General features: G+C 68.9%; 55 protein-coding genes and 1 pseudogene (1 of these 56 running past the window's edge). 25 read left to right on the top strand and 31 right to left on the bottom strand.

What is annotated here, in order from left to right:
* Positions 1-218 precede the first annotated feature (218 nt).
* Genes AC3A6Y_RS31140 through AC3A6Y_RS31170 form a run of 7 tightly spaced genes read right to left on the bottom strand, consistent with a single transcriptional unit; the run spans position 219 to position 6,621 of the window.
* Entirely contained in the window at positions 219-980 is a 762-nt protein-coding gene (locus AC3A6Y_RS31140) for an ABC transporter permease (RefSeq protein WP_487872083.1), read from the bottom strand.
* A 14-nt stretch (positions 981-994) separates the two neighbouring features.
* A complete protein-coding gene (locus AC3A6Y_RS31145) occupies positions 995-1,762 on the bottom strand; it encodes an ABC transporter permease (protein ID WP_487872084.1) in 768 nt (255 codons plus the stop codon).
* A gap of 32 nt (positions 1,763-1,794) precedes the next feature.
* The gene (locus tag AC3A6Y_RS31150) at positions 1,795-1,983 is read right to left on the bottom strand and encodes a hypothetical protein (RefSeq protein WP_487872085.1); all 189 of its coding nucleotides are present in this window, start codon (positions 1,981-1,983) and stop codon (positions 1,795-1,797) included.
* Between the two features lie 11 nt (positions 1,984-1,994).
* Positions 1,995-2,972 carry an ABC transporter substrate-binding protein gene (locus AC3A6Y_RS31155; protein ID WP_487872086.1) on the bottom strand — a complete coding sequence of 326 codons (978 nt, stop codon included), beginning with the start codon at positions 2,970-2,972 and terminating at the stop codon, positions 1,995-1,997.
* Positions 2,973-2,997: 25 nt separating this feature from the next.
* The gene (locus tag AC3A6Y_RS31160) at positions 2,998-3,777 is read right to left on the bottom strand and encodes an ABC transporter ATP-binding protein (protein ID WP_487872087.1); all 780 of its coding nucleotides are present in this window, start codon (positions 3,775-3,777) and stop codon (positions 2,998-3,000) included.
* Positions 3,778-3,790: 13 nt separating this feature from the next.
* Complete coding sequence (locus AC3A6Y_RS31165; RefSeq protein ID WP_487872088.1) at positions 3,791-5,152, bottom strand: aminotransferase class III-fold pyridoxal phosphate-dependent enzyme; 1,362 nt, start codon at positions 5,150-5,152, stop codon at positions 3,791-3,793.
* A gap of 32 nt (positions 5,153-5,184) precedes the next feature.
* Positions 5,185-6,621 (bottom strand): NAD-dependent succinate-semialdehyde dehydrogenase, encoded by a 1,437-nt coding sequence (locus tag AC3A6Y_RS31170; RefSeq protein WP_487872089.1) that lies wholly within the window; start codon positions 6,619-6,621, stop codon positions 5,185-5,187.
* 105 nt (positions 6,622-6,726) lie between these two features.
* On the opposite strand from AC3A6Y_RS31170, the gene AC3A6Y_RS31175 reads away from it, so the two are divergent.
* Positions 6,727-7,305 (top strand): MarR family winged helix-turn-helix transcriptional regulator, encoded by a 579-nt coding sequence (locus AC3A6Y_RS31175; RefSeq protein ID WP_487872090.1) that lies wholly within the window; start codon positions 6,727-6,729, stop codon positions 7,303-7,305.
* 440 nt (positions 7,306-7,745) lie between these two features.
* Here the strand turns inward: AC3A6Y_RS31175 and AC3A6Y_RS31180 are convergent, their stop codons facing one another.
* The 4 genes from AC3A6Y_RS31180 to AC3A6Y_RS31195 are packed head-to-tail and all read right to left on the bottom strand — an operon-like array spanning position 7,746 to position 12,466.
* Entirely contained in the window at positions 7,746-8,807 is a 1,062-nt protein-coding gene (locus AC3A6Y_RS31180; protein WP_487872091.1) for a phosphotransferase family protein, read from the bottom strand.
* Between the two features lie 13 nt (positions 8,808-8,820).
* Complete coding sequence (locus AC3A6Y_RS31185) at positions 8,821-10,116, bottom strand: acyl-CoA dehydrogenase family protein (protein WP_487872092.1); 1,296 nt, start codon at positions 10,114-10,116, stop codon at positions 8,821-8,823.
* 31 nt (positions 10,117-10,147) lie between these two features.
* Positions 10,148-10,885: an SDR family NAD(P)-dependent oxidoreductase gene (locus tag AC3A6Y_RS31190; RefSeq protein ID WP_487872093.1), complete on the bottom strand. Its 738-nt coding sequence runs from the start codon at positions 10,883-10,885 to the stop codon at positions 10,148-10,150.
* A gap of 36 nt (positions 10,886-10,921) precedes the next feature.
* Positions 10,922-12,466, bottom strand: coding sequence for an acyl-CoA synthetase (locus AC3A6Y_RS31195; RefSeq protein ID WP_487872190.1), 1,545 nt, complete (start codon positions 12,464-12,466; stop codon positions 10,922-10,924).
* Positions 12,467-12,648: 182 nt separating this feature from the next.
* Between AC3A6Y_RS31195 and AC3A6Y_RS31200 the strand changes: the two genes are divergently transcribed.
* Genes AC3A6Y_RS31200 through AC3A6Y_RS31225 form a run of 6 tightly spaced genes read left to right on the top strand, consistent with a single transcriptional unit; the run spans position 12,649 to position 16,852 of the window.
* On the top strand, positions 12,649-13,761 hold the full coding sequence (locus tag AC3A6Y_RS31200; protein ID WP_487872094.1) for a nitronate monooxygenase: 1,113 nt from the start codon (positions 12,649-12,651) through the stop codon (positions 13,759-13,761).
* Between the two features lie 9 nt (positions 13,762-13,770).
* A complete protein-coding gene (locus tag AC3A6Y_RS31205; RefSeq protein WP_487872095.1) occupies positions 13,771-14,532 on the top strand; it encodes an electron transfer flavoprotein subunit beta/FixA family protein in 762 nt (253 codons plus the stop codon).
* 2 nt (positions 14,533-14,534) lie between these two features.
* Positions 14,535-15,470 (top strand): electron transfer flavoprotein subunit alpha/FixB family protein, encoded by a 936-nt coding sequence (locus tag AC3A6Y_RS31210; RefSeq protein ID WP_487872096.1) that lies wholly within the window; start codon positions 14,535-14,537, stop codon positions 15,468-15,470.
* Positions 15,471-15,481: 11 nt separating this feature from the next.
* Positions 15,482-15,886 (top strand): 2Fe-2S iron-sulfur cluster-binding protein, encoded by a 405-nt coding sequence (locus tag AC3A6Y_RS31215; RefSeq protein ID WP_487872097.1) that lies wholly within the window; start codon positions 15,482-15,484, stop codon positions 15,884-15,886.
* The gene (locus AC3A6Y_RS31220) at positions 15,846-16,397 is read left to right on the top strand and encodes a cupin domain-containing protein (protein ID WP_487872098.1); all 552 of its coding nucleotides are present in this window, start codon (positions 15,846-15,848) and stop codon (positions 16,395-16,397) included. Before AC3A6Y_RS31215 ends, AC3A6Y_RS31220 begins: the two co-directional genes overlap by 41 nt.
* Complete coding sequence (locus AC3A6Y_RS31225; protein ID WP_487872099.1) at positions 16,394-16,852, top strand: MaoC family dehydratase; 459 nt, start codon at positions 16,394-16,396, stop codon at positions 16,850-16,852. Before AC3A6Y_RS31220 ends, AC3A6Y_RS31225 begins: the two co-directional genes overlap by 4 nt.
* 3 nt (positions 16,853-16,855) lie before the next feature.
* Here the strand turns inward: AC3A6Y_RS31225 and AC3A6Y_RS31230 are convergent, their stop codons facing one another.
* On the bottom strand, positions 16,856-17,665 hold the full coding sequence (locus AC3A6Y_RS31230; protein WP_487872100.1) for a FadR/GntR family transcriptional regulator: 810 nt from the start codon (positions 17,663-17,665) through the stop codon (positions 16,856-16,858).
* Here AC3A6Y_RS31230 and AC3A6Y_RS31235 point away from each other — a divergent pair.
* A complete protein-coding gene (locus tag AC3A6Y_RS31235; RefSeq protein WP_487872101.1) occupies positions 17,664-18,875 on the top strand; it encodes a CaiB/BaiF CoA transferase family protein in 1,212 nt (403 codons plus the stop codon). The two genes, AC3A6Y_RS31230 and AC3A6Y_RS31235, sit on opposite strands and share 2 nt — an antisense overlap.
* A 9-nt stretch (positions 18,876-18,884) precedes the next feature.
* On the opposite strand, the gene AC3A6Y_RS31240 is transcribed toward AC3A6Y_RS31235, so the two are convergent.
* The gene (locus tag AC3A6Y_RS31240) at positions 18,885-19,703 is read right to left on the bottom strand and encodes an SDR family NAD(P)-dependent oxidoreductase (protein WP_487872102.1); all 819 of its coding nucleotides are present in this window, start codon (positions 19,701-19,703) and stop codon (positions 18,885-18,887) included.
* A gap of 66 nt (positions 19,704-19,769) precedes the next feature.
* Between AC3A6Y_RS31240 and AC3A6Y_RS31245 the strand changes: the two genes are divergently transcribed.
* The 4 genes from AC3A6Y_RS31245 (at position 19,770) to AC3A6Y_RS31260 (ending at position 23,577) form a co-directional block, all read left to right on the top strand.
* Entirely contained in the window at positions 19,770-20,528 is a 759-nt protein-coding gene (locus AC3A6Y_RS31245; protein ID WP_487872103.1) for an SDR family NAD(P)-dependent oxidoreductase, read from the top strand.
* Positions 20,529-20,632: 104 nt separating this feature from the next.
* Positions 20,633-22,162, top strand: coding sequence for an acyl-CoA synthetase (locus AC3A6Y_RS31250; RefSeq protein ID WP_487872104.1), 1,530 nt, complete (start codon positions 20,633-20,635; stop codon positions 22,160-22,162).
* A gap of 16 nt (positions 22,163-22,178) precedes the next feature.
* Positions 22,179-23,192 (top strand): phosphotransferase family protein, encoded by a 1,014-nt coding sequence (locus AC3A6Y_RS31255; RefSeq protein WP_487872105.1) that lies wholly within the window; start codon positions 22,179-22,181, stop codon positions 23,190-23,192.
* Positions 23,193-23,199: 7 nt separating this feature from the next.
* Complete coding sequence (locus tag AC3A6Y_RS31260; protein ID WP_487872106.1) at positions 23,200-23,577, top strand: DUF6285 domain-containing protein; 378 nt, start codon at positions 23,200-23,202, stop codon at positions 23,575-23,577.
* A gap of 58 nt (positions 23,578-23,635) precedes the next feature.
* On the opposite strand, the gene AC3A6Y_RS31265 is transcribed toward AC3A6Y_RS31260, so the two are convergent.
* The 10 genes from AC3A6Y_RS31265 to AC3A6Y_RS31310 all read right to left on the bottom strand — a co-directional run bounded on the left by AC3A6Y_RS31265 (position 23,636) and on the right by AC3A6Y_RS31310 (position 34,572).
* Complete coding sequence (locus AC3A6Y_RS31265; RefSeq protein WP_487872107.1) at positions 23,636-24,580, bottom strand: zinc-dependent alcohol dehydrogenase; 945 nt, start codon at positions 24,578-24,580, stop codon at positions 23,636-23,638.
* A 48-nt stretch (positions 24,581-24,628) separates the two neighbouring features.
* A complete protein-coding gene (locus tag AC3A6Y_RS31270) occupies positions 24,629-25,324 on the bottom strand; it encodes a branched-chain amino acid ABC transporter ATP-binding protein (RefSeq protein WP_209501381.1) in 696 nt (231 codons plus the stop codon).
* The gene (locus AC3A6Y_RS31275; RefSeq protein ID WP_487872108.1) at positions 25,321-26,364 is read right to left on the bottom strand and encodes a branched-chain amino acid ABC transporter permease; all 1,044 of its coding nucleotides are present in this window, start codon (positions 26,362-26,364) and stop codon (positions 25,321-25,323) included. Before AC3A6Y_RS31275 ends, AC3A6Y_RS31270 begins: the two co-directional genes overlap by 4 nt.
* On the bottom strand, positions 26,364-27,236 hold the full coding sequence (locus tag AC3A6Y_RS31280; protein WP_487872109.1) for a branched-chain amino acid ABC transporter permease: 873 nt from the start codon (positions 27,234-27,236) through the stop codon (positions 26,364-26,366). Before AC3A6Y_RS31280 ends, AC3A6Y_RS31275 begins: the two co-directional genes overlap by 1 nt.
* A gap of 52 nt (positions 27,237-27,288) precedes the next feature.
* Positions 27,289-27,987: an ABC transporter ATP-binding protein gene (locus tag AC3A6Y_RS31285; protein ID WP_487872110.1), complete on the bottom strand. Its 699-nt coding sequence runs from the start codon at positions 27,985-27,987 to the stop codon at positions 27,289-27,291.
* Positions 27,974-28,825, bottom strand: coding sequence for an SDR family NAD(P)-dependent oxidoreductase (locus AC3A6Y_RS31290; protein ID WP_487872111.1), 852 nt, complete (start codon positions 28,823-28,825; stop codon positions 27,974-27,976). The genes AC3A6Y_RS31285 and AC3A6Y_RS31290 overlap by 14 nt, the downstream gene beginning before the upstream one ends.
* Before the next feature lie 10 nt (positions 28,826-28,835).
* The gene (locus AC3A6Y_RS31295; protein WP_487872112.1) at positions 28,836-30,017 is read right to left on the bottom strand and encodes an ABC transporter substrate-binding protein; all 1,182 of its coding nucleotides are present in this window, start codon (positions 30,015-30,017) and stop codon (positions 28,836-28,838) included.
* A 303-nt stretch (positions 30,018-30,320) separates the two neighbouring features.
* The gene (locus tag AC3A6Y_RS31300) at positions 30,321-32,483 is read right to left on the bottom strand and encodes a 3-hydroxyacyl-CoA dehydrogenase NAD-binding domain-containing protein (protein ID WP_487872113.1); all 2,163 of its coding nucleotides are present in this window, start codon (positions 32,481-32,483) and stop codon (positions 30,321-30,323) included.
* A gap of 10 nt (positions 32,484-32,493) precedes the next feature.
* Positions 32,494-33,699: an acetyl-CoA C-acetyltransferase gene (locus tag AC3A6Y_RS31305; protein ID WP_487872114.1), complete on the bottom strand. Its 1,206-nt coding sequence runs from the start codon at positions 33,697-33,699 to the stop codon at positions 32,494-32,496.
* A gap of 45 nt (positions 33,700-33,744) precedes the next feature.
* Entirely contained in the window at positions 33,745-34,572 is an 828-nt protein-coding gene (locus tag AC3A6Y_RS31310) for an SDR family oxidoreductase (RefSeq protein ID WP_487872115.1), read from the bottom strand.
* A gap of 307 nt (positions 34,573-34,879) precedes the next feature.
* Here AC3A6Y_RS31310 and AC3A6Y_RS31315 point away from each other — a divergent pair.
* The 4 genes and pseudogenes from AC3A6Y_RS31315 to AC3A6Y_RS31330 form a co-directional block, all read left to right on the top strand.
* Positions 34,880-35,136 (top strand): annotated as a pseudogene (locus AC3A6Y_RS31315) (alcohol dehydrogenase catalytic domain-containing protein); the annotation flags it as partial.
* Between the two features lie 39 nt (positions 35,137-35,175).
* A complete protein-coding gene (locus tag AC3A6Y_RS31320) occupies positions 35,176-35,862 on the top strand; it encodes a zinc-binding dehydrogenase (RefSeq protein ID WP_487872191.1) in 687 nt (228 codons plus the stop codon).
* Positions 35,859-36,629 (top strand): enoyl-CoA hydratase-related protein, encoded by a 771-nt coding sequence (locus AC3A6Y_RS31325; protein ID WP_487872116.1) that lies wholly within the window; start codon positions 35,859-35,861, stop codon positions 36,627-36,629. Before AC3A6Y_RS31320 ends, AC3A6Y_RS31325 begins: the two co-directional genes overlap by 4 nt.
* A 32-nt stretch (positions 36,630-36,661) precedes the next feature.
* On the top strand, positions 36,662-37,642 hold the full coding sequence (locus AC3A6Y_RS31330) for a Bug family tripartite tricarboxylate transporter substrate binding protein (RefSeq protein WP_487872117.1): 981 nt from the start codon (positions 36,662-36,664) through the stop codon (positions 37,640-37,642).
* On the opposite strand, the gene AC3A6Y_RS31335 is transcribed toward AC3A6Y_RS31330, so the two are convergent.
* The 5 genes from AC3A6Y_RS31335 to AC3A6Y_RS31355 are packed head-to-tail and all read right to left on the bottom strand — an operon-like array spanning position 37,629 to position 42,247.
* Positions 37,629-38,390 carry a tyrosine-protein phosphatase gene (locus tag AC3A6Y_RS31335; protein WP_487872118.1) on the bottom strand — a complete coding sequence of 254 codons (762 nt, stop codon included), beginning with the start codon at positions 38,388-38,390 and terminating at the stop codon, positions 37,629-37,631. The two genes, AC3A6Y_RS31330 and AC3A6Y_RS31335, sit on opposite strands and share 14 nt — an antisense overlap.
* Before the next feature lie 11 nt (positions 38,391-38,401).
* A complete protein-coding gene (locus tag AC3A6Y_RS31340) occupies positions 38,402-39,376 on the bottom strand; it encodes a Bug family tripartite tricarboxylate transporter substrate binding protein (RefSeq protein WP_487872119.1) in 975 nt (324 codons plus the stop codon).
* 36 nt (positions 39,377-39,412) lie between these two features.
* The gene (locus AC3A6Y_RS31345; protein WP_487872120.1) at positions 39,413-40,276 is read right to left on the bottom strand and encodes a PaaI family thioesterase; all 864 of its coding nucleotides are present in this window, start codon (positions 40,274-40,276) and stop codon (positions 39,413-39,415) included.
* The gene (locus tag AC3A6Y_RS31350; protein ID WP_487872121.1) at positions 40,273-41,244 is read right to left on the bottom strand and encodes an NAD(P)H-dependent flavin oxidoreductase; all 972 of its coding nucleotides are present in this window, start codon (positions 41,242-41,244) and stop codon (positions 40,273-40,275) included. The genes AC3A6Y_RS31345 and AC3A6Y_RS31350 overlap by 4 nt, the downstream gene beginning before the upstream one ends.
* A 4-nt stretch (positions 41,245-41,248) precedes the next feature.
* Entirely contained in the window at positions 41,249-42,247 is a 999-nt protein-coding gene (locus AC3A6Y_RS31355; RefSeq protein ID WP_487872122.1) for a Bug family tripartite tricarboxylate transporter substrate binding protein, read from the bottom strand.
* Positions 42,248-42,357: 110 nt separating this feature from the next.
* On the opposite strand from AC3A6Y_RS31355, the gene AC3A6Y_RS31360 reads away from it, so the two are divergent.
* From AC3A6Y_RS31360 to AC3A6Y_RS31395, 8 genes are all read left to right on the top strand, one after another.
* Positions 42,358-43,680 (top strand): Rieske 2Fe-2S domain-containing protein, encoded by a 1,323-nt coding sequence (locus AC3A6Y_RS31360; RefSeq protein WP_487872123.1) that lies wholly within the window; start codon positions 42,358-42,360, stop codon positions 43,678-43,680.
* Between the two features lie 10 nt (positions 43,681-43,690).
* On the top strand, positions 43,691-44,647 hold the full coding sequence (locus AC3A6Y_RS31365; RefSeq protein ID WP_487872124.1) for a PDR/VanB family oxidoreductase: 957 nt from the start codon (positions 43,691-43,693) through the stop codon (positions 44,645-44,647).
* 14 nt (positions 44,648-44,661) lie between these two features.
* Positions 44,662-45,399, top strand: coding sequence for a FadR/GntR family transcriptional regulator (locus AC3A6Y_RS31370; protein ID WP_487872125.1), 738 nt, complete (start codon positions 44,662-44,664; stop codon positions 45,397-45,399).
* A 9-nt stretch (positions 45,400-45,408) separates the two neighbouring features.
* Positions 45,409-46,371, top strand: a complete 963-nt coding sequence (locus AC3A6Y_RS31375; protein ID WP_487872126.1) for a Bug family tripartite tricarboxylate transporter substrate binding protein — start codon at positions 45,409-45,411, stop codon at positions 46,369-46,371.
* 66 nt (positions 46,372-46,437) lie between these two features.
* On the top strand, positions 46,438-47,721 hold the full coding sequence (locus tag AC3A6Y_RS31380; RefSeq protein ID WP_487872127.1) for a CaiB/BaiF CoA transferase family protein: 1,284 nt from the start codon (positions 46,438-46,440) through the stop codon (positions 47,719-47,721).
* A gap of 7 nt (positions 47,722-47,728) precedes the next feature.
* Complete coding sequence (locus AC3A6Y_RS31385) at positions 47,729-48,910, top strand: thiolase C-terminal domain-containing protein (RefSeq protein WP_487872128.1); 1,182 nt, start codon at positions 47,729-47,731, stop codon at positions 48,908-48,910.
* Positions 48,907-49,365 carry a Zn-ribbon domain-containing OB-fold protein gene (locus tag AC3A6Y_RS31390; protein ID WP_487872129.1) on the top strand — a complete coding sequence of 153 codons (459 nt, stop codon included), beginning with the start codon at positions 48,907-48,909 and terminating at the stop codon, positions 49,363-49,365. The genes AC3A6Y_RS31385 and AC3A6Y_RS31390 overlap by 4 nt, the downstream gene beginning before the upstream one ends.
* A gap of 9 nt (positions 49,366-49,374) precedes the next feature.
* A complete protein-coding gene (locus AC3A6Y_RS31395) occupies positions 49,375-50,178 on the top strand; it encodes an SDR family NAD(P)-dependent oxidoreductase (RefSeq protein ID WP_487872130.1) in 804 nt (267 codons plus the stop codon).
* On the opposite strand, the gene AC3A6Y_RS31400 is transcribed toward AC3A6Y_RS31395, so the two are convergent.
* The gene (locus AC3A6Y_RS31400; protein WP_487872131.1) at positions 50,172-51,317 is read right to left on the bottom strand and encodes an epoxide hydrolase family protein; all 1,146 of its coding nucleotides are present in this window, start codon (positions 51,315-51,317) and stop codon (positions 50,172-50,174) included. The two genes, AC3A6Y_RS31395 and AC3A6Y_RS31400, sit on opposite strands and share 7 nt — an antisense overlap.
* 93 nt (positions 51,318-51,410) lie before the next feature.
* On the opposite strand from AC3A6Y_RS31400, the gene AC3A6Y_RS31405 reads away from it, so the two are divergent.
* Positions 51,411-52,547, top strand: a complete 1,137-nt coding sequence (locus tag AC3A6Y_RS31405) for an acyl-CoA dehydrogenase family protein (RefSeq protein ID WP_487872132.1) — start codon at positions 51,411-51,413, stop codon at positions 52,545-52,547.
* A 16-nt stretch (positions 52,548-52,563) separates the two neighbouring features.
* Here AC3A6Y_RS31405 and AC3A6Y_RS31410 read toward each other — a convergent pair whose 3' ends face one another.
* Positions 52,564-53,727: a CaiB/BaiF CoA transferase family protein gene (locus AC3A6Y_RS31410; protein WP_487872133.1), complete on the bottom strand. Its 1,164-nt coding sequence runs from the start codon at positions 53,725-53,727 to the stop codon at positions 52,564-52,566.
* Between the two features lie 16 nt (positions 53,728-53,743).
* Positions 53,744-54,083: the end of a MaoC family dehydratase gene (locus tag AC3A6Y_RS31415; protein ID WP_487872134.1), read on the bottom strand. The gene runs 518 nt beyond the window's last position; 340 of the gene's 858 nt are visible here — the last part of the coding sequence; its start codon lies beyond the right edge, outside the window; the stop codon is at positions 53,744-53,746.

Raw genomic sequence — 54,083 nt, forward strand, 5'->3', positions numbered from 1 at the left:
GATACATGCATGCAAACCGTTTCTCAGCACCGAAAGCAGCTTGCAAATGGCGTCGGGTCCATACATGCAACTCAACAGCTAGAGGTCCATGCGCTCGAGCTGGCGCTCAACGCGTTGCAGGTCGACGCGTTGCAGGTCGACGCCGATGCCCGCATCGGTGCGATGGGGAGAAGCAACTTCACTCATGGGGTCAACCTTGTGGATCTGAGGGAAGGGAGTCAGCCGCGCGCAAGACCTTGCTGCGCGTGATGCCACGCGAGCAGCCATTGCTCGACGTGCCGCACGACGGTGTTGATCACCAGCGAGACCAGTGCGATCAGCACGATGGCCGCCAGGCCGCCGGCGATCTGAAACTGCTCCTGCGCGCGCATCAGGTAATTGCCCAAGCCGTCGGTGGACAACAGCATCTCGGAGCTCACGCTGATGAGCACCGAGAGCGCCACGCTCAGGCGCACGCCCGACATGATCTGCGGCAGCGCGGCCGGCAAGTCGATGTGGCGCATGATCTCAAGCCGCGTGAGGCCGATTGAACGGCCGACGTTGACCAGCATGGGATGCGTCGAGCGGGTCGCGTCGATCGCATTGATGAGCAGCGGGAACGAGGCGCTGTAGAAGATCACGCAGATCTTGGCCGCACTGCCTGTGCCGGCGAAGAGCATTGCCACTGGCACGATAGCCAGCGGCGGCAGCGGACGCAGCAGATCAATGATCGGCTCCAGGTACTGCCCGATCTTTGGCGTGCGGCCGATGAACATGCCCAGCGGCAGCATGGTCATCAGTGCCAAGGCGAAGCCGGCCGCCGCGCGGGCCAGCGTGACGCCGATCTCCGAAGTGAAGGCTGGCAGATCGACCACGAGCGCATGCACCACGGCGAGAAGGCCGGGATAGGCGGGCGAGGCAACGGAGCGTGCTGAGACTTCCCAAGCGAGCAGCAGTGCGGCCATGAAGATGAGGCCGGGCCAGTTGATTCGTTGCAACATGATCGCGGATTCCCTCAGGCGTCGGCCATGGCGCCAAGGCGGTCATGCCAGCCGCAGGTGCGGCGGCGCAGCCGCACGATGACTTCGTTGAGTAGCACGCCGTTGAGACCGGCAACCGCCAGCAACGCGAACATCTCGGGGATACGCAGCGAGAAAGCGGTGTCGTAGAGCATAAAGCCCAGGCCGTCCTTGCCGGCCAGCATCTCGGCGGCCACCGCGGCCATCAGGCAACCCGCGGCAGCGATGCGCACGCCGGTGAAGATCTCCGGCCAGGCCGCGGGCAGGCGTACCCGCCACAAGATTTCCCATCCGCCATACCCGAAGGTGCGCGCAACATGCAGTTGCACCGGCTCGCTCGTCTTCAGCGCGTTGGCAGCGGACAAGTAGATGTTCCACACGCCGGCAAACCAGATGATGAAGCCGAACAGCTTGGCGCCCAGGCCCAGCGCGAAGATCGAGAGCGGCACGAGCGCCGCTGGCGGCAGCGATATCATGATCTGCACCAGCGGCGAGAGCGCGCGCTCGACTACGCGGTAGCGCGCGCCCAGCAGCGCGGCGCCCACGCCGGTAAGGGTGGCCAGCAGCAGGCCGCCTACGGCGCGTGACACGGTGAGCGCCTCGCCCATCCAGAAGTCGCTGACGCCGAACTGCTCGACCAGCGCCATGCCGATCGCAGGTACGCCGGGCAGGTACTCCTGGGGGATATGGCCCATCAGGACCACGGCTTGCCACACCAGCAGGAAGCCGACAAGGCTGACGAGGGGTTTGCTCCAGGAGGGCATGGCCAGTCCTTGAATGCGGAATCGTTGGCTCATCACTTGACCTCGAGAATCACGTCGAGCCCTTCGCGCTTGAAGTAGCCCTGCTTGAGCGCATGCTGGACCGGCAGCAGCGCGATTGTGCGCAGGCCGGGCACGTTGAGAATGGTCTGTGCGGAGGCTGACATGGCGGCGGCGAGCAGCAGGCCGGCGAACGCGGCGCGGACGAACGGTACGAGCATCATGGAGTAGCCCCTCAGTCCAGCGGCAGCACGACGTCTTCGGCCTTGATGTCGGACTTGAGCAATCCGTTGCGCTGCATCGCAGCGACCACCGGCTGCACGTCGCGCGCTTGCGCGGCAAGGTCGCCGAAGTCGAAGTAGATCGCGATCTGCTCGGCCATTGCTGGCTTGAGCTTGAACTCTTCCACCATCTGCTTACGGTAGAGCGACGGATTCTGCTTGAAGTCCTCGGTCGCGCGGGTGACGGCCTTCACCAGCTTGCGCAGCACGTCCTTGTGCGAGCTGCCCCAGTCGTCGCGCACAAACATGCCGTCCTGCGCCACACGGGTCGTCGGATCGAGGTCTGCCACCATGCCGGCGACCAGCGGGCGCGCCTTCACGTTCGGGGCCATCCTGGCGGCGGCGAAGAAGGGCTCGGTGAGGCACGCAGCGTCGGCATTGCCGGTCTCCAGTGCCGCCTGCATCTGCGGGAACGGCAGCACGACCTTCTTCACCGCGTCGTAGGAGACGCCGGCCTTGGCCAGATGGTCGCGCACCAACAGCTCGCACAGGGCGCCCGAGGCATTGAACGCGACCGTCTTGCCGGCGAGGTCCTTCACGCTGCGCACCGCGCTCGCGTCCTTGACAGCAATCCATGTGCCCTGATGCCCTGTCTCGCCCGACTCGGTGGCCATGGTCATGAACATCTTGTATGGCTGGTTGTTGGCGCGCGCGAAGATGCCGGGCACCACGGCCGAGTAGCCGACGTCGACCGAGCCGCTCACTACGGCGGAGGCCACTGCCGGGCCGGAGCCGAGCAGCGTGAACTCGGCCTTCAGACCCTCTTTCGCGAGGTAGCCAGCCCGTTCGGCGTGATACAGCCGGATCATCGAATCGGCCCGCAGGCCCGCGATACGAATGGTCTGCTGGGCGTCGGCGGCAGAGGCCGCCGCAGCAATCAGGGCCAGGGCCGCTGCAGCGGCGCGCAGCACGCGGGAGATGAGGAGTGTCATGGCGGTTCCGTTTCGTTGGGGTGGCTCAGGCGGCCTGGCGCATCGAGCGAATCATCGTGAGCACCTCATGGCGCAGGTCGAGGTAGGTGCGGTGCTCGCGGGTGGCCAACTGGTCGCGCGGCTTGGCCAGCGGCACGGCCAGGTCGGCCACCACGTGAGTCGGGCGGCGCGACAGCACGATCACGCGATCGGCCATGTAGACGGCTTCGTCGACGTCGTGCGTGACGAGCAGGCAGGTCTGGTTGAAGCGCTGCGCCAGCTCAAGCAGCAGGTCCTGCAGCTCGGCGCGCGTCTGCGCATCGACCGCGGCGAGCGGTTCGTCGAGCAGCAGCAGGTGCGACTGTGCGGCCAGCCCGCGCGCGATGGCCACGCGCTGTTGCATGCCGCCCGACACCTGCCAGGGAAAATGCCGCTCGAAGCCCTTGAGCCCCACCGCCGCCAGCAGCTCGAGCGCGCGCTCGCTCTTCTCCGCATCACCCAGCGCAGTGCGCTTCATGCCGAACAGCACGTTGTCAAAGTTGTTCTTCCACGGCAGCAGCGAGCGGCTGTAGTCCTGGAACACGACCGACAGGCCGGGTGGCGGGGCGCTCACGAGCTGCTGCTCGAACTGCACGCTGCCGGCATCGACGCCGTAGAGGCCGGCCAGGCACATGAGCAGGGTGGTCTTGCCGCAGCCGCTTGGACCGACGACCGAGAGGAACTCGCCTGTCCGCGCGGCCAGGGTCAGATCGCCAATGATGGTCTGGCGCGCGCTGCCTTCGCCCAGCGCCTTCCGGATGCCGCGAACCTCGAGAATGGCTTGCATTGTGGGGATCTCCTCAGGCGCGCTCGGCGGCCTGGAACGCGGCGTGCAGCACGCGCACGGTTTCGTCGATATCGGCGTTCGAGAACACCAGCGGCGGCGACAGAATCAGGCGGTTGCCCTGCACCCGCACGATGGCGCCCTCGCTGCGAGCCGTGGCGACCAGCGCCTGCACATAGGGCGCAGGGAGGGCGAGCATCTCCTTCGTCTCGCCGTCGGCCACCAGTTCGATCGCCGCCATCAAGCCCTTGCCGCGCACATCGCCCACATGCGGGTAACGCGTGAACTCGCCCAGCCGCTGCAGCAGGTAGTCACCGATCTCTAGCGATCGCGCCGGCAGGTTCTCGGCTTCGACGATCTCGAGGTTGGCATTGGCCGCGGCACAGGCCAGCGGATGACCGGTGTAGGTGTAACCGTGCATCAGCGCGGCCGGCAAGCCGGGCTTGTCAAAGGCGCTGGCCACGCGCTCGTTGATGAGCGTGGCGCCCAGCGGCACGTAGCCCGAATTGATGCCCTTGGCCATCGCCATCAGGTCGGGCGCCACGCCCCAGGCCCGCGCGCCGCACATCGCGCCGATGCGGCCGAAGCCGGTGACGATCTCGTCGGAAATCAGCAACACGCCGTACTTGTCGCAGACGGCCCGCACCAGCGGCCAGTAGCTCTCGTGCGGCACGATCACGCCACCGGCACCCTGCACCGGCTCGGCGATGAAGGCGGCCACGGTCTCGGGGCCCTGGTACTGGATGGCGCGCTCCAGTTCGGCAGCGCACAGCTTGGCGAGCCTTGCCGGATCGGCCTCCCCCCAGGGATTGCGGTAGAGGTAGGGGCTCTCGACCTGGAAACAGCCGGGTAGCAGCGGCTCGTAGGCGAGGCGAAATGCCGGATTGCCGTTGACCGAGGCGCCGCCGATGTGCACGCCGTGATAGCCCCAGGTGAGCGAAATGAACTTGGTGCGCCCGGCCTGGCCTTCGAGCTTCCAGTACTGGCGCGCCAGCTTGAGTGCCGTCTCCACCGCGTCCGAGCCGCCCGAGCTGAACAGCACCTTGCTCATCTTCTCCGGGGCGAACATCGAGGCGAGCCGCGCCGACAGCTCGATGGCCGGCGGATTGGTGGTATTGACGAAAGTCGAGTAGTAGGCGAGCTTGTCGAGCTGCTCGGCGATGGCGCGCTTGATCTCGGGCCGGTTATGGCCGACGTTCACGTTCCACAGGGAGGCCACGGTGTCCAGATAGCGCGTGCCGTCGACGTCCCACACGTGCACGCCATCGCCGCGCTCGATGATGATCGGCGGATTGGCTTGCACAGCCTTGGGGTCAGCCATCGGGTGGAACATGTGGCGCGCATTGGAGTCGCGCAGGGTCTCGTGGGAGGGCTTCATGGAGGTTCCGGAAAGCGTTGGCAAGGTTTTCTTCACACGGCAGTGACGATGGTGCGAGGGCTGAGGTAGCCCGCCAGGCCTTCGCTGCCGTTTTCCCGGCCGAAGCCGCTGCCGCGCACTCCGCCGAAGGGTGTTTCGGGTTGCATCAGGGAGATGCTGTTGATGCCGACCGAGCCCGCCTGCAGTTCGGCGCCGAGCCGGTGGGCCGATGCCAGCGAGCGCGTGAAGCCGAAGGCGGCCAGGCCGACGTCGAGCGCGTTGGCGCGCGCGATCGCCTCGTCGAGCGTGTCGAACGGCGTCACCGGCACGATCGGGCCGAACGGCTCTTCGTGCATCACCCGCGCCTCGTCGGGCACCTGCGACAGCACGGTCGGCTCGAAGAAGAAGCCCCGCGTGCCGTGGCGGCGACCGCCGGCGACCACCGCCGCACCGTGCGTGCGCGCGTCGTCCACCAGCGCCTGCACCGCGTCGAAGCGCCGTCGGTTGGCCAGTGGGCCCATCGTGGTCTGGGCGTTGCTGCCGGCACCGAGGCGCTGCCCGGCGGCCACGCCACCCATGGCATCGGCAAATCGGGCGGCCAGCGTGCGGTGCACGAAGAAGCGTGAGGGGTTGGCGCAGATCTGGCCGGCATTGCGGAACTTGATCGCCGCGAGCGTGCGCACGGCGGCCTCGACGTCGGCGTCCTCGCACACGATCACCGGCGCATGCCCGCCGAGCTCGAGCGTCACTGGCTTCAGATGCCGCCCCGCCTGTTCGGCGAGCAGCCGGCCGACCTCGGTCGAACCGGTGAAGGAAACCTTGCGGATCTGCTTCGATGCGATGAGCGCCGACGAGATTTCCGGCGCCTCGCCCACAAGCAGTTGCAGCACGCCGTCGGGCAGGCCGGCGCCGTGCAGGCAGCGCACCATCTCCGAGACCGCCAATGGCGTCTCGTCCGCCGGCTTGAGGATCACCGAGCAGCCGGCAGCCAGCGCCGCGCCGACCTTGATCGCCGACAGCATCACCGGAAAGTTCCACGGCGTGAGCGCCGCCACCGGGCCGACCGGCACCAGCTCGGTATGAAACCGCGTGCCAGGCCAGCGTGAAGGAATCACGCGGCCGTAGGCCCGGCGGCCTTCATCGGCATGCCAATCGATGGTGTCGGCCGCCTGCTCGATCTCGCGATTGGCCTCGGCCAGGGGCTTGCCCTGCTCGCGAGTGAGCAGCGCCGCGATGCGATCGGTGCCCTGGCGCAGCAGCGCGGCGCCCTTGCGCAGCACGCGTGCGCGCTCCACGGCGGTGCGCGATTTCCAGGTCTCGAAGCCGGTCAGAGAGGCGTCAAGCGCATCGCCGATGTCGGCCCGCGATGCCACTGCGCCGCGGACGAGGACTTCTTCTGTCGCCGGATCGGTGATGGTGAGCTGCGCGCTGCCGCGTCCGGCTTGCCAACGACCCGCAATGAACTGCATGGGCGTGGGAAAAGGTTCCATGCCGCAGAAGGTAAGCCACGGGCCATTGATGTCAAAAATCAACTATCCTCCGGAGATACCCGTAAGTGCAGGCAGAAGATGCCCAGCCCCAGAGCCTTCAATTGGATGACCGACGAGCTCGAGGCGCCGCAGCTCAAGGAGCCGCGCAGTCTGCTCGATCTGGTGAACTACCAGATGCACCTGATCCAGAGCTTCAGCGCGTCGAGCGTGACGCGCATGTGCGAGGGTGAATTCGGCATCACGCGCCGCGAATGGCGCTTTATCGCGCTGCTTGCTGCGGTCGGGCCGATGGCGCCGTCGGACCTGGCCCTGCAATCCAGCCTCGACCGCTCACGCACCTCGAAGGCGCTGATGCCGCTGCTGGCCAAGGGCCTGATCGAGCGCCGTTCGCACGCAGGGGACCGGCGGCGCGCCACGGTATCCCTGACGCAACCGGGGCGGGCGCTTTACGACCGTTTGTTCCCGCGCGTGGTCGAGGTGAACGCCGCGCTGCTGGGCACGCTATCGGATGAAGACATCGCGACACTGGCACGCCTGCTTACGGCGCTGAAAAGGCGCGCTGTCGAGATCGTCGATTCCAAGCTGGTGGCAGCGATCGCCGACCGGCGCCACGGCGGCAGCCTGCGCCGCTGGGAAGGGCGCGTCAATCCGGCAGGCGGCAGCGGCCGCACGGGCGCGGACTGAATTTCACTGGAATCGCCTGGCGATCGCCTCCCTGCGAACGCTTGCATGGGCGAGCCGGTGCAGGCCGGCACCTCCGCAACCGAGCGGGTGGCCTTGGAGCTGCCAACGCACTCGGATGGCCCAAATTTCCTTGAGCCGATCAGCTTGCCGATGTACCCACTGGCCACTGCGAGATTGAGAACCTCCTCCCCGTACGTCTGTTCTGCGAGCTTGTATTGGTCCTGCAGGTTGGCCATCTCATGCTCCATGGGGGCGCTTCCAGGCAGCCGAGGCCAAGACGTGGGGGAAGGTCATCAAGGCCGCCAACATTCAGCCCGAGTAGCGACAGTCCGGCCATCTCGATTCATGAACTCTCGATCCATGAAAGCGTGCGCTTTGGCGGCACGTTGAACCCAGCGATCGAAGAGATTATGGCGCGCGTGGGACTTCGGTCCCGCACCTCAGCCCCGCTCGATCCACTCGGCCGCACGCTGGAAGAGCGCCAGCGCAGAGCGGTGCAGCCGCTCCCCGGTCTCAATCGGCGCCTGGCCAGCGCAGGCGCGCGCGTACGTGCCTTCGAGGATGATGCCGAACTTGTAGCAGGCGAGCACCGCGTGCCAACGAAAGTTGCGCATGTCGCGCGGGCTGCGTTCGGTGTAGTAGGCGATCAACTCGTCGGCGGTCGGAAAGCCGTCCCACGGTTGGAGCCGGTTCGGCCCGTAGTGCGAACCGTCCGCGCGTGGCCAGGCCGAGAGCATCCAGCCGAGATCCAGCAGCGGATCGCCGATGGTGGCCAGCTCCCAGTCGATCACCGCGGCGAGTTCAGGACCGTCCTGGCGAAACATCACGTTGGTCTGGTGGAAATCCCCATGCAGGATTCCGGGGATGAAACCGGCAGGGCGCTTCGCCTCGAGCCAATCGGCCACCGGCTGCAATTCCGGAATGGCCGCCGGGCCAGGCCAACCGGCACAGGCCGCGTAGCTGTCGAGCTGCTGGCGCCAGCGAGGAACCTGGCGTTCGAGAAAACCTTCCACGCGGCCGAAGTCCGAAAGCCCCACCGCAGCAACATCGACCGCGCCCAGCGCGAGGATCGCGTCGACCATCGCAAACCCCATGCGGCGTCGCATCGCGCGATCGCCGGCGTGCAACGGCGGCAGGCCGCTGGCGCCTGCATTGAATCCGTTGACCGGCTCCATCAGGTAAAAGGCGGCGCCGATGACGTCCGTGTCGGCGCATCCCTGGATGAGGCCCGGGTGCGGCACCGCGCTGCCCGCCAGCGCGCCAAGCACGCGCGCCTCGCGCAGCATCGTCTCGTTGCTGTTGGCGCGCATGTGGCGCGACGGCCGCCTCAGCACGAACTCGCGCTCGCCGCGGCGGAACCGCAGCAAGACGTTCTGCGTACCGCCCGCGAGCAGGACCGGCTCGGTGATCGCGCCGCGGCCGAGCCCATGGCCGTCCATCCACCCGGCGAGGCGCTGCAGATCGATCAGTTCGCGCCAGTCCTGCGCATGCTTCAGGTCCATGGCGTGCAAGGGATCAGAGCCCGCCTGCCGCATGCGGTGCGGCGCCGTACTTGGCGAGCGCCTTTTCGCGCAAGCGCGGACGGTGGTAGCTCGGGAAGAGCTCGGTCGCTGGCGTCACCTCGCTGAGAAGTTCCCGCGCCAGGGTGATCTTGTGCACCTCGGTCGGCCCGTCCGCCAAGCCCATGATCAGCGACGACACCAGTTGCTCGACAAAGGGCATCTCGTTGGTCAGGCCGAGCGAGCCGTGGACCTGGATCGCGCGCGTGACGATGTCGTGCAGCACCTTGGGCATGGCGGTCTTGACGGCCGAGATGTCCTTGCGCACCTTCTTGTAGTCGTTCTCCTTGTCGATCAGCCACGCGGTGCGCATCACCAGCAGGCGGAACTGCTCGAGCTCGATCCACGAGTCGGCCACCATTGCCTGCACGAGCTGCATGTCGGCCAGGCGTCCACGCTGAACAGCGCGCGAGACGGCGCGCTCGCACAACATGTCGAAGGCTTTGCGCGCCTCGCCGATGGTGCGCATCGCGTGGTGAATTCGGCCACCGCCAAGGCGCGTCTGCGCCACGACGAAGGCCTGGCCCGGGCGGCCCAGCATGTGGTCGGCCGGCACGCGCACGTTCTCGAAGTTCAGGTACCCGTGGCCGTGGCCGCCCTCCTTGCGACCGGCCAGATGCACGTCGCGGATGATCGTGATGCCCGGCGTGTCGGCCGGCACGATGAACATCGACATGCCCTTGTAGGCCGAGATGGTCGGATCGGTAACCGCCAGCGTGATGTAGAACGCGGCGTAGCTGGCATTCGACGCGAACCACTTCTGGCCGCTGATCAGCCAGTCATCGCCGTCCTGCACCGCGCGGGTGGTGAACGTGGTCGGGTCGGAGCCGCCCTGCGGCTCGGTCATCGCGAAGCACGAGACGATCTCGTTCGCGAGCAGCGGCTCCAGATACTTCTTCTTCTGCGCCGGCGTGCCGTACTGCGCGAGGATCTCGGCGTTGCCCGAATCGGGCGCCTGGCAGCCGAACACGGTCGGCGCGAACACCGAACGGCCGAGGATCTCGTTCATCAGGGCCAGCTTGACCTGGCCATAGCCCTGGCCACCGAGTTCGGGCCCGAGATGGCAGGCCCACAGCTTGCGCTCGCGCACCCTTTGCTGCAGCGGCCTGACGAGCCGGTTGCGCGCCGCGTCGGCCACGTTGTAGGGGCTGTCGAGCAGCAGGTCGAGCGGCTCGACCTCCTCGCGCACGAAGTTGTCGATCCAGTCGAGTTCCTTCTGGAACTCCGGGTCGGTTTCGAATCCCCAGCTCATGTCGTTCTCCTTGAATTTGGTGGCGAAGCGTTCAGGCGCTGAGCCCGCCATCCACCGGAATGGTGTGGCCGACGACGTACTGCGCCAGCGGTGAGGCGAGGAACAGCGCGACGTGCGCCATGTCCTGGGGCGTGCCGATGCGGCCGGCCGGAATGCGCGCCAGCGTCGACGCCAGGCGCTCCGGATGGTCGGTGGTGACCTTGGTCATCTTGGTTGCGACCAGGCCCGGCGCGATGCCGTTGACACGGATGCCGTCGGTCGCCCAAGCAGCGCCGAGCGACCGGGTCAGCGACACGGCAGCTGCCTTCGAAGCCGCATAGGCCGGCGTGCCGATCGCGCTCCGGTAGGCCGAGATCGAACTGATCATGATCACCGATCCGCCGGATGCCTTGAGCATCGAATGGAACAGGCTGGCGCAGGTCATCAGACTGTTGAGATTCACGTCGACGATGTGGCGGAAGGTCGCGTCCTCGAACTCGGCCCGCCGGTACTGGACCGCGCCCTGCGCCATCACCAGCACGTCGAGCTTCTCGAACGCCGGCTTGACGGCCTGGATCGCAGCCGCGCTCGCGACGTCGACGCTCGCAAAGCCCAGGCCCTCGAGGTCGCTGCCCTCCTCCACCTTGTAGTCGGCCGCGCTGGCGCGCGTGCCCCAGGCGTGCACGAGGGCGCCGGCCGCGCGAAAGGCCTGCGCGATGCCGTTGCCGATGCCGCTCGTGCCGCCGATGACCAGCACGGTCTTGCCTTCGAAACTGAGGAAGTCCTGCATCGTTCGCGGGTTCGTCGTTGAAGTGGAATGGGGGCCTCAGATCACACGGCTCGCGTGACCGGCCCAGTAGCGATCGCGCAGCAGGCGCTTGTAGAGCTTGCCGTTGTCCTGCCGCGGCAGTTGGGCCTCGAAGTCGATGCTCCTCGGGCACTTCAGCGCCGCCAGCCGTTCCCGGCAGAAGGCGATCAGTTCGGCTTCGAGTGCGGGGCCGGCCTCGGCCATGTCGACCGGCTGCACCACAGCCTTGACCTCTTCGCCGAACTCGGCGTTCGGCACGCCGAATACCGCGATGTCGACCACCTTCGGATGCATCGTTAGCACGTTCTCGGCCTCCTGCGGATAGATGTTCACCCCGCCGGAGATGACCATGTACGCCTTGCGATCGGTCAGATAAAGATAGCCTTCCTCGTCGAGATAGCCGATGTCGCCGAGCGTCGACCAGCCCTTGTCGTTGAAGACGCTCTCGGTCTTGTCGGGATCGTTGTGGTACGTGAAGGGCCGGCTGCCTTCGAAGTAGATCGTGCCCGGCGTGCCGGCCGGTTGCAGCGAACCGTCTTCGCCGACGATACGCACCGTGTTCAGCAGCGCCTTGCCCACAGAGCCCGGGTGCGTCAGCCACTCGTCCGAATTGATCAGCGTGCAGCCGGAGCCCTCCGAGCCGCTGTACTGCTCGTAGATGCAGCGCCCCCACCAGTCGATCATCCGCTGCTTGACGTCGATCGGGCACGGCGCCGCCGCGTGCAGCGCACACTTCAGCGACGACAGGTCGTAGCGCGCGCGGACCTCCTCCGGCAGTTTCAGCATGCGCACGAACATCGTCGGAACCAGCTGCGTGTGCGTGATGCGGTAGCGCTCGATCAGCGCCAGGAACTGCTCGGGTTCGAACTTCTCCATCACCACGACCGTGCCGCCCATGCGCTGCACGGCGGCGCTGAAGCCCAGCGGCGCCGCATGGTAGAGCGGTGCGGGCGAAAGGTAGACCGTGTCGGCGTCGAAGCCGAGAGTGCGCGAGAAGGAATGCATGATCGGCACCATGGCGCCGATCGGGTTGTTGGCGAACGGCACCTTGATGCCCTTGGGCTGACCGGTGGTGCCGGACGAATACATCATGTTGTGGCCGCCGACCTCATCTGGGATCGGGCCGGTCGGCTTCGGCCCGATGGCCTCTTCCCAGCTCGCAAACGGGCCGAACGCGGCATCGCACGCCAGGAACTGCTCGACCTTCGGGCAGAGCGCCGGCAGCTGCAGCGCCAGTTCGCGCATCGCAGAGGACGACACCAACATCCGCGCGCCGCAGTCGTTGACGATGTAGGCCGCTTCCGCGGCGCCCAGATGCGTGCTGATCGGCGTGAAGTACAAGCCCGCGCTCATCGCGGCCCAGTAGACCTCGTAGAAGCGGATGGTGTTCTCCATCAGCACCGCGAGGTGGTCGCCGGGCTTCAGCCCGAGCGCGCGCATCAGGTGGGCGCCCTGGTTGGCGCGAGCGGCTAGCGCGGCAAAGCTCAGGTGCGCGCCGCTCGCACCCATCACGACGGCGGGCTTGTCGGGGTGGCTGCGGGCGATGATCGAGGGATGGGTCATGTCTGTCGGCGGAACTGGGGCATGGGGTGAGCAGTAAAATCTATATGGTTCAACCAATAAGTCAAGCGTGTTAGCCATGGCTTGTGAGCCCGCCGCACGGACTTTTCTTTTGTCCGTCACCCTGATATCATTGGTTGGACCAATGCGTCGAAAGCGGCGATGGATCGCACTAGGAGACTGAAATGAAGACCCGCATGACGGAGATGTTCGGCATTGACGCACCCATCTTCGCCTTCTCTCATTGCCGCGACGTGGTCGTGGAAGCCACCCGCGCCGGCGGGATGGGCGTGCTTGGTACCACCCGCGTGACGCCCGAGCAGCTCGAGATCGAACTCAAGTGGATCGACGACCACACCGACGGCCGGCCCTATGCGCTGGACCTCGCGCTGCCGCAGAAGATGGAGGAGGTTCACGCGCTCGAGGAGCGCGCCACCGTGCTGCCGAAGGAGCACGTCGCCTTCGTCGACAAGATACTCGCGGACGCCGGCATCCCGGAGTTGCCCGCCTACGAGCGCGAGCAGCTCGCCGAGTACGCCAGCGGCTACCGCTTGACCGCGCAGGGCGGCATGGAGCTGATCGAAGTTGCGTTGCGCCATCCGCAGATCAAGCTCGTGGTCAGCGCGCTCGGCATCGCGCCGAAGGAGATGATCGACCTGCTGCATGCCAAGGGCCTGAAGGTCGGCGCGCTGATCGGCAGCGCCAAGCACGCGAAGAACCAGGTCGATGCCGGCATCGACGTGCTGATCGCGCAGGGTATGGAGGCCGGCGCGCACAGCGGCAGCATCACCTCGATGGTGCTGTGGCCGCAGATCGTCGATGCCGCGGCGCCGGTGCCGGTGCTGGCCGCGGGCGGCATCGGCCGCGGGCGCCAGATGGCGGCTGCGCTGGCGCTGGGCTGCGAAGGCGTCTGGTGCGGTTCGATCTGGCTCGGCACCAGGGAGAGCGAGCTGTCGCCGGACATGAAGGAGCGCTTCTTCGCGGCGCGCTCGGAAGACGCGATCCAGCGCCGCGTATTCACGGGGAAGCAATGCCGCATGCTGCGCAGCGCGTTCACCGAGGCGTGGGACGCACCCGGTGCGCCCACGCCGCTGCCGATGCCGCAGCAGGGACTGCTGGTCACCGAGGCGCGTGCGCGCATCGAAAAAGCGCGGCGCAAGGAGTTCATGGGCTACTACGTCGGCCAGATCGTCGGCGACATGACAGAGGAAACGTCGACCCGGAACGTGATTTACGACATGCTGACCGAGTACACCGACGCGGTCGAGAAACTGCAGCACCAGATGGAAGCGGAGTGAGAGCACGACATGAAGATCATTGTCCCCGTCAAACGCGTCGTCGATTACAACGTCAAGGTGCGCGTCAAGAGCGATGGCACTGGGGTCGACGTCGCCAACGTCAAGATGAGCATGAACCCGTTCGACGAGATCGCCGTCGAAGAGGCAGTTCGTTTGAAGGAGAAGGGTGTCGCCACCGAAGTCATCGCCGTCTCGTGCGGCGACGCCAAGTGCCAGGAAACCCTGCGCACCGCGATGGCCATCGGCGCTGATCGCGGCATCCTGGTCGAGACCGCCGAAGAGCTGCAGCCGCTGGCCGTCGCCAAGCTGTTGAAGGCGTTGTTTGACAAGGAACGACCTTTGCTGATCATCTTGGGCAAACAGGCGATCGACGACGACGCCAACCAGACCGGGCAAATGCTCGCTGCATTGGCCGAGCTGCCGCAGGCCACCTTCGCCAGCAAGATCGTGATCTCGGGGACTGATGGCAACGAGATATGCCGCGTGAATCGCGAAATAGACGGTGGCGCCGAGACCTTGGAGCTGGCTCTTCCTGCCGTCATCACGACCGACCTGCGCCTGAACGAGCCGCGCTACGTCACGCTGCCCAACATCATGAAGGCCAAGAAGAAGCGGCTCGACACCATCAAGCCCGAAGACCTCGGCGTGGACGTCAAGCCGCGCCTGAAGACGCTCAAGGTCAGCGAGCCGCCCAAGCGCGGCGCCGGCATCAAGGTGGCCGATGTCGCGGCCCTGGTCGACAAACTCAAGAACGAAGCGAAGGTGATCTGAACATGGCCGCACTTGTCATTGCCGAACACGACCACGCGAGCATCAAGCCCGCGACCCTCAACACTGTGACCGCCGCGATCGCCTGCGGTGGCGACGTGCACGTGCTGGTCGCTGGCGCCAATGCCGCCGGAGCCGGCACGGCCGCCGCGCAGATCGCCGGCGTCGCCAAGGTCATCGTGGCCGACAGCCCGAGCCTTTCCGAGAACCTCGCGGAGAACGTCGCGGCGCAAGTTCTGGCGATTGCCGGCAACTACAGCCACATCCTGTTTCCCTCGACCTCCAACGGCAAGAACGTGGCCCCGCGCGTGGCCGCCAGGCTGGACGTGGCGCAGATCTCGGATATCACCAAGGTCGACAGCCCCGACACCTTCGAGCGCCCGATCTATGCCGGCAACGCGATTGCGACCGTGCAGAGCAGCGACGCGACCAAGGTCATCACCGTGCGCACCACCGGCTTCGATGCGGCGGCTGCCACGGGCGGCAGCGCAGCGGTCGAAACCGCACAAGGCGTGGCCGACTCGGGCAAGAGCAGCTTCGTGGGCCGCGAGGTCACCAAGAGCGAGCGCCCCGAACTGACCGCCGCGAAGATCATCGTGTCCGGCGGCCGTGCTCTCGGCAGCGCCGAGAAGTTCACCGAAGTGATGGCGCCGCTGGCGGACAAGCTGAACGCCGGCCTGGGTGCCAGCCGCGCAGCGGTGGACGCGGGCTATGCGCCGAACGACTGGCAAGTCGGCCAGACCGGCAAGATCGTGGCGCCGCAGCTGTACATCGCCGCCGGCATCTCGGGCGCGATCCAGCATCTGGCGGGCATGAAGGACTCCAAGGTGATCGTCGCGATCAACAAGGACGAGGAGGCACCGATCTTCTCGGTGGCCGACTATGGCCTGGTGGCCGATCTGTTCACAGCCGTGCCGGAACTGGTCACCACGCTCGGCTGAATGGCGCGCCGATGATCCAGGTCACCTACCTCCAACCCGACGGGCGCTCGCACACCGTCGAGGCCCAGGCCGGCAAGAGCCTGATGGCCACCGCCGTTGCCCACAATATCCCCGGCATCGACGCAGACTGCGGCGGCGAGTGCATCTGCGCAACGTGCCACGTACACATCGACATGCCGTGGCGCGAGCGCCTCGCGCCGGCCGAGGAGGCCGAACGTTGGACGCTCGAGCTGGCGGTCGAACCACACCCCGACACATCGCGCCTTTCCTGCCAGATCCGCGTCGACGATTCGATGCATGGCCTGGTCGTGCGCCTGCCGCCAAGCCAGCGATACGCCCTGACACGCCCTCCCACCCCGCCCCTAGGAGCCTCCAATGAGTCAAGTCGCTTCGACCTCCCCCACGACCGAGCATGAGCCACCAGGTCGCATCGAGATCTTCCTCGCCTCCGAATCTCAGCCCTTGCTCGAAGCCGGCATGATGCATGCGGAGGCACCGCCGCCCGAGCGTGGACCGCTGAACCCGATCTTTGCCGAAGGCGTGGCCGCCGGTTCTGCGTCGCGCGTTCTGTTCCGCAGCCCGTCGCCGAATGGTTTCAGCCTGATCTACGCCTGGTTCAAGAGCAACTTCCCGCTGCCGGCCCATTCGCACAGCACGCCGTGCCTCTACTACATCGTCGCCGGGGAGCTCGCGATCGGCACCCGCGTGCTCAGGGCGGGCGACGGCTTCTTCGTGCCCGCCAACGCCTTCTACTCGTACAAGGCCGGTCCACAGGGCGTCGAGGTGCTCGAGTTCCGCGATGCCTGCGACTTCGACTTCGTGTTCCGCGGCGGCACCTTCCCGATGTGGGAGCGCGCCGCCGGGATCATCCGGGACAACCTGGAGCGCTGGAAGACCGAGGCGCGGCCACCGCGCGCAACGGCATGATCAGCGTCGATACGCTCGCCGAGCTTTCGCAGCACGTCGGCCGCGACCTCGGCACCAGCGACTGGCTGAGGATCGACCAGAAAATGATCGACGCCTTCGCCGAGATCACCGGCGACCGCAACTGGTACCACTGCGACCTCGAACGCGCGGCGCGCGAACTGCCCGGCGGGCGCACCATCGCGCACGGGTTGCTGACGCTCTCGCTGGTGCCGGGCATGGCGGGGCAGATCGTCGAGGTGCGGCGCCACGGGCGCGCGTTCAACTACGGATTCGACAAAGTGCGCTATCCGGCACCGGTGCCGGCCGACTCGCGCGTGCGCCTGCACATGAAGGTCATCTCGGCCCGGCCGCAGGCGATCGGCACGATGCTGTGCCGCGGCTACACGATGGAGCTCGAAGGATCGGACAAGCCGGCGATGGTCGCCGAGATGCTCTCGCTGATCGTGGCTTCCTGATGCTCAGCGCTTGGCCACCGGCGGGACGGCATGCGCCTGGCGCTGGATTTCCAGATGCTCGCTCACATGGCGCAGGTGCTTGGTCATCGCGGCGCAGGCCCGAACCGGATCACGCGCGCGGATGTAGCGAAGCACCTTGCCGCGCGCCTGAATCATGTCCTGGTGCGGCTTCGGGTCGATGCCCAGCATGATCGTGCGCACGATCTCCGACAGCGCGTCGACCAGCATCTCGATCACCTCGTTGTGCGTCGCGCGCGCCAGCAGCCGATAGAAATGGCCGAACGACACGGTGCTGCGCGACGCCTTCCCCTGCTTGATCAGCTCGCCATGCTCCGCGATGTCGGCCGCGATCGCATCGAGCTCGGCCTCGGTCGCGCGCTCGCAGGCGAGCCGGATCGCCACGTTCGTCAGCTCGATCCGCGCCTCGAACACGCTGGCCATGGGCACCTGGCCGAGGCCGACCATGTCGCGCACCGCCTGCGTGATGCCGTCGGAGCCGCCGCTCTTGATGAAGAAGCCGCCGTTGACGCCGGTGCGCGACTGCACGATGCCGGCGAGTTCGAGATTGCGCAGCGCCTGGCGCACCGCACTGCGGCTGATGTCGAACTCCTCGGCCAGTTCGCGCTCGCCCGGCAGGCGATGGCCCGGCAGCAGCACGCCGTCGGCGACCCGGCGGCGGATCTGGTCGCAGACCGCCTCGAAGGCGCGCCGCGGGCGCACCGGCTGGAACATCGGCGCGCCGTCGGCGCCTGTGCCACGTGTTGCAGAGGTCGCCGCGCGTTTCGCGGTCGGCGGCTGTTTGGTCTCGATCATGGATGCACCCACTCCTGACTGCTTGATGGCCGAGTGTAGTCCGGCCGTCCATGCGATTGGTTCAACCGTTTTATACTTTTTCATGAACATCGATACGCCAGCGTCACACATTCCCCGCAGCGGCCCGCTCACCGGCGTGCGCATCGTCGAATTCGCGGCGATCGGGCCGGCGCCGTTCGCCGGCCAGCTGCTCGCCGATCTGGGCGCCGACATCATCCGCATCGACCGCGCCGAACGTGCCGGCGACAAACCGGGCGTGCTGTCGCGCGGGCGTCGCTCGGTCGCGCTCGATCTGAAGAAGCCGGCCGCGATCGAAACCTGCCTGGCGTTGCTCGAACGCGCCGATGCCTCGATCGAAGGCTTCCGCCCGGGCGTGATGGAACGCCTCGGCCTCGGCCCCGCCCTGGCGCTCGCGCGCAACCCGAAGCTCGTCTACGCGCGCATGACCGGCTGGGGACAGACCGGCCCGCTCGCCCAGGTGGCCGGCCACGACCTGAACTACATCGCGCTCAGCGGCGCGGCCCATGCCATCGGCACGCCGGAAGCGCCGGTCCCGCCGCTCAACCTGGTCGGCGACTTCGGCGGCGGCTCGCTCTTTCTGGGCATGGGCCTGCTCGCCGGCGTGCTGAACGCGCGCGCCAGCGGCGTAGGTCAGGTCGTCGATGTCTCGATGGTCGAAGGGTCGGCCTCGCTGATGTCGATGTTCTACGAGATGCACGCCGGCGGACGCTGGCGCGAGCGCGGCAGCAACTTCCTCGACGGCGCCGCGCCGTTCTACAACCCGTTCCGCTGTGCCGACGGCAAATGGATCAGCCTGGGCGCGATCGAGCCGCAGTTCTACGCGCTGATGCTCGACAAGCTCGGCCTGCAGGACAAGCTGGACCTTGCGACGCAGAACGACCGCAGCCTCTGGCCTGAAACCCGCCGCACGATCGCCGCGGCGATCGCGACGCGCACGCGCGACGAGTGGTGCGCGCTGATGGAAGGCAGCGATGTCTGCTTCGCGCCGATGCTGGACCTGGACGAGGCGCCGAGGCATCCGCACAACGTCGCGCGCGGCAGCTTCGTCGAGGTCGACGGCCGCATGCTGCCGGGGCCCGCGCCCCGCTTCTCGGCGACGCCGGGCGCGACCACGCGCGCGCCGCAGGCCATCGGCGCCGACACCGCATCCGCACTCGCGGACTGGGGCATCGCGCTGCCCGGCGGCTGAGGCTCGATCTCAGGACGGCGTCAACACCTTGCCGCCGCACACCGACAGGCATTGCCCGGTGACGTAGGCCGACTGCTCCGACACGAAGAACTGCAGCACCCCGGCAACGTCCTCGGTCGTGCCCAGGCGCCCGAGCGGGATCGCGGCGGCATCGGCGGCAGTGCCGATGTTGCGTGCCTGGGCCTGCGCGACGACGCGCGCCGTCGTGATCGCACCCGGTGCGATGCAGTTGACGCGGATGCCGTCGGGCCCGAGCTCGTTGGCGAGGAAGCGCGTGTACTGGATCACGCCGGTCTTCGCGATGCCATAGGGCGCCAGCCGCCCGCCGCGCGCGCCCGCGTCCAGCCCGGCCTTGGAGGCCAGGTTGACGATCACGCCGCCACCGCGCGCGCGCAGGTGCGGCACCGCTGCCTGGCAGCAGTGGATCGTGCTCATCAGGTTGAGCTGCAGCATGAACGCCCAGTCCTCGTCGGTCGCGGTCGAGGCGAAGCTGCGGTCGACCGCCCCGAGCGCGCCGCCGGCGTTGTTAACGAGGATGTCGATCCGGCCGAATTCGTCCTGCGTGCGCGCGATCAGCTGGTTCCCGGCGGCGCGATCGCGCAGATCGCCCTGCACACCCAGGCTGCGCCGGCCGAGCGCGCGGATCTCGTCGGGCACGCTCGCCGCGCCGAGCTGCTCGCCGAACTCGGCCGCGCCGTCCAGGTTCAGGTCTGCGACGACGACGTCTGCGCCCATGCGCGCCAGCCGCAGCGCGAACGCCCGGCCGAGGCCCCGCGCGGCGCCCGTCACGATCGCGACCTTGCCTTGGAGTTCGAGCGGGTGGGTCATGGTGTCTCGGGTTGATGGTTTGGAACGTCCAATGGTATAACCTTTTCAATAAATAAGGAGACATCCGTGACGATCTCGAAGCGCTCCATCCTGATCACCGGCGCTGCCAGCGGCATCGGCCTGGCGATCGCCGAATGTTTTGCGGCCGATGGCGCTCGGCTGCTGCTGGCCGACCGCAGCGACGGCATCCACAAGGTCGCGCGCCGCCTCGCCGTCGATGGCTGCGAGGCCGAGGGTATCGTGGTCGACCTGTCGGAGGAAGCGCAGGTACTGCGGCTCGCCGAACACACGCGCTCGCGCCTGGGCGGCTGCGACGTGCTCGTCAACAACGCCGGCATGCATCCGAAGAAGGAAGGCGGTTCGTACAAGTTGCCCGACGTGCCCACCAGCGATTGGGAGCTCGTGCTGCGGGTCAACCTGACCGCGCCCTTCCTGTTGTGCCGGGAACTGGTGCCGCCGATGAAGGCCAAGGGCTGGGGCCGCGTGGTCAACATCGCGTCGCGCGCGGGGCGCACCTACATCCCGCAGGCCGGTGTCCACTATGCGGCCTCCAAGGCGGGTTTGATCGCGCTGACGCGCCAGGTCGCGGGCGACTATGCGCGCTTCGGCATCGCCGCGAATGCGGTCGCGCCGGGCCGCATCGAGACGCCGCTGTCGAACCAGACGGCACCGGAGATCATCGCGAAATCGCTCGAGGGCATCCCGGCGCGGCGGGTCGGGAGCGTGGCCGAGGTCGCGGCCACCGTGCACTTCCTCGCCTCCGACGGCGCCGGGTACCTGAACGGTGCCTGTCTCGACGTCAACGGCGGCGTGTTCATGGCCTGAGCTTGCCGCGCCACTCACATCCCGCTATGATCCTTGGTTGAACCATTGATAATCAACGTCGAAACGACACGACACCGATTCTGCGACCGCACACTGGACCCGGCATGAGCACTCCCACGATCTATCTCGACGACCGCGGCGTGGCGCGCGCGTCGCTGCTGCAGCGAGCGGCCCGCGCCGCGCGCGGCTTCGACGCGCTCGGCGTGCGCGAAGGCGACACCGTCGCGCTGCTGCTGCGCAACGACTTCGCATTCTTCGAAGTCCAGCAGGCCGCGGCGGCGGTCGGCGCCTACAGCGTTCCGATCAACTGGCACGGCAAGGCTGAAGAGGTCTGCTACATCCTCGACGATGCGCTCCCCAAGGTGCTGGTCGCGCATGCGGACCTGCTCGCGCCGCTGCGCGCGCGCATCCCGGCCGGCATCACCGTGCTGGTGGTGCCGACGCCGCCAGAGGTGCAGTCGCGCTACGGCATCGCGTCGGAACAGGCGGCCCCGGCCGCCGGCGATGTCGTGTGGGATGACTGGCTGGCCGGCTACGAGCCCTGGGACGGTCCGCCCCGGCGCAGCCGCGCCACCATGATCTACACCTCGGGCACCACCGGCCATCCGAAGGGCGTGCAGCGCGAAGCCGCCACGCCCGAGCAATCGGCCGCCTACGTCCGCCTGCTGGCGCAGGTCTACGGCGTCGTGCCGGGCGTGCGCGCACTCGTGGCAGGTCCGCTCTACCACGCCTCGCCGAACGCCTACGGCCGCCAGGCGCTGCCGAATGCCGACGTGCTGGTGATGCAGTCCAAGTTCGACCCGGAAGAGACGCTCGCGCTGATCGCCAAGCACCGCATCAGCCATGCGGTGATGGTGCCGACGATGTTCGTGCGCCTGGTCAAGCTGCCGGCGGAGGTGCGCGCGCGCTACGACGTGAGCTCGCTGAAATGGGTCACCCACACCGGCGCGCCCTGCCCGGTCGAGATCAAGAAGGCGCTGATGGACTGGTGGGGCCCGGTGGTCTACGAGACCTACGGCGGCTCCGAAGTCGGCACCGCCACCCTGGCCACGCCGGCCGACTGGCTGGCGTTCCCGGGCAGCGTCGGCGTGCCGACGCCCGACACCCGGATCGCCTTCTACGGCGACGACGGCAAGCCGGTCGCGACCGGCGAGATCGGCGAGATCTACATGCGCGTGCCGGCCTATGCCGACTTCACCTACCTGAACAACCCCGAGAAGCGCACCAAGGCCGAGCGCGACGGCCTGATCAGCTGCGGCGACATCGGCTACCTGAAGGACGGCCACCTCTACCTCTGCGACCGCCGCTCCGACATGGTGATCTCGGCCGGCACCAACATCTACCCGGCCGAGATCGAGATGGCGTTGCTGCAGTGTCCGGGCGTGCAGGACTGCGCGGTGTTCGGCATCCCGGACGAGGAGTTCGGCGAATCGCTCGCCGCCGCGGTCGAGCGCGTACCCGGGTCCGATGTGACTGCCGCGCAGGTGCGCGACTTCCTCGTCGGCAAGCTCGCCAAGTACAAGGTGCCGAAGCGCATCGACTTCCACGCCACGCTGCCGCGCGAGGACAGCGGCAAGATCTTCAAGCGCAAGCTGCGCGACGTGTTCTGGGCCGAGGCCGGGCGCAAGATCTGACCCGCGCACCCTGACGATGTCGCCCGATGAAGTCGCCGCCGCGCTGGCCGCCGCGCTCTCCCGCGACGGCGCGCCGGGCGAGGTCCGCGCGCTGCAGCGCCTCACCGGCGGCGCGACCAAGCAGACCTGGTCGTTCGACTGGGTGCAGGGCGATCGGCACGCGCCGCTGATCCTGCAGCAGACGCCGGTCGCGAGCGCTGCGCCCGCGTCGTCCTCGACCTGGCGCGCACCCAAGCTCAGCGCCGGGGAGGACGCGGCACTGATGATCGTTGCCCGCGCCGGCGGCGTGCCGGCGCCGGTGGTGCGGCGCGTGCTCGCGCCTGAAGACGGCCTCGGCCCCGCCTACGTCACCGAACGCGTGGAGGGCGAAACACTGGGGCGACGGATCGTCGAACATGACGACTTCGCGGCGGCACGGCCGTCGATGGCGCGCCAGTGCGGCGAGATCCTGGCGCGCATCCATCGGTTGCCGACAAGCGACCTGCCCTTTCTCGCGACGCTGTCGCCGGCCGACGAGCTCACGGTCTACGGCGGCCTGCTCGCGCAGTTCGCGTTGCGCCATCCGGCCCTCGCGTACGCCGAGCGCTGGGTGCGCGAGAACCTGCCGAAGCGGTGGGAGCCGTGCGTCGTGCATTCGGATTTCCGCACCGGCAACCTGATCGTCGGGCCCGACGGCGTGCGCTGCGTGCTCGACTGGGAGATCGCGCGCCTCGGTGACCCCATGCAGGACCTCGGCGTACTGTGCATGCGCACCTGGCGCTTCGGCGGTGCCGGCGAGGTCGGAGGCTTCGGCGCGCGCGAGGATCTGTACGCGGCCTACGAGCGCACTGCAGGCGTGGCGGTCGATCCCGAGCGCGTGCGCTTCTGGGAAGCCTTCTCGAACCTCAAGTGGGCGATCTCGTGCGTGCGCCGCGGCCTCGCGAAACGCGCCGACGGGTCGCCCGCCAGCGTCGAGCTGTGCGCGGTCGGCCGCCGGCTCGAGGAGCCGCTGTGGGACTTCTTCTCGCTGATCGACGGCGCACCCGCGTGAGCATGCCATGAGCAACCGGATCCCGCCCACCGACGTGCTGCTGCACGCCACCATCGACTACCTCGAACGCGAGTTGCTGCCCACGCTCGCCGGCTACCACCGGTTTCAGACCCGCGTCGGCATCAACGTGCTGAAGACCGCGATGCGCGAGCTGCAGCTGGCGGCCGGCTTCGAGGCGGAGGAACAGGCCCGCCTGACCGCGCTGCTCGGCCATGCCGACGCGGGCGACGATCCGGTCGCGGCATTGAACGACGAGCTCACCGAGGCGATCGCCAGCGGCCGCCTCCCGCTCGATGCGCCCGGCCTGGTCGATCACCTGCGCCGGACGCTCGCCGATGCGCTGGCGATCGACAACCCGAAGTGGATCGGGCGCGTACCGTCCTGAGCGGCGGCGTCGACGCGATCACGCGGCGCGTGCGCTCTCGCGCATCTCTCTCGCCGGCTCAGGCGTCGAACGCGAAGATGGTCTTGATCCGGCCGGGCACGCCGCGGCCGCTGAGCAGCGCCTGCATCGCCTGTTCCGATTCGGTGAACGGCACGCTCTGCGCCCACGGCGCATCGATGGTCCCGGCAAGCCGAACGGCTTCGACGAACTCGCCCTCGGTGTAGGCGAAGCAGCCCGCCAGCGTGCGGTCGCCGACCACCAATGCGGCGGCCGACAGCGCGAGGCGGTCGTCGTGCAGCCCGATCAACGCAATGGCGCCGCCGGGCAGCGTGCAGGCGATCGCAGCGGCGCGCGTGCCTTCGGTGCCGGCTGCGTCGAACACCGCCTCGTACTCCCCTTGCAGCGTGCTCGCGACGTGCCGGGCGCCGTCCGCGAGCGCATGGTCGAGCCGCTCGCGCACCGGGTCGACCACGGTGATGTCCTGCACGCCGGCGCTCACCAGCACATGCAGCAGGCACATGCCGATCGAGCCGGCGCCGAGGATGGCGACGCGCTCCATCGGCCGGCCGGCGCGGTGGAAGGCATGCACGCCGTTCGCGATCGGCTCGACCAGTGCGGCCTGGCGCGGCGTCAGGCCCGGCGCCGGCACGACGTTGCGCGCCGGCACCGCGACACGCTCGGCGTAGGCGCCGGCCCGGCGGAAGCCCAACGCCTTGCGCGCGGCGCACAGGTGGGTACGGCCGGCCCGGCAGCGTGCGCAAGCGCCGCACGAGAGCATCGGGTTGACCACCGCGAAGTCGCCGTTGGCCAGGCGTCCGCCGAACTCGTGGCCGAGGATCAGCGGCGGCGGGATGGCCGGCACGCCATCGCGGATCAGCGCCATGTCGGAACCGCAGACGCCGACCGCGGCGACGCTCACCATCACCTCGTCGTCCGCGAGCACCGGCTCGGGCATGTCGAGCAGGCGCATCGCGCGCTCTCCCAGGTAGACCAGTGCTTTCATGATGGGGCCTTCACATCCTGTATTCGGGGCTGACCGGCGGCCGCCGGCTCAGAACGCCAGGGCGGCGCGGTGTTGCTCGGAGTCGATGTCTTCGGTGCGGCCGCGCGCGATGATCTCGCCCTTGGCCATCACCACGAAACGCTGGCTGACGCGCCGCACCAGGCTCAGGTGCTGCTCGACCATCAGCAGGCCGGTGCCGGCGGCGCGGATCTGGTTGAACACGCGCGCCAGGTCGTCCACCAGCACCGGCGACAGCCCTTCCGACGGCTCGTCGAGCAGCAGCACGCGCGGATTGGCGAGCAGGGCGCGGCCGACCGCCAGCATCTGCTGCTGGCCGCCGCTCAATGCGGTGCCCATGCGGTCGTGGCGCTCCTGCAGCACCGGGAACAGCGCGTAGACCTTGTCCAGCGTCCAGTGGCCCTTGCGGCCGGACGCGGCACCGAGCAGCAGGTTCTCGCGCACGCTCAGGTGCGGAAGGATCAGGCGGCCCTGCGGCGAGGCCGACACGCCCTGCTTCGCCGCCAGGTAGCCCGGCCGGTGCTGCAGGGCGACGCCACCGGCCTCGATCGAGCCGCTGCGGATCGTGGTGCCGCCGAAGAAGGACATCAGCAGGGTCGACTTGCCGGCGCCGTTCTTGCCGACCACCGCGACCGCCTCGCCCTCGTCGACCTCGAGTTCGATGTTGCGCAGGATCAGCGACTTGCCGTAGCCGGCATGCAGCCCGGCGATGCGAATGAAGCTCATGGGGTCTTGAACCACTTGCGGAAGGTGTTGCGGACGAAGCCCATGGCGCCCTCCGGGAACGCGACGATGACGACGACGACGCCGATGCCGGTCAGCAGCTCGAGGTGTCCGCTGGCGCCGAACTGGTCCTGGCCGATCACGTACAGCAAGGCGCCGAGCACCGGCCCGGCCACCGTGTTGGCGCCGCCGACGAGCATCGCCACCAGCGCGTTGCCGCCGGTCACGAAGTCCAGCAGTTCGGGCGAGGCGAAAGCCGAATGCAGTGCCGTGAGCACGCCGGCGACCGAGGCGATGAAGCCGGTGACCGTGAAGGCGAAGAGGCGCGGCCAGTAGGTGTCGAAGCCGGAGAAGCGCATGCGCTCCTCGTTGGCGCGGATCGCGCGCAGCACCTGCCCGGTGCGCGAGCGGCCGATGGCCCAGGCCAGCAGCATCACGGCGCACAGCGCCAGCCATGCCACCGGCCAGAAGCTTTCGGGCCTGGCAAGCTGCGCCTGCGTCAGGCCGAAGAAGCTGCCTGCGAAGGTCAGCGGCAGGCCGTCGTCGCCGCCGGTGACGTCGCGGAACTGGGTGATCTTGACGACCGAGTTCAGCATCTGCGCGAGCGCGAGCGTCAGCATTGCGAACGGCAGCGGCCGGGCGCGCACGATCAGCGCCCCTACCAGCGCCGAGAGCACGGTCGCGGCAAACAGTGCGAACGCCGCCGCGCCGAGCACGTTCCAGCGGAACTGCATCACCGCGATGGCGAACAGGTAGGCGCCGCCGCCGCTGAAGCCGGCCACGCCGAACATCACGAGCCCGCACTGGTGCGCGAGGAAACCGAGGGCGACGGCGGCGATGCCGAGGATCGTCGCGTTGATCAGCAGCCCGAGGTAGAACGGGCTCTTCAGCAGCGCCGGGAGGAAAGCGCCGAGCACGATCAGGGCGGCAACAGCGAGCAGCGCGCCGAGGGGCCAGCGGCGGCGCGGAGATGCGGTCGCCCGCGGTGCCTGCGCGATCGGCGCTGCGGCAGGTGCGACCGCCATCGGAGGCACGGCGCTCATCACGCCACCCTCCCGCGGCCGAAGCCCTGCGGCCGCCACAGCAGCACGAAGAACAGCAGCAGGTACGGCGCCAGCACCGCCAGCGTCGGCGAGAGCACGGTGCCGATGACCTGGATGAAACCGTAGACGACGGCCGCCGCGATCGCACCGCCGATGCTGCCGAGGCCGCCGACCACGACCACGATCAGGCAGGTGATCAGGATCGTCGCGCCCATGCCCGGATCGACCGAGAGATACGGCCCGGCCAGCACGCCCGCCAGGCCCGCGAAGCCGGTGCCGAGGCAGACCACGAGCAGTCCGAGCCGGTCGGTGTTGACGCCCATCATGCGGGCCACCTCGGGTTGGCTGCTGACGGCCCGCACGTGCATGCCGGAGCGCGTCCACTTGAGCCACACCGCGAGCGCGGCGCAGGTGCTGAAGCCGACGAAGATCAGGAACACGCGGTAGGCCGGGTACGGCTGGCCGAACAGGCTGACCGAGCCGGCCAGGCTCTCGGGCGCCGAGACCGACAGCGGCGCCGTGCCCCAGAGCTTGATGACGAGCTGGCCGACGATCAGCGCCACGCCGAAGGTGATGAGCGCCAGGTCCATGTGGCTGCGCTTGCGCAGCGGCCGCAGGATGCCGTACTCGAACCCGACGCCGACGACCGCGAGCAGCAGCGGCACGATCGCGAGCGCGGCCCAGAAGCCCAACGCCCCGCTGACGCTGTAGGCCAGGTAGGCGCCGAGCATGTAGAGCGCGCCGTGGCTGAAATTCATCACGTCGCGCAGGCCGAAGATCAGCGCGAGGCCGCTCGACAGAATGGTCAGCAGCGCAGCCAGCGCGAGCGCGTTGGCCAGCTGCGGCAGGCTCAGCAGTTGGGAGAAGTCCACGTGGCGTGTCCTGTGAGGGTCATGGAATGGGGTCGATACGGCGCAGGCGGACTCAGCCCGCGCTGCCGAGGTAGGCGGTGATGACGCGCGGGTCGGAGCGCACCGCAACCGGCGTTCCGCTGGCGAGCACGCAGCCGAGGTCCAGCGCGGTGATCGAATCGCAGAAGCGGAACACCGCGTCGACGTCGTGCTCGACCACCACCGCGGTCACGCCGCGCTCGCGCACCAGCGTCGCGAGGTGTTCGAACAGCGAGATGGTCTCCGCGGTCGACAGGCCCGCCGCCGGTTCGTCGAGCAGCATAAGGACGGGCTTGCCGACCAGCGCAAGCGCGATGTCGACGCGGCGCTGGTCGCCATAGGCGATGCTGTCCGCCATCTCGTGGTAGACCGCGCCGAGTTGCAGCGTGTCGACGATGCCAGGCAGATCCGATTCGCCCAGCTGGGACGCGACCAGCTCGAGCTGCTCGCCGACGCGGATCCCGGGGAAGATGCTGGTGCGCTGGAACGAGCGCGACATGCCGAGCTTGCGCCGCCAGGCGACCGATCGCTGCGTGATGTCCTTGCCGTCGACGAACACGCGCCCGCCAGTCGGCTTGCGTCGGCCGGTGATGGCGTCCATCAGCGTCGACTTGCCGGCGCCGTTCGGCCCGATCACGCCGTGCAGCACGCCGCGCTGCGCGACCTCGATGTTGACGTTCGCAAGCGCCTTGACGCTGCCGTACGACACGCTCAAATCCTCAACGCGAAGCATCGCTGGATCCTCCATGGCGATGTGTTTGCAGCTCGCGCAGGAACGCCGAGCCGGCATAGGCTGGGCCGCGCCGCTCCTTCAGGGTCGGATAGCCGCGGGCGCGCAGCATGCCGTCGATGTAGACCGTCTCGCCGTTCACGTAGGCGGCCTCGGGCGAGGCCAGGTAGGCGATCAGCCCCGCGATCTCGTCGACGTGCGCGGCCCGGCCGGCCGCGATGTTGCCGAGGTAGGCCGCGCGCGTCGCGTCGCTATTCAGGAACGGTGCGGTGGCGGGCGTGTCGGTCAACCCCGGGCCGACGCCGACCACGCGGATGCCGTGCGGTGCCATCTCGATCGCCGCGACCTGGTTGAACATCACGACGCCGGCCTTGGCGACGCAGTACGCGGCCATGCCCTCGCCCGGCTGCTCGGCGTTGGTCGAGGCGATGTTGACGATCGCGCCGCCGCGGCTTTGGCGCAGCATCTGCCGCGCCTGGTGCTTGGTCGAGAGGAACACGCCGGTCAGGTCGACGTTCAGCACGCCCTGCCATTGCGCGAGCGTCATGTCGACGACCTCGGCCGACGCGCCGTAGCCGGCCGCGTTGACGGCGACGTCGAGCGCGCCGAAGCGTTCCACGGTCGCCGCGACGGCCCGCTCGATCGCGGCCTCGGACTGCACGTCGACCTGCAGCGCCAGGCCGCGCTCGCCGAGCCCGTCGGCGACCGTCTGCGCGCTGGCGAGATCGCGATCGACGACGGCGACGCGCGCGCCCTCCACGCCCAGGCGCCGCACCGCGGCGGCGCCGATGCCCGAGCCGCCGCCGGTCACGAATGCCACCAGCCCCTCGAAGCGATTCATTCCGCCACCTTCAGAGCTTGCATTCGGGGCTGGGCGGCGGTGTGACGGCCGGGCCCGGCTCGAGCATGCGCAGCGCCGGGACGGCCTTGCCCTCCGCGCCCTTGACGATCTGGGTCAGGGCCATCGGCCGCACCAGCTGATGGTCGGCGGCGCGCATCTCGACGTCGCCCATGATCGTGTTCGCCTTCAGCCCGTTGAACGCCGCCCGCACGGCGGCGACGTCGGTCGATTGGGCCTTGTTGATCGCGGCCTGCAACAGCTCGTAGACCTGGTACTGCTCGGCCTCGATGTAGTAGGGCTTGCGCTTGAAGCGCGCCTCGAAGGCCTTCACGAAGGCCGCGTTCTTCTCGCCCGGCATGGCAGGCGTGTACGACTGCGCGGCGTAGGTGCCGACGGTCGAGTCGCCCTGTGCGGCGAGCACGACCTCGTTGGTGAACTGCGAGGACACGACGGTCTTAAACTTGGCGAACAGCCCGAACTGCTGCTGCTGCTTCGCGAACGTGATGCCGTCGTTGCCGAGCACCACCACGCCGAGGCCGTCGGCCGGCTTCGCGGCGAGCTGGCTGATGAAGCTGCCGAAGTCGGCCGTGCCCACGGGCGCGAAGATCGTCGTCTGCAGCGCGCCGCCCTGCTCCTCGACCAGCGCCTTGAAGCGCTTCGCGAAGTCGTGGCCAAACGCATAGTCCGGCACGATCAGGTTCCAGGTCTTGCCGCCGGAGGTCTTGACCACGTCGCGCAACACGTTCATCGCCATGCCGTCGTTGCCGCCGCTGCGGAAGTAGTTGGGCTGGCAGTTCTTGCCGGTCTGGTCGTCGCCGGAGGTGTTGCCGTCCACCAGCAGCGCGTTCAGCCCGCCGAGCCTGGGGCCGAGCGCCAGCACCGCGGCCGTGGTGTTGAAGCCGGTCAGGAAAGACACGCCGTCCTGCTGCACCAGCTTGGTGGCGGTCGCGATGGCGCCGGCCGGCGTGCCGGAGTGCGCCTGCATGACGAGCTCGAACTTGCGGCCGAGCGCACCGCCCTGCGCATTGAGGATCTCGACCGCGAGCTTGGCCGGCTCGGTGTAGAGCGGCAGGATGAAGGCGAGCGGCCCCGAGTCGACCAGCATCACGCCGACCTTGATGGTGTCGGCAGCGCGGGTGGGGGCGTGGAGCGCCAATGCAGCCGCAGCGGCGACGAGAAGTTTCCGGATCATCGGGGTCTCCTGAGGAAGACCGAGTGGGCAGGGCTCTGCCGGCTCGGCCGGAATGCTGACGGATGCGACTCTATCCAAATGGTTCTACCACTGAATCAGGGTTGACCCCCGGAACCCGAAACATTGCGCATCCGCGGTCGGAAGGCGCTCACGACCAGTGCGCGAGCGAGTCGAGGTCGATCGCCTGCCGGCACAGCCGGTGCAGCAGCGTCATGAACATCTGGTCCGAACGGTCCGTGCCATCGCTGACACGCGCGTCTGGTGGACCGGGAAATCGTCGGCCTGGATCAGCATCGTCAGCTCTCAGACAAAGCGCTGGTCGCGCTTCGCCTTATCGAGCAGCAGTTGCGGCGGCGCAAAGCGCTCGCCGTACTTCTGCGCGAGCTGCGCGGCGCGCTCGGCGAACCGGCGCGCACCGATCATGTTGACGAACTGCAGCGTGCCGCCGGTCCAGCGCGGGAAGCCGATGCCCAGCACCGAACCGATGTTCGCGTCGCGTGAATGTTCGACCACGCCCTCCTCCATCGTGCGGATCGATTCGATCGCTTGCGCGTAAAGGATGCGGTCCTGCAGGTCTTCCAGCGGCAGCGCGACGCCCGCCTTGCCGTACTCGGCCGCGAGCCCGGGCCAGAGCCGCTTCGGCTCGTCCGCCGGGTAGTCGTAGAAGCCGCCGCCGCCGGCGCGGCCCGGGCGCTTCAGGTCGCCGGCCATGTGCTCGATCACGGCCCAGCCCGGGTGCTGCGGCAGCGGCTTGCCTTCGGCCGCCAGGTCGATCTCGGTCTGGCGGCGCACCGACAGCGTCAGCGCCATCGAGGTCTCGTCCATCACCGCGAGCGGGCCGACCGGCATGCCGACGCCGATCGCGACGTTCTCGATCAGTGCCGCCGGCACGCCCTCGGCCAGCATGGCCGCGCCCTCCTTCGTGAAGGTGCCGAACACGCGGCTGGTGAAGAAGCCGCGCGCGTCGTTGACGACGATCGGCGTCTTGCCGATCTGCTGCACGTAGTCGAGCGCGCGCGCCAGCGTTTCGGTCGAGGTCTTCCGGCCTTTGATGACCTCGACCAGAGGCATGCGGTCGACCGGCGAGAAGAAATGCAGGCCGATGAAGTTCTCGGGCTTTGCCGACGCCTCCGCCAGGCCGCTGATCGGCAGCGTCGAGGTGTTCGACGCGAAGATCCCGCCGGCCGCGAGCTTCGGCTCGGCCTCGCGCGTGACGGTGGCCTTCAGCTCGCGGTTCTCGAACACCGCCTCGATGATCAGCTCGCAGCCGGCCAGGTCGGCGGCATCGCCGGTCGGCGTGATCAGCGCGAGCAGCGCATCGCGTTTCGCTTCGCTCATCGCGCCCTTGGCGACGCGCTTGTCGAGGTTCTTGCCAACCTGCGCCTTGCCCTTGTTCGCCTGCTCGGCCGTCGCGTCCTTCAGCACCGTGGCGATGCCGCGCGCAGCGCTCACCTGTGCGATCCCGGCGCCCATCATGCCGGCACCGAGCATGCCGATGCGGGCGTACTTCGCACTCGGCACGCCCTCCGGCCGGCCCTTGCCGGACTTGACCTCGTTCATCTGGAAGAAGAAGGTCGTGATCAGGTTCTTCGCCACCGGCCCGGTCGCGAGGCCGACGAAGTGGCGGCTCTCGATGCGCGACGCGGTCTCGAAGTCGACCACCGCGCCTTCGACCGCCGCCGACATGATCGCCAGCGGTGCCGGGTAGCGGCCGCGCGTCTTCTTCATCAGCAGCACCGGCGCGGTGCGCAGGAACACCAGCGAGGCCGGCGCGCTCGCGGTCGCGCCCGGCAGGCGGAAGCCCTTGCGGTCCCACGGCTGCGCCGGTGCCGGGTTGGCGGAGATCCATTCGCGCGCCAGTTTCATCAGCGACGACGGGTCTGCGGCGACGCCGTCGATCAGCTTGAGTTCGAGCGCGCGCGCAGGGTTGAACTGCGTGCCGTCGATCAGCAAAGGCATCGCCGCTTCGAGGCCGAGCAGTCGCACCAGCCGCACCACGCCGCCACCACCCGGCAACAGGCCGAGGCCCGATTCCGGCAGGCCGAGCATCAGCTTCGGATCGTCGAGCGCGAAGCGCGCATGGCTCGCGAGACACAGCTCGAAACCGCCGCCGAGCGCGGCGCCGTTGATGACCGCGACGACCGGCTTGCCGAGCGTCTCGAGCCGGCGCAGCACCGCCTTCATCGACATCGAGCGTTCGTACAGCGCCTCCTTCTCGTCCGGCCCGACGGCGAGCAGGCTGTTCAGGTCGCCGCCGGCGAAGAAGGTCTTCTTCGCCGAGGTGAGGATCACGCCGCTGACGCTGTCGAGTTCGGCGACGATGCGGTCGACGGCGGCGCGGTAGGCATCGCGGAACACCATGTTCATGGTGTTGGCCGACTGGCCCGGCATGTCGATGGCGAGGGTCACGACGCCGGCGGCGTCCTTCTCGTAGCGGATGGCTTCTTGTGTGGATGCTTGGGTCACTGTGTAATCCTCAGACGCGTTCGATGATGGTGGCGATGCCCATGCCCCCGGCGACGCACGCCGTGACCAGGCCGCGCTTCAGCTTGCGCCGCTCGAGCTCGTCGAGCAGCGTGCCCATCAGCATGCAGCCGGTGGCGCCGAGCGGATGGCCCATCGCGATCGCGCCGCCGTTGACGTTGACCTTGGCCGGGTCGACCTGCATCTCGTCGAGGAAGCGCAGCACGACCGACGAGAACGCCTCGTTGATCTCGATCAGGTCCATGTCCTCGATGCGCAGGCGGGCCTTCTGGAGCGCCAGTCGCGTCGCCGGCGCGGGTCCGGCCAGCATGATGGTCGGCTCGGTCCCGACCACGCCGACCGAGACGATGCGTGCGCGCGGCGTCAGGCCGAGCGCGCGGCCCTTGGCCTCGGCGCCGACCAGCATCAGCGACGCGCCGTCGACGATGCTCGACGAGTTGCCGCCGGTGTGCACGTGGTCGATGCGTGCGAGCTGCGGGTACTTCATCATCGCCAGCGCATCGAAGCCGCCTTGCTCGCCCATCGCCTGGAACGAGGGCTTGAGCGCACCGAGCTTCTCCATCGTCGTGTCGCGGATCGCTTCGTCCTCGGCCAGGATGGTCAGCCCGTTCGGATCCTTCACCGGCACGATCGACTTCGCAAACCAGCCCTTGGCACGTGCGGTCGCGGCCCGCTTCTGCGATTCGAGCGCATAGCGGTCGACGTCCTCGCGGGTGCGGCCGTCCAGCGTGGCCATCAGGTCGGCGGCGACGCCGGTCGGCACCGGCTTCAGCTGGAACACCATCTCGGGCTTGGTGTCGCGCGGGCCAGGCGCGTCGCCCATCGATATGCGCGACATCGACTCGACGCCACCGGCGACGATCAGTTCCTCCCAGCCCGAACGCACCTTGGCGGCGGCGATGTTGATCGCCTCCAGGCCGGAGCCGCAGTAGCGGTCGAGCTGTACCCCTGGCACCTGCAGGTCCCAGCCTGCCCGCAGCGCGGCGGTCTTGGCGATGCAGCCGCTCTGCTCGCCATAGGGCATCACGCAGCCGATGATCGCGTCTTCGATCTGCGCAGTATCGAGGCCGTTGCGCTGCTGCAGCGCCTGCATCAGACCCGCGAGCAGGTCGACCGGGTTGACTTCGTACAGGCTGCCGTCGGCACGGCCGCGGCCGCGCGGTGTGCGCATCGCGTCGAAGATCATCGCCTCGTTCATGAGGACTCCTTGGGAAGTGGTGAAAAGGGGGCGGAAGGCCGCACGTCAGCGCGCGGGCCTCGGTGGGGGTGGTGTCAGCGCATCGCCGGACGCATCGCCGAGGCCGGCGCCGCCATCGCAATCGATGATCGCGCCGGTGATGTAGCGGGCGTTCGGGCTGGCGAGAAAGAGCGCGGTGTCGGCCACGTCGCGCAGCGCGCCGTAGTCGCGCAGCGGCAGCCGCTTCTTGATGAGCGCCTCGCGCTCCGGCGCGGCCGCGAGCCGCGCCATGCCCTCGGTGCCGGCGATCGGGCCGGGCGAGATCGCGTTGACGCGGATGCCGGCCGGCCCCCATTCCATCGCCAGGCAGCGCGTCATCATGTTGATGCCGGCCTTGGCCGAGTTCGCGTGCACCTGGAACATCGTCGGATGGCTGCCGCCCGGCGCGGTGATCGAGATCAGCGATGCACCGGGCGTGTGCAGGTGCGGATAGCTCGCACGCAGCACGTTGAAGTTGCCGATCAGGTCGATCTCGATCACGGTGCGAAAGCCGTTCGGCGACAGGTGCGCAGCGCCCGCCTGGAAGTTGCCGGCCGCACCGGAGACGACGATGTCGATCTTGCCGAAGGTCTCGACGGTCTCTCTGAACACCGCGTCGACCGCGTCGAAGTCGCGCACGTCGGCGGCGCGCGCCAGCACCGGGAAGCCCTCGTCGGCGATCGCTTGCCCCGCGGCCTCGATGCGCTCGGGCGACCGGCTCAGGATCGCGACCTTCGCGCCGGCGCGCGCGAAGTGCTGCGCGATGCCGAGGTTGATGCCGCTCGACGCGCCGGCGAGCAGCGCGACCTTGCCCCGGAGTGCGCCAGGGGCGAATGCGTCGTCGGAAAGGGGCATGGTGGCAGTTTCTCGGTATTTGCTCTAGGCTCTATTGGTTCAACCTTTGCTAGGATGCTAGCGGTACGCGCAAGTCCTTGTCAATCCGGACCGCCCGCGATCCGACCCGAGGTCGAACCCTTCGGCCCTTGCCGCAACCTTTTCGCGTTCCATCGGAGTCTTCCGTGAACCCACTCGTCGCTCCACCGCCGTTCTGGCCCAAGCGTCATGCCGACCGAGATGCCCACGCTGTGGGAGAGCCTTCAGACCGCCGCCCGCCGCCTCTACGGCCAGGTGACATGCTCCGACAAGCCATGAAGGTCTCCGCATGAAAGCGCTGCGTGTCCACGGCTACGGGCCGGACGATCGGATCGTGCTCGACGAAGTGCCGGTGCCTGAACCGCGCGCCGGCGAGGTGCGCGTGCGCGTGCATGCCTGCGGCATCTCGTTCGTCGACCTGCTGGTCGCGCGCGGCGGCTACCAGGTCAAGCCCACGCCGCCGTTCGTGCCGGGAGCGAGTTCAGCGGCATCGTCGACGCGATCGGCCCCGACACCGCGACCGACCTGAAACCCGGCGACCGCGTCTGCGGCACGCGCCAGGGCGCCTGGGCCGAGTCGATCTGCGTGCCGGCGACGTCGGCGTTCGCGCTGGCGGGCGATGCGCCCTTGGTCGAGGCCGCCGTGCTGCTCGCGCCCTACGGCACCGCCCTCTATGCCCTGCGCGAACGCGGCCAGCTGCGCGCCGGTGAAACGCTGCTGGTGCTGGGCGCCACCGGCAGCGTCGGCCACGCCGCGGTGCAGATCGGCAAGCAGCTCGGCGCCCGCGTGATCGCCGCCGCATCGACGGCGCCGAAGCGCGACGCGGCACGCGCCGCCGGCGCCGACGAGGTGGTCGACAGCTCGGGCGACTGGAAGGATGCGGTCAAGGCGCTGGCCGCGCCCGGCGGCGTCGATGTCGTGTTCGACACGGTCGGCGGCGACGCCACCGACACCGCCTTTCGCACGCTCGGCTGGGGCGGCCGCCACCTGATGGTCGGCTTTGCCAGCGGCACGATCCATGCGCTCAAGTCGAACCTCGCGCTGGTCAAGGGCGCCGCGCTGATCGGCGTCGACTTTCGCCAGTCCGGCGAACGCGACGGCAGCCTCGCGCACGATGTGAAGCGCGACGCGGTGGCGATGTACCGCGCCGGCCGCATCCAGCCGCTGGTCGCTCACGTGCTGCCGCTCGCGCGCTTCGAAGAGGCGGCGGCACGGGTCGGCGACCGCGCCGGCTTCGGCCGCGTCGTCTTCACCTTCGACGCGCTCGCATGACGACGCCGACGACGAATGAACTCGTCGCCACGCAGCGCGACGGCCGCGTCTTCGTGATCACGCTGCAGCGCGAAGCCAAGCGCAACGCCATCGACCGCGCGCTCGCGGATGCGCTCGACGCGGCACTGAACACGCTCGACGATGACAACGGACTCGACGTCGGCATCCTCGGCGGCGGCAACCGCTTCTTCTGCGCCGGCAGCGACCTGGCCGCGCGCGGCGACTACGTCACCGAGCGTGGCGGCGAGTACGGCCTGATCCGGCGCCGGCGCCGCAAGCCGCTGATCGCCGCCGTCGAAGGCATGGCGCTGGGCGGCGGACTGGAGATCGTGCTCGCCTGCGACCTGGTCGTCGCCGCGAGCGACGCGGTGTTCGGCCTGCCCGAGGTCGCGCGCGGCGTGGTCCCGACCTGCGGCGCGCTGTTCAGGGCGCTGCAGGCGCTGCCGCCGAACATCGCGCGCGAGCTGGTGCTGGTCGGCGAGCCGATGGCCGCGCCACGCGCGCACGCGCTCGGCCTCGTCAATGCGCTGTGCGCGTCGGGCGGCGCACTGGCGCAGGCGTCGGTGCTGGCGCAGCGCATGACCCGCAACTCACCGACCGCGGTGCAGGCCTGCCTGAAGGCGATGAACGGCCTGCTCGGTGCCGGCGACGCGGACGGCTGGCAGGCCACGGAACAGGCGCTGGCCAGCATTCGCGGCAGCGAGGACGCCCAGGAAGGCATCCGCGCCTTCTTCGAGAAGCGGGCGCCGGTGTGGCGCGGCCGCTGACCCCCCATTCGTCACAACTACAGGAGACCTTCATGAAAACTTCCAGACGCCGCACGCTCGCGCTGCTCGCCGGCCTGCCGTTGCTCGGCACGGCACACGGCCAATCCGCGGGAACGTACCCGAACAAGCCGATCAGGCTGATAGTGCCCTACCCGGTCGGCGGCCAGACCGATGCGACCGCGCGCGTGTTCGCGCAGAAGGCCGAGGCGGCGCTCGGCCAGCCGATCGTGGTCGAGAACAAGGTCGGCGCCAACTCGCAGATCGGCACCCAGTTCGTCGCCACCGCGCCGGCCGACGGCTACACGCTGCTGTTCAACATGACCGCGCTGGTGATCAACCCGATCCTGCTGCCGAACGTGCCCTACGACGCCTTTCGCGACTTCACGCCGGTGTTCCGCGCCTACGAGCTGATGGCGATCCTCGCGACACCGCCCGAAGTGCCGGTCAGGACGCTGGCCGACTTCGCGGCATTCGCCAAGGCGTCGAAGGTTCCCGTGACGTATGGCACCGCGGGCCACGCGTCGAGCTCGCACTACTTCGGCGAGACCTTCGCGCGCGCCAGCGGCGTGCAGATGAACCACATTCCGTACAAGGGCGAAGCCGCCCTGCTGCCCGACCTGATGTCCGGCCGCGTGCAGAGCGGCTTCATCTCGGGCATGGCGGCCAAGCAGATGGGCGGCGACGGCAAGCTGCGCCTGCTCGCGACCAGCGGCTACCGGCGGCTGAAGGCCTTCCCCGACCTGCCGACCTTCAAGGAGCTCGGCATCGCGGGCATCGGCAACGAGAGCTTCGCCGGCTTCTGTGCGCCGGCCGGCACGCCGAAGGCGATCGTCGAGCGGCTCAGCCTGGAATTCGGCAAGGTCGCGCAGATGCCCGAGGTGCGAGAACGCATCGAGTCCTATGGACTGGAGCCTTGCCCGCCGGCACCGCCCGAAGCCTTCCTCGCCGTGATGCGGCGCGCCCAGGAGGAGTGGGTCGCGATCGCGAAGAACAGCAACATCAAGCTGGAGTGAGCGGGTCTTCCAGCAACAGCGCCGCGAGGCGCCGACGCACCGCGCCATCGAGCGCGAGCGCCTGGTCGAGATAGGCACCGATCGAGCCCCACCGCCTGGTCATGGTCTCGAACGCGGTGTCGAGGTACTCGGCCCGCACGCGCGACAGCACGGTCCAGTCGCGCGTCGTCTCGGTTGGCTCCCAGCGCTCGTTGCTGAGCATGAAGTCCTGCACGATCGCCTCGCGCGAAACGCCCAGCGCCAGCAGGATGATCACTGCGGCCATGCCGGTGCGGTCCTTGCCGGCCGTGCAGTGGAACACCAGCGGCAGGCTGTCCTGCTGCTGCAGCCGCGCCAGCAGCGCCGCGTACACCGGCGCATGCTGCAGCACGAAGCGGCGGTAGGCGTTGTGCATCAGCTCGACCACGGCCGACTCTTCCACGTTGCCGGCCTTGCGCAGCTCGCGCAGCGCACCGAGGCCGCGCGGTTCGATCGGCAGGTGCAGCTCCTGGATCTCGGGCCGCAGGCCCCGGCTGAGCGCGAGCGCGCGTTCGTCGACGCCGCGAAAGTCGACCACGGTGCGGATGCCGAGCGCCGCCAGCACCGGCTCGTCGTCCGGCGTGAGGGCATGCAGGTGGCTGGAACGGTAGAGCCGGCCCGCTGCGATGCGGCGGCCACCGGCACCGACCAGGCCACCGAGATCGCGCAGGTTCGGAATGCTGGAGATGGGCCTCGCGGGCGGCTTGGCAGGCGACGTGGCGGAAGGCATCGCGAACGGGCTCACTCGAGCGTGATCTTCGAGGCCTTGATCGCCGCGCCCCAGCGCGTCCACTCGGCGTCGAAGAACTGGCGCGCGGCTTCCGGCGTGCTGCCCTCGGCAAGGAAGCCAAGCGCGGAAATGCGCGCGCTGATGTCGGGCAGTCGCACGATGCGCGTGATCTCGGCGGCCAGCTTGTCGGCGACCGGCTTCGGCGTGCCGGCCGGCACGATGCCCATCGACCAGCCCGACAGGTTGACGGCAGGATAGCCGGCCTCGGCGAAGGTCGGCACGTCCGGGTACTCCTTCAGGCGCGTCGGCAGCGCGACCGCCAGCAGCCTCAGCGTGCCGGCCTTGGCCTGCGCCGCGAGGCTGCCGGGCGCGCCCATCACGGCCTTGACCTGCGACCCCATCACCGCCTGGATCGCGGGCGCTTCGCCCTTGAACGGCACGTGCAGCATCTCGATCTTCGCTGCGCTGGCGAGCGCGGCGCCCATGATGTTGCCGGAGCTGCCGGTGCCGGAGCTGCCGTAGTCCACCCCGGCAGGTTGGGTGCGGGCCCATTCGACGAACTGCGCCAGGTTGCTGGCCGGCACGTCCTTCGCGACCGCGAAGCCGTTCGGCAGCATCGCGACGACCACGATCGGTGTCACGTCCTTCCGGTTGAACGAGGTCGACTTGTAGAGCAACGGCGTCTGCACCAGGCTGCTCAGCGACAGCCCGACGGTGTAGCCATCGGGTGGCGAATTCGCGACGGCTGAATAGGCGATCGCGCCGTTGCCGCCGGCGCGGTTGTCGACCACCACCGGCTGCTTCAGGCTCTCCGTCATCTTCTCGGCGATGGCCCGCGTCATCGCGTCCATCGCGCCGCCGGCGGCGGTCGGGATCACGAGCTTGATCGGCTTGCTCGGCCAGGCCTCCTGCGCGTGCGCGGCGCCGGCCAGCAGGGCGATGGCGGCGGCAGCGCCGAGGGTGAGGGTTCTGCGAATGGCATTCATGGGATGCTCCATCCAGAAGGTCGGGTCATGGATCGGTCAGGCATACAGGCATTGCAGCGTCGCGATGCCGCGCTCGCCGCTACGCTGGGTCGCGTCCACCGCGAGATACAGCGCACGGCCGCCGCGCTTGACCACGCGCGCGTCGAAGCGGGTTTCCTCGAGGTGCGCGGCACGCAGGTACTGCACGGTCAGACTCTTCAGGCGCAGGCCGGGCGCCTCGGTCGCCGGGTCGGCAGCGAGCGCCTGCGCCGCCGTCATCAGGCCGGCCGCGATCGCGCCGCCGTGCAGGGCCGGCAGCGCGATCGAGCCGACCAACCAGGGCGCGGGCGGCAGCGTGAACACGGTACCGCCGGTGCTGCCGCCGAGCAGCTCATCGAACGAGTCGACGCGCGGCGGCACGACCGGCAGGTGCGCCGCCGCCCTCGCCTCGCGCGCCCGCCGGTCGTCGCCGCCGGGGCGCTGACCCGGGCCGAGGCCGACCACGAAGCGTCCCGTCATGCGCGCGATCGGCGTGCGGGCCGACGCATCTGCCCCGGCCTCGCCGCCCCAGGCCTCGCCGACCACCAGCGCGCTGCCATCGTCGATGGCGACGCAGCCGGCATCGACGAACACGTCCTGGCCGGCGGCCGGCATGCCGGCCAGGTCCATGCGCAGGTCCAGCGTCGCAGTGGCCTTCAGATCGGGCAACGCGGCGTAGACGGCGGCGCCGCCGGCATGGTCGAGCAGAGACGCCACGGCGCGCAGGTCGGTCGCGTCGCCGCCGCGCAGGCAGGTGGCGGGCGCGAACGGCAGGTGCAGGCGGATGCGCTGCGCATTGCCGCCGCGCACCCGCGAGTCCAGCGCCAGCATGAACGGCGTGAAGGTCTGGCGCAGCGGCGATGCGTTGGCCGCTTCGTTCATGCGCACAACGCCGAGGCCGCCGCGAGCCGCGCCCGGCATTGCACCACCATGCGATCGAGCAGCTCGGCGCAGCTCGGGATGTCGTCGACCAGCCCGACCACCTGCCCGGCCCAGACCACGCCGTCGTCGATCGCGCCGGAGGCCAGCGTGGCCCGCCCACGCGGGCCGGCGACGAGCGGCCGCAGTTCGTCGAAGCTGCAGCCGCCGGGGCGGCGTTCGAGCGTGATCACCTCTTCGCTGATCGCGTTGCGCAGCACCCGCGCGCTGTTCTTCAGTGTGCGGAACATCAGTCGCGTGTCGGTCTCGCGCGCGGCGACCAGCGCCTGCTTGATGTGGTCGTGCACCGGCGCCTCGCGCGTCGCGACGAAACGCGTGCCCATGTTGACGCCTTCGGCGCCGAGCGCGAGCGCCGCGGCCATGCCGGCGCCGTCAGCGATGCCGCCCGAGGCGATCACCGGGATCTTCAGCGCGCGCGCCGCGGCCGGGATCAGCACCAGGCCCGGCACGTCGTCCTCGCCCGGATGACCGGCGCACTCGAAGCCGTCGATGCTGACGATGTCCACGCCGCGCTTCTCGGCCGTCAATGCATGGCGCACCGAAGTGCACTTGTGGATGATCGTGATGCCGGCATCGCGCAGCCGCTCGAACACCTCGACCGGCACGTTGCCGGCGGTCTCGACGATGCGGATGCCGTGCGCGACGATGACATCGAAGATGCGGTCATACGGCGGCGCGTTCATCGTGCGCAGCATCGTCACGTTCACGCCGAAGGGCTTGTCGGTCAGCGTGCGGCAGCGTTCGATCTCGCGGCCCAGGTCTTCCGGCGTCGGCTGCGTCAGCGCGCCCAGCGTGCCCAGCGCGCCCGCATTGCTGACGGCCGACGCCATCTCGGCCGTGCCGACCCATTGCATGCCGCCCTGCACGATCGGCAGGCGGATGCCCAATGCTTCGGTGATGCGAGTCTTCATGGATTCATTCGAGCTTGATGTTGTTGGCCTTGACGATCGCGCCCCACTTCTGGATGTCGCTGGCGATGGACTGTGCGAACTCTTCGCGCGTGCTGCCGGCGACTTCGTAGCCCATCTGCACGATCTTGGCCTGCACGTCGGGCAGCGCGGCGATGCGGCGCAGCTCGTTCGAGAACTTGTCGACGATCGCCGGTGGCGTACCGGCCGGCAGCAGCACGCCGCCCCAGCCGGCCAGGTTCACGTCCGGATAGCCGCCTTCGGCGAAGGTCGGGACGTCCGGGAACGCTTTCAGCCGCTTCGGGCTCGCGACCGCGATCAGCTTGACCTTGCCGGTGCCGAGCTGGTTCGCATAGAAGCCGACCGAGCCGTAGGCCAGCGCGAGCCGCTCGCTCACCAGGTCGGGGAACGACGCGGCCTCGCCCTTGTACGGGATGTGGTTCAGGCGGATGCCCGCGGCCTTGTTCAGGCCCTCGCCGATGATGTGGCCGCTCGAACCGGTGCCGTAGCTGCCGTAGGCGAGCGTGTCCGGCTTGTCGCGTGCGAGCTTCACGACCTCCTGCAGCGTGTTCGCAGGCAGGCTGGTGGTGGCGGCGAGCGCGATCGGGAACACCGCGACCATCGAGACCGGCGCGAAGTCGGCCGCCTTGTACGGCGGGTTCGGCAGCAGCACCAGGTTCTGCACGAAGCCGCTGATCGTGAACAGCGCGGTGTAGCCGTCGGGCGGCGACTTGGCGACGAAGGTGGTGGCGAGCACGGTGTTGGCGCCCGCCTTCGACTCGACGATCACCTGCTGGCCCCACGACGCGGTCATCTTCTCGGCAATGATCCGCGCCAGTGCATCGAGCGTGCCGCCCGGCGCGGTCGGGATGACGATGCGGATCAGCTTCGAGGGATACGGCGCTTCCGGCGCCTGCGCGGATGCGATGCCGGCGGCCAGCAGGCCGGCGAACGCGAGCACGGCACTGCGCACCAGGGTGGGGCAACGGCCCTTGATTCTGCTCATCGACGTCTCCTTGGTTGAACCAATGAGCATTATGCGTCATTCGGGCTTGACGTCGATCCTGTGAACTACCTAAAATTGGTCCAACCAATTTGGTGGACCAACCTAAGATCATGCTTTCCCACGAAGACAACGAAACCCTCGTCCGCGTCGGCGCCGGCACGCCGATGGGCGATCTGATGCGGCTGTACTGGATCCCGTTCCTGCCGGCCACCGACCTGCCCGTCGACGGCCAGCCGCAGCGCGTGCGCCTGCTCGGCGAGGACCTGGTCGCGTTCCGCGACAGCGAAGGCCGGCTCGGCCTGGTCGACCATGCCTGCCCGCACCGCGGGGCACCGCTGGTGTTCGGCCGCAACGAGGCCTGCGGCCTGCGCTGCATCTACCACGGCTGGAAGTTCGGCGTCGACGGCCAGGTGCAGGACATGCCGGCCGAGCCGGCCGAGAGCCGGCTGAAGGACAAGCTCAGCATCAAGCACTACCCCTGCGTCGAGCGCAACGGCATCGTCTGGACCTACATGGGCCCAGACCGCGACAACCCGCCGCCGCTGCCGAACCTGGAATGGAACCTGGTGCCGCAGGAGAACGTGCACGTGAGCTTCCGGGTGCAGGAATGCAACTGGCTGCAGGCGGTCGAGGGCGAGGTCGATTCGGCGCATGCGCCGATCCTGCATGGCCGCATCGATTCTCAGGGCGCGATCAGCGGATGGACGGCAAAGAAGGACCTGCGCCCGACCTTCGAATGCCAGCGCCAGGACTTCGGCATGAGCATCGCCTCGCGCCGCAAGTTCGACGAGGACACCATCTACTGGCGCGTCAACCAGTTCATGCTGCCGTTCTGGACGCTGGTGCCGCCGCAGTCGCAGTACCCGGAGCTGAGCGGCCACGCCTGGGTACCGATGGACGACCACCACACGCTGTGCATCATGTTCTCGTACCACCCGACCGACACGCTCTATCCGAAGACGAAGAAGCTGTTCGTCGAAGGCCACGCCGGCCGCGAAACCGGGCATCCGTCCGAGCAGGCCTACGCGCCGCGCCCGCCGACCCAGCCGTTCGCGAAGTACTGGACCAGGTTCAACAACGAGACGGCCTTTCAGTTCAACTACGACGCGCAGACCAAGACCTGGTTCTCCGGCCTGCCCGGGCTGTGGGTGCAGGACGCAGCCTGCCAGTCGGGCGTGGCGCCGATCTACGACCGCAGCAAGGAGCACCTGGGGGTGAGCGACACCGGCGTCGCGATGACGCGTCGCATGCTGCTCGAAACCGCGCGCAACCTCAGCGCGAAGCAGCAGCGCCCCCCGCGCAGCGACGACCCGGACCTGTGGATGGTGCGCGCCGTGTCGCTGCGGCTGCCGGTGGCGGCCTCGTGGAAGGAAGAGCAAGGGCGCAGGGCGATGACGGCGGAACTCGGCGCCGGTTTCGGCTACGAGCCCTGAACGCGGCGAGATGACAAACGCCACCCTGAAGGTTCGGTTGCGGCAGATCCGCCTGGAAGCGCGCGACATCGCGTCGTACGAGTTCGTCCCGGCCGCGGACGCCGCGCTGCCGCCGTTCGAAGCCGGCGCGCACATCGACCTGCACCTGCCCAACGAGATGATCCGCAGCTACTCGCTGGTCAACGCGCCCACCGAGCGCAACCGCTACGTGATCGCGGTGCAGCGCGAGGTCGACGGGCAAGGCGGGTCGGCCTGGATGCATGCCACGCCGCGTGTCGGCGACGTGTTCACGATCGGCGCGCCGCTGAACGACTTCACGCTCGCGGAGGACGCGCCGCTGTCGGTCTTCATCGCCGGCGGCATCGGCATCACGCCGATCATGGCGATGCTGCGCCGCCTCGATGCGCTCGGCCGACCCTGGCGCCTGCACTATGCGGCGCGTTCGCCCGAGCAGGCCGCGTACGTCGACGAACTGCGTGCGCTCGCGAGCGAACGCGGCAGCGTCGAGTTCTGTTTCGGAAGCTCGCGCGCGCGCCGCCTCGACCTGGCGGCCATCGCCGCCGACGCGCCCGCCGACGCGCACCTCTACTGCTGCGGCCCGGGCAAGATGATCGACGCGTTCCAGGCCGCCTGCACCGCTCGTGCCGCGGCCCAGGTGCATTGCGAGCGCTTCTCGGCCGGCGCCGAGGCCGGCACCGCCGGCGGCTTCGACGTGCTGCTCGAGCGCAGCGGGCAACGCCTCACGGTCGAGCCCGGCAAGACCATCCTCGACACGCTGCTCGACCATGCGGTCGACGTCGCCTACGCGTGTTCGGCCGGCGTCTGCGGCACCTGCATCACGCGCGTGTGCGACGGTATCCCCGACCACCGCGACGACTACCTCACGGCCGAGGAGAAGGCGGAGAACCGCTCGATCATGATCTGCTGCTCCGGCTCGCGGTCGCCGACGCTGGTGCTGGACCTCTAGGAGACGCGATGGCCATGAGCACTGCGACATCCGCCGCGAACGAGACGCACGGCACGGCCGGCCATCCGGTGATCGCTGGCATCCTCGGCTACCTGCAGGAGCGCCGGCTGCAGCCCGGCGACCGGCTGCCGTCGGAGCGCGACTTCTCCGAGCGGCTCGGCGTCGGCCGCAACGCGCTGCGCGAGGCGATCGCGACGCTGGTCACGCTGCGCGTCGTCGAGTCGCGGCCCAACTCCGGCATCTACCTGCGCCACCTCGCCAAGGACAGCAGCTTCGAGACGCTCGTGATGCTGGCGGGCATGGGTGCGACGCCGAGCGGCGGCGAGGTGGCCGAAACGATGGAGGTGCGCTCGCACCTCGAACTGCTGGCGGTCGACCTGGCCTGCCAGCGCCGCACCGACGACGACCTGCACCGGCTCGACGACATCCTCGCGCGCACCGACCGCATGCTCGCGGACGAAGGCAACATCGCCGCACTCGACACCGAATTCCACGTCGGCCTGGTCGAGGCGACGCACAACTCGGTGCTGGTGCGCGTGCTTAACGCGTTCTACCAGTTCACCGCCCGCCGGCGCGACGTGCTGTTCGCCGATCTCGCGCAGGGCCGCGCCTCGGGGCGCGACCACCGCCTGCTCGTCGAGCACCTGCGCCAGCGCGACTCGGTCCAGGCGCAGCAGCTGATCCTGAGCCACATGGGCCGGGCGCGCGACTACTGGACCACCAAGCTCCCTGCCCCCCTGCCCAACCCCTGAAGGAACCTCATGTCCCGCTTCGACAACCTGCTCGCCGCGCTCGCCCTCTCGTGCGCCGTGGCCCTGCCCGCCGCAGCCCAGACCTGGCCGGCGCGCCCGATCCACATCGTCGTGCCCTATGCGGCCGGCGGCTCCACCGACCAGCTGGCACGCGCGATCCAGCAGCCCCTGAGCGAGACGCTGGGGCAGCCGGTGATCATCGACAACAAGCCCGGCGCGGGCGGCACCATCGGCGTCGACGCGGTGGTCAAGGCGGCGCCCGACGGCTACACGCTGGTGTTCGGCAACACCGGGCCGAACGCGATCGTCGGGCTGATGCGGAAGGTGCCGTACGACGGGCTGAAGGACCTGCGGCCGATCTCGACCGTCGCGCTGACGCCGTTGATCCTGGCGGTGCCGTCCGACCTGCCGGTCAAGACCGTGAAGGAGTTCGTCGCCTACGCCAAGGAGCGCGAGGGCACGATGAACTACGGCTCGGTCGGCAACGGCTCGCTCTCGCACCTGACCGGCGAATACTTCAACCAGTTGGTCGGCCTGCGCATGCAGCACATCCCCTACGGCGGCGGCGCGCCGATGATGGCGGCGTTCCTCGGCGGCCAGATCCAGGCCTCGTTCGTGACCGGCCTGGACGGCGCGACGATGCTGCAGAGCGGCAAGGTCAAGTACCTCGCGGTCGCGACCGCACAGCGCACCGAGGTCGTGCCCGGGCTGCCGACCGTGGCCGAGGGCATTCCCGGCTTCAAGAGCGTGGCCTGGTTCGGCGTGCTCGCGCCGAAGGCCCTGCCGGACGACATCGCCGCGAAGCTGCACGTGGCGATCGTCGCGGCCGTCAACCGGCCCGACATCCGCAAGCTGTTCACCGAACGGCAGACCGAGGCCCGGACCAGCACGCCGCAGGAACTCGACAGCCTGATCCGCGAGGAGATCGGACAGTGGGAGCCGGTGGTGCGCAAGGCCAAGATCGAGATGTAGGGGCCGTGCCCTCACCCCCACCCTCTCCCGGAGGGAGAGGGAGCAAGAAATCAACAGGACTTCCGAATGCTTTCAGAACTCGAAAAAGACTTTCCCGTGCACACGCCGCGCCCGGCCGGCGCACCGACGCCGCTTGCCGGCATCCGTGTGGTCGACCTGACGCACTTCATCGCCGGCCCGTTCGCGACGATGATGCTGGCAGACATGGGCGCCGACGTGATCAAGATCGAGGCCACCGGTCGCGGCGACGAGTTCCGCTACTACCCGCCGGCACATCCCGACGACAAGAGCTACGGCGTGCCCTACCTCTGGGCCAACCGGAACAAGCGCAGCATCGCGATCGACCTGAAGTCGCCGCGCGGCGTGCAGATCGTCAAGGAGATGATCGCCGGCGCAGATGTCGTCGCCGAGAACTTCTCCACCGGCGTGATGCAGCGCTTCGGGCTGGACTACGAAGCCTGCCGGGCGATCAACCCGCGCATCATCTTCTGCTCGGTCTCGGGCTACGGCCGCTCCGGCGCCTTCGCCGACCGGCTGAGCTTCGACCCGATCGCGCAGGCCGAGAGCGGCTTCGTGTCGATGAACGGCTATGCCGACCGCGAAGGCGTGCGGGCGCTGTCGCCGGTGATGGACATCAGCACCGCGATGATGACCGGCAACGCGATCCTCGGCGCGCTGTTCGCGCGCACCCACACCGGCGTCGGCCAGGCGGTCGAGGTCACGCTGTTCGACAACGCACTGATGATGACCGGCTACGCGACTGCGCAGTCCGTCTTCAATGGCGCCGACCCGCAGCGCTGGGGCAACACCAGCCCCGACACCTGCCCCTCGGGCGTGTTCCACGCGTCGGACCAGTCGTTCTACATCAACTGCGGCAACGACAAGATCTTTCAGCGGCTGGCGCTGCAGGTGCTGGAGCGGCCCGACCTCGCGGCCGACCCGGTGCTGGCCGATCGCAACGGCCGGATGGCGCAGCGCGAGAGCCTCTTCAAATTGCTCGAGGACGCCTTCGGCCGGCAACCATGGGCCTACTGGCAAGCGCGCATGCGCAGCGCCTCGATCCCGTGCGGCGAGGTGCGCACCGTGAGCCAGGCGATGCGCTCGGAAGAGGCCCGCGCGCGCGGCCTGGTCACGCGCATCGAACACCCCGAGCTCGGCTGGCTGCCGAACGTGAACCTGCCGATCCGCTACTCCGCGACCCCGCTGGCCGATCCGGTCGCCGCGCCGACGGTCGGCCAGCAGACCGGCGAGATCCTGCGCTCGGTGCTGTCGTACAGCGAGGCGCAGATCGCGTCGCTGCTGGCGGACGGCGTGGTCGGCGGCGTGATCGCGGCGCCGGTGCCGGCATGACGACGACATGACCGAACGCACGCTGCGGGGCCGCGTCGCGATCGTCGGCATCGGCGAGACCGCCTACTACAAGCATGGCCAGTCGCCCGACGCCGAGTTCAAGCTGGCGCTGAAGGCGGTGCTGGCCGCCTGCGCCGACGCCGGCCTGGACCCGCGCCGCATCGACGGTTTCGCGTCGTACAGCAACGAGCGCAGCGAAGCCTCGCGCATGGCGGCCGCGCTCGGCATCGACCGGCTGCGCAGCGCGACCATGCAATGGGGCGGTGGCGGTGGCGGTTGCGCGGCCGCGGTCGCGAACGGTGCCGCGGCGATCGCTGCCGGGCTGGCCGATTGCGTCGTGGTCTACCGGGCACTCGCGCAGGGCGAATACGGCCGCTTCGGCCAAGCCGCCGACGCTGCCACCATCGCCGGCGACATGGCCTACCAGATGCCCTACGGCGTGCTCGCGCCGCCGCAGAAGTTCGCGATGCGGGTCACGCGCTTCCTGCACGCGCACGGCATCGGGCCCGATGCGCAGCGCGCGATCGCGCTGGCCTCCTACCACCACGCGCAGGCCAATCCGCGCGCCGTGATGCACGGCAAGCCGCTCAGCGCCGAGCGCTACGACGCGGCGCGCTGGATCGTCGAGCCGTTTCGCCTGTTCGACTGCTGCATGGAGAACGATGGCGCCGCCGCCATCGTGCTGGTCGCCGCGGAGCGCGCGAAGGACTTCGCGCAGAAGCCGGCCTACCTGCTCGGCGCCGCCAGCGGCGCGGGCTATCGCGCCGGCGCGATGGCGCACAACGCGCCCGACTACGACAGCGCGAACTACAGCGGCCTGGCGGCCGACCTGTTCCGCATGGCCGGCCTCGGGCCGGGCGATGTCGGCTCGGTGCAGGCCTACGAGAACTTCACCGGCGGCGTAATGATGGCGCTGGCCGACCACGGCTTCTTCGCGCCCGAGGCGGCGAACGAGTTCCTCACGCTCGAGAACCTGAGCGCACCGGCTGGCAGGCTGCCGCTGAACACCGGCGGCGGCAACCTCGCGGAGTGCTACGTGCACGGCTTCGAACTCGTTACCGAGGCGGTGCGCCAGGTGCGCGGCACCTCGACCAGCCAGGCCCTGCGCGGCGATGTCGCGCTCGTGATCGGCGGGCCGATGGTCATGCCGGCCAGCAATCTTCTGCTCGGATCGGAGGCCACGCTGTGACGGCCACCACCCACAACCACTACCTGCCTGCCGGGCTGCCGGCCCCGGTGCCCGAGCCCGACGGCCTGTCGGCGCCGTTCTGGGCCGGCCTGTGCGATGGCCGGCTGATGCTTCAGCAGTGCGCGCACTGCGCCACCTGGCAGCACGCGCCGGAATGGATCTGCCACCGCTGCCACGCGTTCGATCCGCCGTTTCGCGAGGTCGTGCCGCGGGGCCGCATCTTCAGCTGGGAGCGTGTCTGGCACCCGTCGCACCCGCGCCTGGTCGGGCACGGCCCCTATCTGGTGGTGCTGGTCGAGCTGCCCGATGCGGGCAAGGTGCGACTGCTCGGCAACCTGCTCGGCGATCCGATGCAGGCGGTTGCGATCGGCGCCGAGGTCGAGGGTGTGTTCGAAGCCCGCGACGGCTACGGGCTGCTGCAGTGGCGTATCGTGACGCCCACTCCAACCACATGAAGTAGCGCAATGGATCTCGAACTCACTGGCAAACGCGCCCTCGTCACCGGCGGCAGCCGCGGCATCGGCAAGGCGATCGCACGCGTGCTGGCGGGCGAAGGCGCCGATGTCGCGCTGCTCGCACGCGATGCGACGACCCTCGATGCAGCGGCGCAGGAACTGCAGGCCGAAACCGGCCGCACCGTGATCGGCGTCGCCGCCGACACGCGCAGCGACGAGGCAGTGAAAGCCGCTGTCACCGAGGCGGCACGCCGGCTCGGCGGCCCGATCGACATCCTCGTCAACGCCGCCGCCGAACCGGCCGGCTATGCGGCCCCGCCGAAGCTGGCCGAGATCAGCGGCGAGTTCTTCCATGCCGAACTGGACATCAAGGTGATGGGTTACGTGCGCTGCGCGCGCGAGGTCGTCGCCGGCATGCGCGCCGGCGGTTGGGGCCGCATCGTCAACGTCAGCGGCCTGGCCGCGCGCCAGACCGGCAGCGCGGTCGGCAGCATGCGCAACGTGGCGCTGGTGGCGCTGACCAAGAACATGGCCGACGAGCTCGGGCCTGACGGCATCAACGTGACGGTCGTGCACCCCGGCCTGACGCGCACCGAGCGCACTGCGCAGCTGATCACGGCGCGCGCACAGGCGCAGGGCCTGCCGCCGCAGGAGATCGAGGCGCAGATGGCCGCGGGCAATTCGATCCGCCATCTTGTCGATGCGTCGGAGGTCGCCGACGTGGTCGCGTTCCTGTGCTCGCCGCGCTCGCGCGCGATCAACGGCGACGTGATCGCGGTCGGCGGCGGCGCGCCGCGCGCGATCCACTACTGACGCAGCGTCCGGAAGAAGGCGCGCACCTCGTCGACGAACAACGCGGGCTGTTCGAAGGCGGCGAAGTGGCCACCCTTCGGCAGCACGTTCCAGTGCCGGATGTCGATGTACATCGCTTCCATCCAGCGCCGCACCGGCGGCACGATCTCCTGCGGGAACACCGCCACACCGGTCGGCACTGCGACCGTGTGCGAGATGCGGCGCTTCGCACCGAAGCTCTCCCAGTACAGGCGGGCCGACGACGCCGCGGTCGCGGTGACCCAGTACAGCATCACGTTGTCGAGCAGCTCGTCGCGCCCGAGGACGTTCTCCGGATGCCCTTCGCAATCGGTCCAGGCCTGGAACTTCTCGAGGATCCAGGCCGCCTGGCCTGCCGGCGAATCGGTCAGTCCGTAGCCCAGCGTCTGCGGCCGCGTCGACTGCTGCTTGGCATAGCCTGAACCCCAGTCCTGGTAGGACTTCGCGCGCTGCAGCGCATGCGCCTCCTCCGGGCTCGGTTGATCGACGGTCCGGGGCCGGCTCGCCATCGTCAGCGTGATATGGATGCCGAGGCAATGCGCCGCGTCCTGCGCACCGAGCGAGGTAGTGACGGCCGAACCCCAGTCGCCGCCCTGCGCCGCATAGCGCGCATAGCCGAGCCGCTCCATCAGCGTGGCCCAGGCCACCGCGATTCGGTCCACGCCCCAGCCGATGCCGGTCGGCTTGGCCGAGAAGCCGAAGCCCGGCAACGACGGACACACGACGTGGAAGGCATCCGCAGCATCGCCTCCATGCGCGGTCGGATCGGTCAGCGGGCCGATCACCTTCTGGAACTCGACCACCGAGCCGGGCCAGCCATGGGTGAGGATCAGCGGCATCGCATTCGGATGCGGCGAGCGCACGTGCAGGAAGTGGATCGCCAGCCCGTCGATCTCGGTCGTGTACTGCGCGAATCGGTTCAGCAAGGCCTCGCGGGCGCGCCAGTCGTAGCGCTCGGCCCAGTAGCCGCAGATGTCCTGGATCCAGGCGAGCGGCGCGCCCTGGCGCCAGTCGTCGACCAGTTCGGCCTCGGGCCAGCGGGTGTTGCGCAGTCGCGCGCGAAGGTCGTCGAGCACGGCGTCGTCGATGGCGATGCGGAAGTCATGGATGGCGGTGTTCATGGCGTTGCTGTGATGGTGGCGGCCTGCTCGGCTTGACAGTCCCCGTGGGCGCAAATACATTCAAAGGTCCAACCAATCATCCCAGACTGTTCCATGGATTTCAACCTGCCCCCCGACGCTGCGGAAATGCAGACAGCCACGCGCGATGTCGTCGAGCGCCTGCTCAAGCTGGAGCCCAAGTACGTCGAAACCGGCATCGTGCCCGACGAGGTCGAGACCGCGCTGCGCGAGATGGGCTTCTACGGCATGTCGATTCCCGACGAATACGGGGGCACGCCGCTCGACCGCATTACCAGCACCGCGATCCAGCTCGAGCTGGCACGCCTGCCGCCGCAGTTCTGGCCGTTCGTGCGCTCCGCGCTCGGACCGGGCGTGCACATCATCGTCGACGAGGGCTCCGAGGAGATCAAGCAGCAATGGCTGCCGGGCATCGCGGCGGGCACCTCGCGCAACTGCATCGCCATCACCGAGCCGCATGCGGGCTCGGACGCCGCGAAGATGTCGACGACTGCCGTGCGCGACGGTGATCACTACGTGCTGAACGGCAGCAAGACCTTCATCTCGAACGCCAACCACGCGCACTCGATCACGGTGCTCGCATCGACCGACCGCAGCAAGGGCAAGAACGGCATCTCGGCCTTCCTGCTCGACACCACGACGCTGGGCTTCAGGGTCGACCGCGCGATGAAGACGATGGGCTGGATGGACGAGAGCCTGTGCGAGATCAGCTTCACCGATTGCCGCATCCCGGCCACGCACCTGCTCGGCGAGGAAGGCCGCGGGTTGCGCTACGCCATGACCGGCATGAACGAAGGACGGCTCAACGTCGGCTGCCAGGCGCTCGGGCCGGCGACGATCGCGCTCGAACAGGCGATCGAACACGCCAAGACGCGCGTCACCTTCGGCCAGGCCCTCGGCGAACACCAGGCGATCCAGCACATGATCGCCGACATGGCGATGGACCTGCATGCCGCGCGCATGGTGCTGTGGGAGGCGGTCTGGCGCGCCGAGCGCGGCGAGGACGCGCGGCTCAAGGCCTCGATGGTGAAGGTGATCTGCACCGAGGCGGCATGCCGCGTCGCCGACAAGGCGCTGCAGATCTTCGGCGGCTCGGGCTACTGCCACGGCACCATCGTCGAGCGCGTCTACCGCGACCTTCGCGTGCTGCGCATCTACGAAGGCGCGTCCGAGATCCACCGCAACATGATCGCGAAGCTGCTGCTGGCCTAGAGCCCGTCAGCAGGCCCTAGGCCTTGCCCATGCGCGCGATCTCGTCGAGCACCTGCTGCGTGTGCTCGCCGAGCGCCGGCACCTGCGGCCGCACGCCGATGTGTGCGCCGGAGAACTTGAACGGCAGGTTCGGCACGCGGTAGTCGCCGGCGCCGTCGTGCACCGTCGCCAGGCTGCCGCGGTGCGCGAATTGAGGCTCGGCGATCGCCTCGCGCACGCTGGCGTAGCGTGTGATGGGCACGCCGGCACCGCCGATCACGCGCAGGCATTCGGCCGCCGTGCGCGCCGAGGTCCAGCCCTCGACCCGCGCCATCACCGCGCTCCAGTTCTGCTGCCGGCCGCGGTCGGTGGCGAGCATCGGGTCGTCGCGCCAGCCATCGAAGCCTATCGCGTCGAGCAGCGCCTCGAAGTTGCGCGGCGACACCGCCGCCAGCATCAGGTAGCCGTCGCTCGCCTTCAGCGGCGGATAGACCGGCCGGCGCTTCGGCGCCGGGAACTGGGCCTCCTGCACCTCGTAGGGCATCAGCAGCAGCATGCTCTCGAACAAGGTCGTGTCGACATGCTGGCCCAGGCCGGTGGCGTGGCGCTGGTTCAGCGCGGCCAGGATGCCGGAATACGCGAACAACGCGCCCAGCACGTCGGCCGTGAAGATCGCGGAATTGGCCGGCCGCTTCTCGTCGTGCTCTTCGCCCTGGTAGCCGGCATGCGCCATCTCGAAGCCCGACGCCGCCTGCACGATCTGCGCGTAGGCCGCGCGCTGGGCATCCGGCCCCGTCTGGCCGAAGCCCGAGATCGAGCAGTAGACCAGGCGCGGGTTCAGCGCCTTCAGCGCGTCGTAGCCCAGGCCGAGGCGCTGCATCGCGCCGGGACGGAAGTTCTCGACCAGCACATCGCAGGTCGTCACCAGCTTCTTGACCGCCGCGAGCGACGCCGGGTCCTTGAGGTCGAGGCAGACGCTGCGCTTGCCGGCGTTCAAATGCCCGAAGTAGGCGCTGTGGCCTTCGCGCAGTGGCTCGCGCTGGCGGATGTAGTCGCCCTCGGGCGCTTCGATCTTGATCACGTCGGCGCCCATGTCGGCCAGGAAGCGCGTGCAGTACGGCCCCGCCATCATGATGGTGAAGTCGAGCACGCGGATGCCGTGCAGGGGGTCGGTCTGAGGATCTGATCGGGAATCGGTCATGGGTGCTCCGTGTGGTTCATGAAATGGCGGCGAATCCGTTGTCGAGCGCGACGACGTTGCGCTCGACAACGACGGTGCGGAAGACAACGCCCTCCGGCACGTGCCAATGGTCGGTGCGCAGCGTCTCGCCGGGGTAAACGGGCGCGGTGAAGCGCGCCGTCATCGATTGCAGCCGTGTCGCGTCGTAGCCGCAGACACTGCGCAGGATCGCGTGGCCGGCCACGCCAAAGCTGCAGCGGCCATGCAGGATCGGGCGTTCGAAACCCGCAGCGCGGGCCACGGCCGGCACCGCGTGCAACGCATTCCAGTCGCCCGACAAGCGATAGATCAGCGCAGCCTGCGGCAGCGTCGCGAGC

The organism is Variovorax sp. Soil_C_17, assembly GCF_057657265.1.

Bases quoted from the DNA above. Each gene is read 5' to 3' on its own strand.
- AC3A6Y_RS31255 (WP_487872105.1), top strand. From the start codon at position 22,179: ATGTCGCCCGATGAAGTCGCCGCCGCGCTGGCCGCCGCGCTCTCCCGC.
- AC3A6Y_RS31360 (WP_487872123.1), top strand. From the start codon at position 42,358: ATGCTTTCCCACGAAGACAACGAAACCCTCGTCCGCGTCGGCGCCGGC.
- AC3A6Y_RS31305 (WP_487872114.1), bottom strand. From the start codon at position 33,699: ATGAACGAGGCGATGATCTTCGACGCGATGCGCACACCGCGCGGCCGC.
- AC3A6Y_RS31340 (WP_487872119.1), bottom strand. From the start codon at position 39,376: ATGAATGCCATTCGCAGAACCCTCACCCTCGGCGCTGCCGCCGCCATC.
- AC3A6Y_RS31235 (WP_487872101.1), top strand. From the start codon at position 17,664: ATGGATGCACCCACTCCTGACTGCTTGATGGCCGAGTGTAGTCCGGCC.
- AC3A6Y_RS31145 (WP_487872084.1), bottom strand. From the start codon at position 1,762: ATGCCCTCCTGGAGCAAACCCCTCGTCAGCCTTGTCGGCTTCCTGCTG.
- AC3A6Y_RS31240 (WP_487872102.1), bottom strand. From the start codon at position 19,703: ATGACCCACCCGCTCGAACTCCAAGGCAAGGTCGCGATCGTGACGGGC.
- AC3A6Y_RS31385 (WP_487872128.1), top strand. From the start codon at position 47,729: ATGACCGAACGCACGCTGCGGGGCCGCGTCGCGATCGTCGGCATCGGC.
- AC3A6Y_RS31355 (WP_487872122.1), bottom strand. From the start codon at position 42,247: ATGAGCAGAATCAAGGGCCGTTGCCCCACCCTGGTGCGCAGTGCCGTG.
- AC3A6Y_RS31205 (WP_487872095.1), top strand. From the start codon at position 13,771: ATGAAGATCATTGTCCCCGTCAAACGCGTCGTCGATTACAACGTCAAG.
- AC3A6Y_RS31215 (WP_487872097.1), top strand. From the start codon at position 15,482: ATGATCCAGGTCACCTACCTCCAACCCGACGGGCGCTCGCACACCGTC.
- AC3A6Y_RS31250 (WP_487872104.1), top strand. From the start codon at position 20,633: ATGAGCACTCCCACGATCTATCTCGACGACCGCGGCGTGGCGCGCGCG.
- AC3A6Y_RS31185 (WP_487872092.1), bottom strand. From the start codon at position 10,116: ATGAGCTGGGGATTCGAAACCGACCCGGAGTTCCAGAAGGAACTCGAC.
- AC3A6Y_RS31160 (WP_487872087.1), bottom strand. From the start codon at position 3,777: ATGCAAGCCATTCTCGAGGTTCGCGGCATCCGGAAGGCGCTGGGCGAA.
- AC3A6Y_RS31260 (WP_487872106.1), top strand. From the start codon at position 23,200: ATGAGCAACCGGATCCCGCCCACCGACGTGCTGCTGCACGCCACCATC.
- AC3A6Y_RS31275 (WP_487872108.1), bottom strand. From the start codon at position 26,364: ATGAGCGCCGTGCCTCCGATGGCGGTCGCACCTGCCGCAGCGCCGATC.
- AC3A6Y_RS31330 (WP_487872117.1), top strand. From the start codon at position 36,662: ATGAAAACTTCCAGACGCCGCACGCTCGCGCTGCTCGCCGGCCTGCCG.
- AC3A6Y_RS31180 (WP_487872091.1), bottom strand. From the start codon at position 8,807: ATGGACCTGAAGCATGCGCAGGACTGGCGCGAACTGATCGATCTGCAG.
- AC3A6Y_RS31350 (WP_487872121.1), bottom strand. From the start codon at position 41,244: ATGAAGACTCGCATCACCGAAGCATTGGGCATCCGCCTGCCGATCGTG.
- AC3A6Y_RS31395 (WP_487872130.1), top strand. From the start codon at position 49,375: ATGGATCTCGAACTCACTGGCAAACGCGCCCTCGTCACCGGCGGCAGC.
- AC3A6Y_RS31325 (WP_487872116.1), top strand. From the start codon at position 35,859: ATGACGACGCCGACGACGAATGAACTCGTCGCCACGCAGCGCGACGGC.
- AC3A6Y_RS31200 (WP_487872094.1), top strand. From the start codon at position 12,649: ATGAAGACCCGCATGACGGAGATGTTCGGCATTGACGCACCCATCTTC.
- AC3A6Y_RS31210 (WP_487872096.1), top strand. From the start codon at position 14,535: ATGGCCGCACTTGTCATTGCCGAACACGACCACGCGAGCATCAAGCCC.
- AC3A6Y_RS31155 (WP_487872086.1), bottom strand. From the start codon at position 2,972: ATGACACTCCTCATCTCCCGCGTGCTGCGCGCCGCTGCAGCGGCCCTG.
- AC3A6Y_RS31410 (WP_487872133.1), bottom strand. From the start codon at position 53,727: ATGACCGATTCCCGATCAGATCCTCAGACCGACCCCCTGCACGGCATC.
- AC3A6Y_RS31170 (WP_487872089.1), bottom strand. From the start codon at position 6,621: ATGGAACCTTTTCCCACGCCCATGCAGTTCATTGCGGGTCGTTGGCAA.
- AC3A6Y_RS31270 (WP_209501381.1), bottom strand. From the start codon at position 25,324: ATGAGCTTCATTCGCATCGCCGGGCTGCATGCCGGCTACGGCAAGTCG.
- AC3A6Y_RS31400 (WP_487872131.1), bottom strand. From the start codon at position 51,317: ATGAACACCGCCATCCATGACTTCCGCATCGCCATCGACGACGCCGTG.
- AC3A6Y_RS31285 (WP_487872110.1), bottom strand. From the start codon at position 27,987: ATGCTTCGCGTTGAGGATTTGAGCGTGTCGTACGGCAGCGTCAAGGCG.
- AC3A6Y_RS31265 (WP_487872107.1), bottom strand. From the start codon at position 24,580: ATGAAAGCACTGGTCTACCTGGGAGAGCGCGCGATGCGCCTGCTCGAC.
- AC3A6Y_RS31365 (WP_487872124.1), top strand. From the start codon at position 43,691: ATGACAAACGCCACCCTGAAGGTTCGGTTGCGGCAGATCCGCCTGGAA.
- AC3A6Y_RS31150 (WP_487872085.1), bottom strand. From the start codon at position 1,983: ATGATGCTCGTACCGTTCGTCCGCGCCGCGTTCGCCGGCCTGCTGCTC.
- AC3A6Y_RS31295 (WP_487872112.1), bottom strand. From the start codon at position 30,017: ATGATCCGGAAACTTCTCGTCGCCGCTGCGGCTGCATTGGCGCTCCAC.
- AC3A6Y_RS31375 (WP_487872126.1), top strand. From the start codon at position 45,409: ATGTCCCGCTTCGACAACCTGCTCGCCGCGCTCGCCCTCTCGTGCGCC.
- AC3A6Y_RS31190 (WP_487872093.1), bottom strand. From the start codon at position 10,885: ATGCAGGACTTCCTCAGTTTCGAAGGCAAGACCGTGCTGGTCATCGGC.
- AC3A6Y_RS31175 (WP_487872090.1), top strand. From the start codon at position 6,727: ATGACCGACGAGCTCGAGGCGCCGCAGCTCAAGGAGCCGCGCAGTCTG.
- AC3A6Y_RS31405 (WP_487872132.1), top strand. From the start codon at position 51,411: ATGGATTTCAACCTGCCCCCCGACGCTGCGGAAATGCAGACAGCCACG.
- AC3A6Y_RS31220 (WP_487872098.1), top strand. From the start codon at position 15,846: ATGAGTCAAGTCGCTTCGACCTCCCCCACGACCGAGCATGAGCCACCA.
- AC3A6Y_RS31230 (WP_487872100.1), bottom strand. From the start codon at position 17,665: ATGATCGAGACCAAACAGCCGCCGACCGCGAAACGCGCGGCGACCTCT.
- AC3A6Y_RS31165 (WP_487872088.1), bottom strand. From the start codon at position 5,152: ATGAAGCCCTCCCACGAGACCCTGCGCGACTCCAATGCGCGCCACATG.
- AC3A6Y_RS31310 (WP_487872115.1), bottom strand. From the start codon at position 34,572: ATGCCCCTTTCCGACGACGCATTCGCCCCTGGCGCACTCCGGGGCAAG.
- AC3A6Y_RS31335 (WP_487872118.1), bottom strand. From the start codon at position 38,390: ATGCCTTCCGCCACGTCGCCTGCCAAGCCGCCCGCGAGGCCCATCTCC.
- AC3A6Y_RS31140 (WP_487872083.1), bottom strand. From the start codon at position 980: ATGTTGCAACGAATCAACTGGCCCGGCCTCATCTTCATGGCCGCACTG.
- AC3A6Y_RS31225 (WP_487872099.1), top strand. From the start codon at position 16,394: ATGATCAGCGTCGATACGCTCGCCGAGCTTTCGCAGCACGTCGGCCGC.
- AC3A6Y_RS31345 (WP_487872120.1), bottom strand. From the start codon at position 40,276: ATGAACGAAGCGGCCAACGCATCGCCGCTGCGCCAGACCTTCACGCCG.
- AC3A6Y_RS31195 (WP_487872190.1), bottom strand. From the start codon at position 12,466: ATGACCCATCCCTCGATCATCGCCCGCAGCCACCCCGACAAGCCCGCC.
- AC3A6Y_RS31370 (WP_487872125.1), top strand. From the start codon at position 44,662: ATGAGCACTGCGACATCCGCCGCGAACGAGACGCACGGCACGGCCGGC.
- AC3A6Y_RS31290 (WP_487872111.1), bottom strand. From the start codon at position 28,825: ATGAATCGCTTCGAGGGGCTGGTGGCATTCGTGACCGGCGGCGGCTCG.
- AC3A6Y_RS31380 (WP_487872127.1), top strand. From the start codon at position 46,438: ATGCTTTCAGAACTCGAAAAAGACTTTCCCGTGCACACGCCGCGCCCG.